Raw genomic sequence first — 51776 nt, 5'->3', positions numbered from 1 at the left:
CGCCGACCCACCCCGACCGACCACATCCTGCACTGGTCGACATGGCGCCGCAGACGACAACACCAAGCCCGCATCAGTCACTACAAACGACGCGGGCACAGCCCATGACAACTGCCCAGCAATCAGAACAAGCACCGTTGCAGTACTAGGGTGAGTTCGGCGGCGGGGTCAGCGGGTGCAGCGGGTTCAGCGGAAGGGGAAGACGCGGCGCGCCGTGGTGGGCGGCTTTCGGAGCGCGGCCCGGGCAGGTGTCCGGCGCATGCTCGTCGGCGATGGGCAAGACAGTAGGTACGCGGCGGGCGGCGGCGCAGGACGCGGGCCGCGACTTCGTCAACTGGCCCGGGGGCGGGCTGGGTTCGGAGCGAGTGCGCCCGGTTTCCTCCCGGGTTCGGCCCGGTGTCCCGCAGACCTGACAGAGCCTGCGGGGTCCGCTGTTCCGGCGGCGCGGCCCTCTCTAGGATCCGCCGCATGATGAGCCAACGGGCTGTCGGACTCGTGGAACAACTCGCCGCCGAAGGAGTCCAGTCCTGGCTGGCCGTGGAAGGCGCACCACACATCGCCGAACCGGACCAGCTCCCGCACGCCCTCCGGACCCCGGCCGGTGTGCTGCTCCCCGCTCACGTGCCGCCCGATCCGCAGGCGGTGCGGCGCCTGTGCGAGCGGGTGCGGGAGGCACCCGCGTCCGTACCCGGCGGCTCGTCGTCCGGGCTGGTGTCGGCCCCGGTCGATCCCGCGTACGCCGACGAGGCTCCGTGCCTCGTACGGGCCGCGCGGTCCCTCTGGGCACGTGTGGACCGGCCGAATCTGCTGGTCCAGATTCCGGCCACCGAGGCGGGCCTGGAGGCGATGAGCGAGTGTCTCGCCCTGGGCATCAACATCGACGCCACGCTGGTCTGCGCGGTCGAGCAGGCCGACCGGGTGTTCGACGCGCTGCTCCGAGGCATGGAGCGTGCCCTGGTCGCGGGCACCGCTCCGGTCGAGACCAGGACCTTCCTGACCTGTCCGGTCGGCCTCTTGGACGATGCCGGCGCACCGGCCGCCTCCGGCGTAGCGATGGCCCGGCTCCTGTACGCGCTCCGCGAACGACGCCTGCGGAACACCGGGTGGCGGGTGCTGCGGGCCGGCAGCGTCGCTCCCCCAACACTGCTGTGGGCGTCGCTTCGGACACACCACCTGCCCCGGCTGATCGGCTGGAACACCGGGGTCGCCCTCACCGCACCGGAGCTGGAAGCGGCGGCCTCCGGGGCGGAGTTGACGGGCGACGCCATGCCGGGCCTGCGGGAAGGAGAGGAGGAACTGCTGCTGTGCGGCGCGAGCGGCGCCGGCCCGGGGACCGCCTCGGAGCTGCTCGCGGCGGAGCTGACCCGGTGCAGGAACGCCTGGCACGCCACCGCCCACTGACCGCTGCCGAGCCGTGGGCAGGGGCGGGGGTGGGGGTGGGGGCGGGGGCGGGGGCGGAGCGCTCAGCCGTCCGCCCGGGGGTCGGGCCCGTGCACGGCAAGCCCCACACCCGTCAGGCTCCGCAGCGGCGCCGCCTTCACCATCGTCTCCTCGAACTCGTCGTCCGAGTCGGACAGCGTGACGATCGCGCCGCCGACGCCGTAGGTGACCCGGTCGCCGGTGACCACGGCGGTCCGGATGACGACACTCAGGTCAGCGGCTCCCGACAGGGAGAAGTAGCCCAGCGCGCCGGAGTAGACACCGCGCGCCCCGCCTTCGAGCCGGTCGAGCACGCGCATCGTGCGCACCTTCGGGGCGCCGGTCATGGATCCTGCGGGGAAGGCCGCCCGTACACAGTCCACGGCGGTGCGGCCGGGGGCGAGCCGCCCCCGCACGGTGCTCACCAGCTGGTGCGTGGTGGCGTACGTCTCCACCTCGAACAGTCCGGTGACCCGTACGCTGCCGGGTCGCGCACAGCGCCCTATGTCGTTGCGGACCAGGTCGACGATCATCAGGTTCTCGGCGCGGTCCTTCTCGCTGCCCAGCAGGTCGGCGACGTGTGCGGCGTCCTGCTCCGGGCTCTCGCCGCGTGGTCTCGTCCCCTTGATGGGCCTGGACTCGATCAGCCCGTCGGCGGAGACCGTCAGGAAGCGTTCGGGCGAGGTGCTCAGGACCGAGAACCCGTCGAACTGGAGCAGGGCCCCGAACGGCGCGGGGTGGTCGCGGCGCAGCATCCGGTACCCCTCCCACGGGTCGAACGTCCCGTCCACCCGTGCCTGGTTGGTGAGACAGACCTCGTACGTCTCGCCCGCGGCCAGTTCCTCCCGGCAGGTGTCGATCAGGTCCAGGTAGGCGGCGCGGTCGTGGCGGAGCCGGAGGTCGTGCGGGCCGGCGGGTGGCACGGGTGCGGCGGGCGGCGGGGCGGGCGCGCCGCGGAGCAGGGTTTCGGTGGCCGTCAGCCAGTCGGCGGCGGCATCCGTCCACTCGGCCCGGCCGTCATCGGCCGGTCCGTCATCGACCAGGGCAAGCAGATGAGTGAGGCCCGTCAGGTGGTCGAGGACCAGCGCACGGTCGGCGAAGACCATGACGGCGTCGGGCTGCGGGGAGCGGTGCGCCGCTTCGCCGCCGCACTGGGCCTTGAGTTCGTAGCCGAGGTACCCGACCCAGCCGAGGGCGAAGTCCGTCGGGAGCGACGGGAGTCGGACCTCCATGCCGCGCAGGTCCCGGTCGAGCCAGTCGAGGAAGGCGCCGCCGACCACCTCCGTTCCCGCGCGTGAGGCCACGGAGACCGTGCCGCTCGCGACGTCGGCGGTGGCCACGCGGGCCAGCGGCCCCGAGGCGTCGCCCATCACCGAGAACCTGCCGCGGTCCGGCTCAAAGCGGCTGCTGTCGAGCCAGTAGGCGTACGCGTGCGGACGGAACAGGCGGTCGTACGTCTCCTCCGCGCCCCAGCGGGTCGGCACCTGCCGGGTCAGCGCCCGCAGCCTGCGCGGGGCCGGTACATCCGGTGCCGTGGGCGGTAAACCGGCGGCCACGTGGCCGCCGCGCACGGCCACCCGACCGCCACGCACGGACGCGGGCCGCCGTCCCGGTCCGCGCCTGTGGGCCAACTCGGCGAAGTTGCGCATGAGTTGGAGACCGTGCTCCGTACTGATGGACTCCGGGTGGAACTGCGCGCCCCACATCGGCCGGATCCGGTGGCGCAGCCCCATCAGGACGCCGTCCGGTGTCCTCGCGGTGGCGGCCAGTGCGGCCGGCAGGTCGGTCACCGCCAAGGAGTGGTAGCGGACCGCATCGAACGGCGAGGGCAGTCCCCGGAACAGCTCCTGCCCGTCGTGCAGGACGGGGGAGAGCCGTCCGTGGCGCGGCTCCGGCGCCCGGCCGACGCGCGCGCCATGGGCAAGGCCGATGCCCTGGTGACCGAGGCAGATGCCGAGCAGCGGCAGGTCGGTCCGCTCGACGATCTCCCGGCAGATCCCGAAGTCGCCGGGGCGGCCGGGGGTTCCGGGGCCCGGCGAGATGATGACGCCGTCGAAGCCGGACAGCATGCCGGCGCGCCAGTGCGGGTCGTCGTTGCGGACCACGACGGGCTCGCTGCCGGTCGCCTCGGTGACGTGGTGGAAGAGGTTGTACGTGAAGGAGTCGTAGTTGTCGACGAGCAGAGTGCGCACGGGTGATCTGTTCCTGGAGTCAGCGGACGGCAGGGGTGACGGGGATGACGGAGGCCACGGGGGCCGCGGGGGCGTTGGGGGCCGTGGGGACGACTTCGAGGAGCAGGTGCTCGACCCGGTCGCTGCCGTACACGCCCTCGAGTACGTCGACGGTGGCCGCCGTGCGCAGTTCCCGGCCGCACTCGTCGGCGATCCGGCGCAGTGCGCCGAGGTCCCCGCGGGTGCTGAAGTGGAGCAGGGCCCTGCCGTGCGGCGTCAGGCGCTCGGGGGCCTCGGCCAGGAACCGGCAGTGGGCGCGGTAGCCGACGTCGACGTAGGCGCACTCGTGGATGGAGCGGTACTCGTAACCCTCGGGAGCCAGGACGTAGTTGGAGCTCCAGGAGACCGTGTCGAAGCGCTCGGTGCGCAACGCGGACCTCAACGCCCACCGTCACGGCGTGGCGGACCGCGTGCGGTCGGTGCACAGTGACATGTTCGACGGGCTGTCCCCGGTGACTCTGCGACAGAGGGTGAGCGCCGGGTGTGGGCATCACCCTGCCGCCCTGAAAGTGCCGCGGGAAGGTGCCTCCGCGACATGCCGAGCCGCCACCAGCGGCGACCTCGCCACCGAGCCCCGGCCCTGACCTGCGTTCTTCACTTCAACAATCTGTTGACCTCAAGTTGACCCTTCTTTATGGTTCTGCGGTTGTGGGCGAAGGCGCGGCACGGGCCGGGCCGGAAGGCCACAACGGGGGAGGAACCATGCACCAGGGCAGCGCAACCGATGAAATGGTGGAGATACTCGACCTGTTGGCCGCGGAAGCGCCGCCCGAGCGGCTGAAGCAGGTGGAGCGGGTCAGGGACCTCGCGCTGGGTGTGCGGGAGCTGATGTCCCGGCAGCACAGTCGGCAGACCGGACTCGCGGCGCTCATCGACACCGCCCGCGAGCTGACCCGCCCGTACGATCTGAGCAGCCTGCTCACCGTCATCGCGCGCCGGGCCCGCTTCCTGCTCGGCCTCGACATGGCCTGGCTGTCGATCCACTCCCCCGCGGGCGGTGAGTCGGTGGTGCACGCGGCCGACGGCCACGTCAGCATGGTGAGCGTGGGGATGCGGGTGCCCACCGCGGGCGGGCTCGGCAATCTGGTGACCGAGCGGGCTGCCCCCGTGTGGACCGCCGACTACCTCAGTGAGACGGAGATCCCGCGCACCGACACCACGCACGGCGCGGTGCGGGCGGAAGGGCTGCGGGCCGTGCTCGGGGTGCCGCTGCGCCGGGACGCCGCCATCCTGGGCGTGCTCTACGTCGGGCACCGGCAGGTGCGGGCGTTCACGGCGGACGAGATCACCCTCATGTCGTCGCTCGGCGACCTGGCGGCGGTCGCGATCGAGAAGGCGCAACGGCTGGGCCGGGCGCAGGACGAGGTGAGCGAGCTCCGGCTCGACGCTTCCCGCGCCGAGGACTCGTACGCCTCGGCGCAGCGGCTGAACCTCGTCTACGCCAGGCTCATCGACCTGGTGCTGAGCGGCGGCGATCTGCACACGCTGGTGGACGAGGCCGGTGAGCTGCTGGGGGGCACGTTCCTGGTCCGCGACCCCAGCGGCACCGATCTGACGGCCCCTCCGGTCCCCGGGCTCGACGAGGCGGAGCTCCGCAAGGTCGCCTTGGCAGCGCATCCCGGAGGGCAGCCGGTAATGACCCCCGGCGGCACCTGGGTGTGCCCGATCCTGGCGGGCGGGGAACCGCTCGGCACGCTGATCCTCGCCACGGAACGGCCGCTCGACGAGCAGCAGACGCACCTCATCTCCCTGACGGCACGGGTCGCCGCCGTCTCCCTGCTCCTTCAGCAGAGCACCAGCCTCGCCGAACTCCAGGTGCGCAGCGAGGTGTTCCAGGACCTGATCCACGGGGAGCAGTTGTCCGCACGGCAGTTGGCCGACCGCGCCCGCAGGCTCGCCGTCGACCTGAGCGTGCCGCATGTCCTGGTCGTGGCCCGTCCCGAGAACGACCCGCAGGGCAGGGGGGCCTTCTGGGCGTCCTCGTACGCGCATCAGCGCTCCGGCCTGAAGAGCGTGGAGCCGGACGGGATCGTGCTTCTGCTGCCGGGCGCCGACGCCGGGGCCACCGGCCAGGCCGTGGCGACGGAGTTCGCCGCGGCGCTCGGGCATCCGGTGACGGTGGGCAGCGCGGGGCCCGTCACGTCCGCGCAGGCGCTCTCGGAGGCCTTCCTTGAGGCGCAGCGCTGCCTGGACGCGCTGACCGCGCTCGGCTCGGCGGGCGGTGCCGCATCATCGCGCGAACTGGGCTTCTTGGGGCTGCTGTTGTCGGACGAGCCCAACGCGGGAGGGTTCATCACGGACGCCATAGGGCCGGTCCTGGAGTACGACGCCCAGCAGGGCACCGAGCTCACCCGGACCCTGGAGACCTACTTCTCCCTCGGCGGCAGCGCCACCCGCACCGCCGACGCCCTGCACGTCCACCCCAACACGGTGGCCCGCAGGCTGGAGCGGATCACCGAACTGCTCGGTGAACGCTGGCAGGACTCGACGCAGCGTCTCGAGGTGCAGATCGCGCTCCGGCTGAACCGGATCCGGCACACGGTACGCGCACGGGGCGGCGGCCTGACGGCGCGACGCTGACCCGTCGTCCCAGGACGACGGAGGCGCAGGTCCGGGCCCTGGAGGGGGCCTCGTCCGACAGTGCGGCGACGGCGTGCGCGACGGAGGCCAGCGTCATGTGGCGGTGCCAGCCCCCGAAGGACCGGCCCTCGAAGTCCCGCAGGCCGACCCGTGCGCCCAGGCCGTCCACGCCGTGCGCGGTCCAGCCGCTCAGTTTCGTCAGGCGCAGCAGTTCGGGGACCGGCGTCCGGGTCAGGTCGGTGAGCCAGATGCGGGTCGGCGGCAGCAGGGGGTCCTCCCACTCGCCGAGGAGGAGCAGGGAGGGCCGGCCTTCGAGTCCCGCGCGCCCCGCCCCTCGGTCGGGGCGGGGCAGGGCCACAGGGATCGCCATGGCCAGTGAGGTGTGCCGGCGCCCCGAGGCGTGGTCGACCCACTCCACCGCGCGCCGCAGGCCCTTGACCGACTCCAGGATGTGCCGGGCGGTGAGCGGGCCGGAGCCGAAGCCGGGCATCGCGGGCGCGGCCACTTCGCAGGCGGTCAGCGAGCCGACCCCGGCGATGAGCGGAACGGAGATCGCGTCGAACCCGGTGACCAGGCGGCGCACGTCGGCTCCCGGTACGTCGAAGACCACGGGCCGGGCCGGCAGCCGCCAGCTCCGCAGGGGCTCGATGGCGGTCGCGGTGGCGCACTCCTCGGGTGTCGCGCCGATGACTTCCGTGGGGATGCCCGCACGGCGTCTGCGGGTCTGGTCCCCGGTCCACCGGTCCGACAGGAAGAGGCGCCAGTTCACCGGGACGCTCAGCTCGTCCGACGCCGACCACAGGCCGTAGGCGCACTGGCCGCCGGAGGGCTCGCCCGCCCGTCTGTCGCCCCGGGGGTCGACGCCCACCGACCACTCCCCCACCTTGGGGATGACGTGCGGCCGCACCACCCAGGCGCTCGGCGGCGCGCTCCGCTGCAGGTAGCGGGCGAGTGCCTCCCTGGCGGGCCGCCAGTCCCAGGTCGAGGCGCTGATGAAGTGGTGCATGCTCTGCTCCGCGGCGCCGCCGCCGAGGAGGGCGGCGATGTTGCGCATGGACTTGCGTCCCTGTGCCGCGAGCAGCCCGCCCACGTACTGCTCGCCCTTGCTGAGCTGGTCCCTGCGGTGCAGGGAGTGCGGCAGCACGTACTCCGTCAGCTGCGAGGCCGAAGCCGGTCGCGCGGCCGAAACCGGTCGCGAGGCCGGGGAGGGCGCCCTTCCCTCCGGACCTTGCACCCTCCCCCCATGACCCCCATGACCTTCTGTCTGCCTCGTGAGTGCGGTGGAAACCACGAGATCCCCCTTATGGCTCGGTGTACGGCATCGGGCTGAGCACCACAGTGGCCGCTGGAGGAGGCGCGGACGATGTGGCACCGGCACCCCGTTGGGGCGGTGACCGGTGGCCGTCCCATCAGGGGGTCCGGCGTCAGGGGGCGAATCGGGTACCGTACGGGGATCGGGGTGTGGGCCACCCACCATGGCCGCCGGGCGGCGGCGTCAGACTAGCTCGGCGCGGACCTCCGGTTCCCCGAGCGTTCCGGCCGCCCGCAGTGCGGCGCGCCGCACCTTGCCCGACACCGTCATCGGCAGCCGTACGGCGATCTCGACGACTCTGACGGCCTGCTCCGGCGGCAGTTCGGTGGCCGCGAAGTCGAGCAGCGCCCCGGCCGCCCCGTCCCGGTCGAGCCAGTCGGGGGTGAGGACCACGAAGGCCTTCGGGACCCACAGGCCCACGGGATCCGGCACCGGGACCACGGCGGCCTGCGCCACCGCGGGGTGCCGCAGCAGCACGCGCTCCAGCTCCAGCGGGGAGATGCGGTGGTCGAACGACTTGAACATGTCGTCGTCCCGGCCCGCGTAGCGCAGCGCCCCGTCGACGCCCAGGGAGACCAGGTCCCCCGTGTGGTAGCGGCCGTCCGCGAACGCCCGCGCGGTCTTCTCCTCGTCGTCGAGGTATCCGGTCATCAGGCCCATGGGCCGGTTCGTCAGCTCCAGGCACAGCTCGCCGGTGGCGCCGGGCGCAGTGGGCAGGCCGGAGGCGGGGTCGACGACGACCACGTCGTAACCCGGCAGGACGCTGCCCATCGTGCCGGGCGTGGTGCGGGCACCGGATATGTGGCCGAGCTGCGCGGTGGTCTCGGTCTGGCCGTAGCCGTCCCGCACCGGGACGCCCCAGGCCCCCGCGACCCGGTCGACGAGGGACGCCTCCAGCGGCTCCCCGGCGCAGGTCGCCTCCCGCAGCACCGGCGGCACCGCGCCGAGACCTTCGGCGAGCAGGCCGCGCCAGACGGTGGGCGGGGCGCAGAAGCTGGTCACGGACCGGGTGCGCAGTGTGTCGAGGATGTCCACGGCGGCGGGCCGCGGATCGGTGAGCGCGACGACGGTGGCCTCCGCGTTCCACGGCACGAAGAAGGAGCTCCAGGCGTGCTTGGCCCAGCCCGGCGCGGAGATGTTCAGATGGGTGTCGCCGGGTCGCAGTCCGTTCCAGAACATGCCGGACAGATGGCCCACCGGATAGCTGCTGTGGGTGTGCGCCACCATCTTCGGCCGCGAGGTGGTGCCCGAGGTGAAGTAGAGGAACAGCGGATCACTGGCGCGGGTGAGGACGTCCGGCACGAACCGCTCGGTGGGCGCGGTCCACGAGTCGTCGTACGCCAGCCAGCCGGGGACCCGGGCGCCCGTGGCGATGCGGGTCCAGTCGCCCGGCACCGCGGCGAAGCGGCCGGTCAGCGAGGCGTCGGTGAGGACGTGCTGCACCTTGGCCCGCGACAGCCGGTCGGCGAGGTCGTCCAGTAGGGCGCTCATCGTGTTCCTTCTGGGGCGAGGTGGCGGGTGCCGGACACGCCGGCACAGGTGTCGATGAAGGTGTCGAGGTGGCGGAGGACCGTGCTGGTGTGCCCGGAGCCGAAGGTCTCGAAGTGGCCGCAGTCCAGCTCGGTGACGGTCAGCCGGGGTGCCCGCCGCCGCCAGTCGGCGATCTGCCGCGCACGCTCCGGGCCCGCACAGGACATGAGCAGCACGGCTCCGGGGTGACGGCTCGTCACGCGGTGGACGGAGCAGGCGTCGAGGGGGGGGCCTCGGCGGTGCGGCCCGCCGCCTCGGCGGCCGCGGGACCCATCGGGACCAGTCCCCCGCGTCGGATGTCCGCGAGGAGTCCCTCGCGCGGTTTCCCGTACGCGGACCAGGGTTCGGCGAAGCTGTCGATCATGACGACCGCGGGGGCGGGACCTTCGGCGGCGAGCCGGGTCCCGGCCTCCCAGGCGAGCAGCCCGCCGAGCGACCAGCCGACCAGCAGGTTCGGACGGTCCGGCAGGTCGCGGATGAGCCCGAGGTAGCGCTCGACCATGGCGTCGACCGTGCGGCCCGGCTCCTCACCCGGTACGAGTCCCATCGCACGCACCCCGTGGACGGGGCCGCGCCGCGCCAGCCGGGAGAGCAGCGTCACGTACTGGCCGAGGCCGCCGCCCGCGGGGTGGAACACCACGGTGTTCAGTGCTCCGGATTGCCGGCCGAACGGGGTGAGCACCGGTTGTGCCAGGGCGGTCATGCGGCGCTCACCTCCTCCGTGGCCGGAGCCTTCGCCGGCGGCGCGGGCACCGGGCGTGTCTTCAGGAAGACCTCCAGGGCGATCCCCGCGGCGACGGCGAGGGCCGCGTACAGCAGGCCGACGGTGGACAGCGCCAGGACGTCGAAGAGCGCTCCGGCGAGCAGGGTGCAGACGATCAGCAGGCCGGTGCCGAGGGCGTTGGTGAAGCTGGTCAGCGCCACCAGGTCGGCGGCCGGGCACTTCTGCACGACCTCTCCCTGCGCCGCCGTGAAGGCGAACTCGAAGAGGAAGAGGAAGCCGAAGTACGCGGCGTACAGGCTCCACGGCTGTGCGGTGAGACAGACCAGGAACATCACGGCGGCCGTCAGGGCGTTGAGCGCGAGCCCCTGGTACGTGCGGGCCGTCGTGCGGCGCAGCGCCACGGGGACGGTGACCGCGCCGAGGACGAGCGCGACACCCGCGACGATCTGCAGATTCATCACGCCGCTCTCGCCCTGCCCGAGCAGCCGTACCGGCACCACCGTGCGGGCCGCGCTGTGGAAGCCCTGGAACACCCCGACCGCGAGGACGAGATACACCACCGCGCGGACCAGGCCGCGCCGGCCGCTCAGAGTGGCCCGGACCTGGGCGGGCAGTCCGCGCCGTGCCGTGCCCTCGGCGCGGGGGACCGAGACGGCGGGCAGCCAGCGGTAGCAGCAGGCGGAGAGGGTGAAGGTGACCGCGTCGACGGCCCCGGCGGTGACGACCGACACCTCACCGACGAGCAGGCTGCCGAGGACACCGCCGGCCGCGCTCCCCAGGTAGTAGGAGTTGTTGAAGGTGTACGAGGCGAGCTTGAGGTCGGGACCGTCGAAGAGCTGACGTGCGTAGACCACGCGGGCCGTCTTGGTGATGCCTTCCAGGAGTCCGCGGACCAGGAAGCAGCCGAGCACCGCGACGATCAGGTCCGCGCCGAGGAAGACGCCGATGGCCAACGAGACCGCGGCGCCGCCCAGTTCGGCGTACACGACCGTGCGGCGCAGCCGCGGCCCCTCGCACACCTTCCTGACGACACCGACCAGCAGGACCGGCAGGATCCACTGGAAGCCGAAGACGGCCGCCGCGCCCAGGCCGGAGCCGCCCTCGGTGAGCAGCCAGGAGGAGGCGGTGAGCAGCAGGAAGAACGTACCGGCGGAGCTGACGAGCATGGCCGCCCAGAGCACCAGGAACCGGCGTGAGGTGAACAGCGCGCGCCGCGCGGCCGCGGTGTCCGGTGCCGTCCCCTCCGCCGCGCCCTCGGTGGACCGTGTGCTCATGAGCACGCCTCCAGCAGGCCGGGGGCCGGCGGCACCATCGGGAAGCCGAGGAGTTCGGCTATCTCCTCGCGCAGCTCCGCGCAGGCGGCCTCGGCGCGCGCGGCGTCCTCGGCGACCACCCGGATGACGCCGTACGTGGTGGTGTTGCCCTCCATGCCGAGCAGGCGGGAGCCGGGGCCGATGCTGGTGGACCCGGAGTGCAGCCGGGGCCGGAACGCCTCGAACCAGTCGGCGGGCAGGTCGTCGCGGACGACGCAGTCCTCCTGGGCCGCCAGGAAGGTGTGGCTCGCGGCGGTCTCGACCGGGAAGGGTTCGGGCGACAGCGGCTCGCCGGCGTACAGGTCGACGAGGACTTCGAAGAGGCCGCGGCCGGTCGCCGCCCGGATGACCTCGGGCACGGTGCCGCCCGCGATCCGCGGGTTGACCTCCACCAGGCGGGGGCCGTCCGCGGTGCCGATCACCTCGACGTGGAAGAGGCCCAGGTCCAGGCCGAGGGCCCGGCACACGTCGACCGCGTAGGCACCGAGTTCCCGTTCGGCGGCCGGGGACAGGCCACAGGGCACGGTGGAGCCGAGTTCGAGCACCGGGTTGCCGAGGCCCAGCTTGCGGCGCACGGTGACGAGTGGCGTGTAGGTGGTGCCGTCCGTGGCCACCTCGACCGAGTAGAGCGGTCCGACGGCGACCTCCTCGACGATGTAGCGGTCGTCGAGGTCCACGGCGAACCCCTGCTCCAGTGAATCGAGCCGGTCCCCTGCCTCCTGGAAGTGACGCTCGACGTCCTCGGGCGACCGGGCGAACGTGGTGACGTTCTTGCCCACCCCGCAGACCGGCTTCACGACCACCGGAAAGCCGATGTCCGCGGCGGCGGCGAGCGCCGCTGCGGCCTCGGTGACCTCGGCGTACCGCACGTTGGGCAGGCCGTGCTCGTCCAGGACGCGGCGGCAGGCCACCTTGTCCCGGGCGGCGGCCACACCGCGCAGCGACGGACCGCGGGCCCCGGTCAGCTCGGCCAGCCGTGCGGCAGGCTCGGCCAGCATGTGCAGGGTGGCGATCACCCCGTCGATCCGGCCCCCGTCGATCCGGCCCCCGTCGGTCCCGTCCCCCGCGATCCCGTCCGTGCGCACACCGGCGGCGCGCAGGGCCCGGAGCGCGGCCCGCGGGTCATGGAGCTCCGTGACCTCGACGGCTCGGTCGGCGAGGTCACGGGAGCGTGCACGGGTGGCGGGGGTGTGCATGAAGTCGTACCGCGACGACCACAGCAGGGTGACGCTGTCCCCTCTCTCCTTGGCGTACTCCATGGCCCGCAGGCCCAGGACGCTCGTATCGACAAAGACCAGATGCTGCACGGCTGCTGCCCTCACTGCTTCGTTGCTCGGCCGGGTGCCGAGGTGGCTGCCGCCAGCGCGGTCGCCAGGTCGGATGTGATGTCTTCGATGCCTTCGATGCCGGTCGAGAACCGGATGAGGCCGGGCGCGACGCCCGCCGCCCGCTGCTGTTCGGGCGTCAGCTGGTAGTGCGTCGTACTGGCCGGGTGGATGGCGAGACTGCGTACGTCGCCGATGTTGGCGAGGTGGCTGACGAGTTCGAGGCCGTCGATGAACCGCGCGCCCGCTTCCCGCCCCCCGGCCAGCTCGAAGGAGACGACTCCGCCCGCTTTCCGCGGCAGGTACTTCCCCGCAAGGCCGTGCCACGGGCTGGACGGCAGTCCCGGGTAGTGGACCGCCGAGACCTCGGGGCGGCCCTCCAGCCAGTGGGCGAGCTCGGACGCGTTGCTCACGTGCCGTTCCATGCGCAGCGAGAGTGTCTCCAGGCCCTGCAGCACCAGGAAGCTGGTGAACGGTGTGGTGGCGGGGCCGAGGTCGCGAAGGAGCCGCAGTCCGCCGCCTTCGCAAAGGCACCCGCATCCGGACCTCGGAACACGGCCGGCCGCATGCCCCCGGCCCGACGAAGCCCCAGGGCCAGAACGCTGTCTGTATCCATGCCGGAGAACCTAGAAGCGCACGTCCCCGCCCCGGCACGGCCGACCCACTACTTCGTCATCTCCTTGCCGGGTCGACGGTCTCGGGGGCCGCAGTAAGTCAGCTCGCACTGACGAAGACGAGGAGGGGCGCCGATCGGCGCCTCCAAACCCCGACAGTCGCGGTATAGCACTGGAAATGCCGTACTCGTGGCATGGCCGACGACGACACTGGCCTCTCTCCCGACGGCGGGCCCAGCAGCGGCGTCTCCGTCTCCCTCACCGCCGGCACTGTCCAGGCAATCCGCGAGCGGGTGGGCAAGCGCGGCGTGTCCGCGTACCTGGAGAGGGCCGCCCAACGCCAGATCGAGCGCGACAACCTGGACGAGCTGATCGCCGACTTCGACGACGTCAACGGCCCGGCCGAGCCGGCCGCCGTGGCCGCCAAGCGGGCCGAGCTCACCGGAACCACCCCCACTCCCGGAGCCGGGGCATCCGCGTGAGCGGCGCCCTCGTCCTCGACAGTGAGGGCTTGGGCAAGGCCGTCCAGCGGGACCGCGAGGTTCACGAGTGGCTCACCGCCGCCCGTGAAGCGGACCTCCCCGTCGTCACCTCCGCCGCCGTGCTCGTCGAGGTGATCCACCCGAAGGTCGATGACACGACCTTGAAGTGGACGCTGTCCCGGCTGCGAGTCGAACCCGTCACCCAAGCCCTCGCCCAGTCCGCTGCCGCCCCGCTGCGCGCGGCCGGGCTGCACGGTCACAAGTACGCCATCGACGCCATGCTCTGCGTCACCGTCCTCGCTCACCCGGCCACATCACGATCCTGACCTCGGATGTCGAGGACATCGCCGAGCTCACCGCCGACCACGCGCGGATCGCCCACGAGAAGGTCTAGCGCCGCCGGCGCAAGCGCAAGCGCTCCACACGCCACCAGCGCCGATCCGCCTGGTCGATGAGGTACTGGCGACCACGACCTCGTCGTCGGCGGTCAGTCCGAAGGAGACAACGAAGGCTCCGCGCCGCTCTACGGCAAGTCGGCCCCGCCTGGCTGTCAGCCGGGACACGCATGCCTACTCCTCACTCGTTCGAGTCTGGGTTCCCACAAGCCGCTTCACCTCCACGCCCGGCGGCGTAGCTTCAGGTGGTTGGCTCGGGCCCCGGTCCCTGGTGAGGGCTTTCTCAGCCCATCCATTCGTGCACCTCCCCCTGGATCGAGGGCGTCATGCCCAACCCTCCGCGCACATCACTGCTCGATACCCACAGGCATGGACACAGCGTTGTCGCCACACTGCACGGTGAGATCGACCTGCTGACGGCGCCGGCGCTCAGTGCCCTGTTGGCGCCACTGACCACGTGCGCGCGGCCGGATGTGCTGGTCGACCTGCGGCAGGTCGCCTTCATCGACGGAACGGGCCTCGCGGTCCTCGCGGTTGCCCGCGATGCCGCTTCCGCGCACGACGGGCGCCTTCGTTTGATCTGCACGCACCCCCTCACTCTGCGGATCCTGCACCACCCTGAGCTGGGATTCGACTTCGACGTCCTCGAGGGCCTTCCCGCGAGAGCCTGGTCAGGCAGACGGTGTTCGTGTGCGGACCGGCGGCCCGATGCAGCTGGATCCCGTGATGGGCGATGAGGATCCGGCGGGGCAAGGCGGGACCACGTGGCGGCGTTCACGGTCACATGGGCGTTCTGTGGCCAGCTGTGCGGCAGCATGCGGATCGTCGATGCCCGCGCCTCCAGCGGGAGTTGGCCCTGGTCGAGGTGCGGGCAGGGGCCGAGGGCGCGGGGTCAGACCTGCTGTGGGACCGGGCCGGGCTTGTGGTTCGGTCCGGGATCGTGACTCGACTCGGCGAGGGCGGCCGGGTCCGCAGGTGTGGGCGGAGCCGGTGTCGGCACCGCCGTGGCGGCTGCGGACTCCCTGCTGAGGAAGGCGCCCAGTTCGCCGATGGTGCTCATCAGCGGGGCGGGGAAGACGACGGTGGTGTTCTTGTCGACGCCGATCTCCACGAGGCTCTGCAGGTTGCGGAGCTGGAGGGCCAGGGGGTGCGCCATCATGGTGTCCGAGGCGTCTCCGAGTGCCGCGGCGGCGAGCGATTCGCCTTCCGCGTTGATGATCTTCGCCCTCTTCTCCCGCTCCGCCTCGGCCTGGCGGGCCATCGCGCGCTTCATGCCGTCGGGCAGCTGGATGTCCTTGAGTTCGACCAGGGTGACCTCCACACCCCACTCGACGGTGGCGACGTCGAGGATCGCGCGGATGTCGAGGTTGATGCGGTCGGTCTCCGACAGGGTCTCGTCCAGCGTGTGACGGCCGACGACCTTGCGCAGGGTGGTCTGGGCGATCTGGTTGGTCGCGGCGTGGACGTTCTCGATGGCGACGACCGACTTCACGGCGTCCACGACGCGGAAGTACGCGACGGCCGATACGTCGACACTGACGTTGTCGCGGGTGATGATGCCCTGCGACTGGATCGGCATCGTGACGACGCGCAGCGACACCCGGTGCAGGACGTCGACGAACGGAACGATGACGCGCAGTCCGGGAGTTCGCGTTCCGGCCAGGCGTCCGAGCCGGAAGAGGACCCCTTTCTCGTACTGCTTGACGATCTTGAGGGCCATCGCGAGCCCCAGCAGGGCGAGCAGACCGATGACGACGATGAGGATGATCAGGAGCTGCATGTGCGCCTCTATTCGGCGGGGGCCGTGCAATCGTGCGGTCGACCGCACGTCCCAGGAAGGAAGTGTGCGTCGGGTCAGCGCTGCCCGTGTGCCCGGTGGGTGCGGCGGCGTGGGCGCAGGCGCCCTCGGCCTCCGTCCCGGTGATCGCGGCGCTCGGGAGCGGAGGACGGCCGGGGCAGGCTCGGGAGCGGTCGGGCGGTGCTTACGCGAGCGCCTCGGCCGGTGGGCTGAGAGCGGCTGTAGTGGTGCAGTGCGATCCTGTCGGCGCGCTGGGCGTCGAGCCGCTGGATAACGTACGCCGCCCCCATGACCAGGATCAGCAGGGCCCCGACGGTCATAGACGTATCCATGGCGATCACGCCTCTGTTCCCGGACGGACGGCCAGGGTCATGGCGGCCGCGTGGGTCGAGGACGCGCCGCCCTCGTACTCCCACGTCTCTTCGGGGCTCTGCATCCGGCCGGCGGACGAGTCGCCGTGGCGGGCTTCCTCTGCGGCCAGCAGTGCGCTCGCCGTCAGGGCCGCCCCCGTGGGGGAGCTCGCGGCGGCCATCAGCCGGGCGGCGGCGGCAGGGCGGGTCTCAGGTGGGATCACCAGCAGGTCCCAGCGTCCGACACTGTAGGAGAGCAGCAGGACCTTGTGCGGGTCGAGCTCCGTGGTGAACCAGCCGACATTCACCACATGCCCGTGGACGGGCACCTTGCGCGGGATCACGGGCCAGTGGGTGGGATTGACGGCGATGCGGGTGATGCGCCCCCAGCGCGGGTCCAGCACGTCGGTCAGATCGGGCAGTTCACGCAGCAGATCGCGGGAGCGGGGCCACCACGCGCCGTCCAGCAGGCCGCAAGGGGCGCCCGGGGCTTTCAGCGAGAGGCGGACGGCCGTTACGGCGGGGTCCGCGGGCGGCGGTGGAAGAAGGCTGATGGTCGCGGACATGGCGCGAACCCGTCTCCAACCAGCTGCCCGAAAGCAGGTGGCCGGTGTATTTGCTCACCGAGAACGACTAGGGCGCGATGGCCGGTGTACGACATGCTCTCGGTGTCTCCAGCCTACTCCCCGGTCAGGGGCAACGGACCGTGCGAAGCAGCCGGGTTCGCACAGCACGGTCCGGCGGTCCGGCGGTCCGGCGGTCCGGCGGTCCGGCGGTCCGGCGGTCCGGCGGTCCGGCGGTCCGGCGGTCCGGCGGTCCGGCGGAAGGAGGACCACCGCGAGGGGCGTACAGGTACACGACGCAGGCCACGGCCGCCTGCCAGGTTGGAGCCAGGCAGCTGAGCACAATGCCTGCGATCAGCGCGGCGGGGACCATCCCGGCATGGAGCCAACCTCGCAGCTTCGGTTTGATCGGTTCGGCCAGGTCGGCCACCCGCTCCGCACCCTGCTGCTCATGTCGCACCAGGCGGAGCACATCGGCTGCTCATGACAACGATCTCCACGAAGCGCACAGACACCTCATAGTGCTGAGCCGTCGATGAGGTGATCAGCCGCGCGGAGCGACTGATCACCTCGGTGGAATTCCTCGACGCGCTCCCCATCCGGCTGTGGTGGGATTCAGGAGCGGGTGACCGGGCACAACGCGCAGGTTTCACGCCACCCGATGGGCTTCGGTTCAGGCGTTCGGTGACGTGCCGAGATCGACATCATTGAGCTCCGCTGCCGAGTTGACCTTCACCGAACTGGGCTTGCTGAGAGTTTTCCCGAAGCATACGGACCACGAGTTCGCCCCAACTCCCGATGAGGCGCACTCCCAGAGACCCAGGGGAGTGACAGGGGCGGCGGTATACAAGTCCACGATTGCTCGCGCACTGTAGAGACTGGAGCGGTTGTTGCGCACGATCACTGCCGCCCGGACGCTGCCCCCGCCTGACGACCTGATCGCACAGACCTGCGCGAGCACAGAGGCGGCGACCGTCTTGCTGCCGGCGCACTTCCACGTGTCGGGGCTGGAGGTGATCGGATTCGTGTTGCCGTAAGCACGCCAGGTGCCGACATCCGCAGCCGCGGCGGGGCCGAGGTCCCTAGCCGCGGCGGGGCCGAGGTCCCTAGCCGCGGCGGGGCCGAGCCCCGTAGCCGCGGCGGGGCCGACGGTTGCCAGACTCAGTCCGAGAACGGCAGTGACGGCGACTATCGAACCTGCGCCCGTTCGCTTAACTCGCATGCCGACCGTCCTCGTGCGGCTCTTCGCCTTCGAGGTGTCCTTCAGTCTCACCATGACAATCACTCCCAGGTTCTTCGGGTAACGGGTGCCCGACCACACGTGGTGCGGAGGCAACCGCCTCAGATCGGGCAGTGCATATTGCTGCCGTCGTTCGGCACCACGACTCAACCACGCGTGGACCTCGCGCCGGAAAGCATTCGAGCCAGTTCGAATCCAGCACACCGGGGTTGAAACTCGCTGCCGCGTCGGGACGGCACCCGGTGTTCGGAGATCCCGGACCACTCGCCCGCGCGTCACTTGCCCATCCGGACGTTGCCCTGCTCGCAGACCTGTTGCCGTACAACGGCGACACGTACACACCTGACCTGCTCACCCCTCAGCCAGGGGCGGACGCGCACCGTCGCGACCTGCTCGACGAGCAGATCGCGCAGATCGATTTCTGGCGGGACGCCCTTTCCGAGGGCTGGCCCGAATTGCGCGCGTTCATCGATCAGGACATCGCCCACCGCGCGACCGCCATCGCCACCCATGGCATCGGCCGGGCGCTCGGAGCACTTCACCCCGACATGGAGTGGGCAGGCGACGCGCTCACCCTCGCCAAGTCGTGGGACGGCGAAATGGATGCCGCCGGCCGGAACCTGGTCCTCGCCCCCGGCGTGCTCAACCGGCGGGCGACGTCATCGTCCAGGTCGACGCCCCCGGACAGTTCGTCCTCCAACTACCCCACCCGGCGGATCGGAGCCGGCAGGGGTCGCAGGTCCGGAAGGATCGCGCAAGTGGTCGGCAACGCCCGAGCGGCCTTGCCGGCAGACCTCGAAACCCCCCGGTCCACCACGGAACTCGCCACCCGGACCGGATACACCCTGGGCACCGTCTCCTACCACCTCAGCGCCCTGCATCGCGCACGCCTCGTCACCAAGGTCAGAGACGGGCGCCACGTGTTGTACCAGCGGACCGCACACGCGGCAGGCCTGCTGGAAGAAGCCCGCGGCTGACATGGTGCTGTCCGGCCGAGGGCAACGCCACTGCGCTTGAGGACTGATCCTGGGCGAACCGGCAAGTCAGCGGTCAGCGGCCCTTTCCGCAGGCTCCAAAATCGCCACGCACTCCACATGATGCGTCATCGAAAGATGTGAATCAAAAGCATGTGAAAGGAAACCGCAGGTCAGCGGCGCATCAAGAGCAAAACGGACCCGATGCCGATGTGCACTGTGTGCGCTATGGGCGCTACGTGCGGTCTCTTGACGCACGCTCCAATTTCCGAGGGTCGCCGTATGGCATTAGCAATGCCATACTCGCGTCATGGCTGACGACGACACCGACTTCCCCCCCGGCGACGGGCCCAGCAGCGGCATCTCCGTCTCCCTCACCGCCGGCACCCTCCAGGCGATCCGCGAGCGGGTGGGCAAGCGCGGCGTATCCGCGTACCTGGAGAAGGCCGCCCAACGCCAGATCGAGCGCGACAACCTGGACGAGCTGATCGCCGACTTCGATCAGGCCAACGGCCCCGCCGATCCGGAGGCCGTGGCCAGCAAGAGGGCGAAGCTCAACGGAAGTTCGCCCTCTTCTGACACCGGGGCTGCCGCGTGAGCGGCGCCCTCGTCCTGGATAGCGAGGGCTTGGCAAAGGCCGTTCAGCGCGATCGTGAGGTCCACGAGTGGCTCACCGCCGCCCGCGACGCGGACCTACCCGTCCTCACTTCCACCGCCGTGCTCGTCGAGGTGATCCACCCGAAGATCAACGACGCCGCGCTGAAGTGGACGCTGTCCAGGCTGCGGGTCGAGCCGGTCACCCAGGCCATCGCCCAGTCCGCCGCCACCCTGCTGCGCACGGCTGGCCTACACGGCCACAAGTACGCCATCGACGCCATGCTCTGCGCCACAGCCCTCGCCCAGCCCGGGCGCGTCACGATCCTGACCTCAGACGTCGAGGACATCGCCGCACTCACTGCCAACCACCCGCGGATCGCGACCGAGAAGGTCTAGCGCCGCCAGAGCAAGCATCAGTGCCGAACCTCGCTGACGGTGCCCGACGCCCGCACCACCAGCCCCACGGAATGAAGTTGGGCCAGGACCCCACAGCACACTCACCCTGGGAGGCGCCCTCGACGAGAAGTGATGCCGTGATTACCGTGAGTTGAAGAAGGCGTGGAGGTGTGCTGACCTCGGGGGGGCGGGATGCAGCGCAAGGAGCGGTTTCGGAGAATCGTCAGCGAATTCGGTGCGACGTGTAAGCAGGCGTTGCTGCACGGACAGAAGGAAGCCGCGATCCGCCGAGCAGTCGAAACCCTTCTCGTCGACGCAGCAGGGGTGTTGGGACTGCAAGCGGTCCTCCATGCCGAGGTGGCCGTCGCCGCGCACCGGATACGCCCTGACCTGGCGGTGCGGATTGGAAAGACACCGCGCAACATCGTCGGCTATGTCGAGCTGAAAAGCCCCGACAAGAGCACGATCCATCCCGGCGGCATGAACCAGCGTGATCGCCGTCAATGGGAAGGCATGGCGAAACTGCCCAACCTGATCTACACAAACGGCCAGACCTGGATCATGTACCGCTCGGGTCGGCAGTACGGCGACACCATCCACTTCGAGGGCGATCTGCACAGCGCTGGCTCCCGCCTACGGCTGCCGGTCGCCAGCGAGTCCGCCTTCGAGACGATGCTTTCCGAATTCTTCGGCTGGCAGCCCCACCCGCTGATGTCAATGCGGGAGGTGGTCTCCCGGGTCGCCCCACTGTGCGCACTTCTCCGTGATGCCGTTCACGATCGCCTCGATGCCGAAGCGGGCCTTCCACGCCACCAACGCCCGTTCACCGACCTGGCCTCCACACTCGAAGTTGATCTCTTCCCAACCACGGATGACCGGGACAAGCGCGCAACCTTTGCTGACCGCTACGCACAGTCCGTCACCTTTGCTCTCCTGCTTGCCGGCTCCGACACCACGGAAGGCAACGACACGGCGCTGGTTGGCGTGAGTTTGCACGAGATAGGCCGACGGCTCGGGGATGAGCACTCCGTCATGGGTCGTGCCTTGCAGATCCTCACCGACCAGGTCGAGGGGGAATTCCGCGACAGCCTGGACATGCTCGTCCGCGTCATTGACGCCATCGACTGGAGAAGTGCCCTCGCTGGCGAACCTGGCTTCCACATCCATCTCTACGAGCACTTCCTACAGGAGTACGACGCCGAGCTGCGCAAGGACTCCGGCACCTACTACACCCCGGCCCCACTGGTGACAGAGATGATCCGCCTGGTTGATGAGGTATTGGCGACCACTCTGGACTGTCCGGATGGCTTCGCCGACCCCGGTGTGTCCATCATCGACCCGTCGATGGGAACTGGCACCGGCATCATCGACCTCGTCGCCCGCAAACGGTCCGAAGGTGGCAACGAAGGCTTCCGCGCCGAATCCGTGCAAGAACTCGCAGGCCGACTGATCGGATTCGAAAAGCAGATGGGCGCCTTTGCCGTCGCTCAGATGCGTGTGGGGCAGATGCTCAGGCACCTCAATGCCCGAGTCCGGCTGCGTGACATGCGCCTGCATCTAGCCGACACCCTCGCCGATCCGTGGCGGCCCAGTGAACTCTTCGACCGCTACGGCGCCTTGTGGGGTCCTCTACGTGACGACGCCGAGGCAGCCAGCACCATCCAGCGCAACGAACGCATCACCGTCGTCATCGGCAACCCTCCCCACCGCGAACAGGCAGAGGGCCAGGGAGGATGGATAGAGAAGGGCTCGCTGGGCCGCGGCACCCCGCCCCTGGACGACTTCCGGCTGCGCGGTGCAGCTGGCGTATACGAGAACAAACTGAAGAGCCTGTGCACGTACTTCTGGCGCTGGGCCACCCACAAAGTCTTCGACCAGCACGGCGATCACCGCCACGGCGTGGTCTGTTTCGTCAGCACCGGCGGATTCATCCGCGGCGCCGGCTTCCAGGGCATGCGTTCCTACCTGCGGCGCACCTGCACCGAGGGCTGGGTCATCGACCTCACACCCGAAACCAAAAGGCCCCCGCTCAACAGCCGCTTCTTCCCTGGAGTCCAGCAAGAGTTGGCCATCGCCATCTTCGTCCGCCGACAAGGCGAGCGACAAGACGAACTGGCGCCTGTCCATTACATAGCCGTTCATGGCACCCGCCAGGGCAAAGAGGAGCAACTGCACAACCTGCATATCAACGGGCCTGGCTGGCGCACTTCTCGGCCTGTCGAGCCCGTCCCGTTCACACCTGCTTCCCGGAACGGCTGGGATACTTTCCCAGCCCTCACCGAGCTAATGCCCTGGTGCAAGCCTGGCATCAAGCCCAACCGGAACTGGGTCATCAGTCCGTCCCAAGCCGTCCTGCGCCGACGCTGGAACCGCCTCGTCCAAGAACGCGACCCCGCAACGAAACGAGAACTGTTCAAAGAGACCGGCGACCGCACTCTGGACAAGGAGGCCCTCCAGATCCCTGGACATCCCCACCCATCCATCCGCCTGCGCATCGAGCAAGGCCCTTGCCCCGCTCCGATACGCATTGCCCGCAGGGCCCTGGACCGCCAGTGGCTCATACCCGACGGCCGCGTCATCGACCGCTCGCGTCCCGAGCTGTGGCAGGCCGACATCGACCGCCAAATCTTCGTAGTCGAACAGCACACCCAGCGCCTACAGACCGGCCCGGCGCTGCTCTTCACCGCCCTCATCCCTGACATGCACTACTTCAATGGAAACGGTGGCCGCGTCCTGCCGCTCATGCACGCCGACCGCACCCCCAACATCACCCCAGGGCTGTTACCCCACCTCGCCAACTCTTACGGCCTCGAGCAAGTCCTCCCCGAGGACTTGCTCGCGTATCTCGCCGCTGTCACCGCCCATCCCACCTTCACCGAGCGCTATGCAGACGACCTCAACTCCCTCGGCGTACGCGTCCCCTTGACCTCCGATAGCGACCTCTGGCACGAGGCAATCAGCGTGGGACGCCACGTCTTATGGGCCTCAACATTCGGCGCACGCTGTATCAACCCCGACGACGGCCGCCCGGCAGGCACATCGAACTGGTGGCGGCGCCGGCACCCCGAGATCACGTACGCCCGCGGGGTCGTATCCGACACCCTCCCATCGGCCGTCAGCTACGACAGCGAACACCAGTACCTAGTCATCGAGGGCGGCATCTTCACCGGCGTCACCCCACGCATGCGCAACTACGCCACGGGCGGGCGCAACGTGCTCGACAGCTGGCTCGCCTACCGCAGTGACCGCACCGCCGGCAAAGTAACCAGTGAACTCGACCGTGAGCGCCCCGAGCGCTGGGAACCCGACTGGAGCCGGGAACTCGTTGAAGTCCTTGCCGTACTCAGGCACCTCACAGACCTAGAACCTCAGCAGGCAGAGATCCTCAACCGCATAGTCACCGCCCCCCTGATCGACGTCGCCGAACTCGCCCGACGCCACATTCTCCCGGTACCCGAGCGCGCACAGCACGCTCGTACCGGTCCGGACCATGCATTTCTTCCTGGCATGGACACAGTCGATGGCCAACCGCCAGGCCCTGTTGAGCCTCTATCCCTGCCGAACGACCCCGCAGACACCACGCCGCCCACAGCGCACTCATCTACACACCCCGTCCGGCGCGCTCGGCGGCGTCGCGGTCCAGCCTGACCGTTGGGGCCCAGCCGAGAAGGATGGCCTGTGGGAACGCTGGCTCACCTGGATGTTCGCCCCTGGCCGAGCCGTCCGGTGCTTCATCGACAAGCTGTAGACGAGCCGCCCAGTACACCTCATCCGAACGAAGGTCCCTGACGGCTGCCCCGAATGCCCTCGGAAGCGAAGGGCATTGTCTCCGGAGGGGGCAGCACACCCGGGAATCGCAGGAGGACCACATGCAACAGGCCCTCGACGAGCGGCAGCAGGCCGTGCTCGACTGGGTGGGCCAGGGATGTCCCGACAAAGTCTGGCCGGACAGCACGTACAAAGTCAGCGTGCAGGCCCTGCAAAACCGAGGTCTCGTCAAAATCACCAAACGCCGCGGGCATTGGTCCACCCACCTCGCCGCAAAAGGCCGGCAGCATCTCATCGAACGCGGCATCTGCCTCGCGGATCAGAATGCTGAACCACCTGAGCGAACCGGCCGAAAACCGGCACCGCCACGGCCCAAGAAAGTACCGAAGGCCCGTACGAACTACGCGGACCAGCTCCTCGAAGAACTGGTCGCGAACGATGGCTGCCTCATCAAGCGCATCGAATCCGGCCCACACGCCGTGAACTGGGCATCACGGGTCAGCGCCGCCCGCAAGTCCGGCGAGATCCCCCACACACAGGAGCTCTATGGATACCGCACCCACCGCGGCTACGAAATCAAGCTCGTCGACATCCCCGCCTGGCGCCTCGCCGAACTCACCCCGCTCCCCGTTCCGGCCAGACTCACCAAACCCCACTCCATCGTGGCCGCCCTTCAAAAGCTGCCGCAGCCCATGGGTCTGACCAAACCCATCCAAGACCGAGCCCTGAGCATCATCCAGGCCCTCATCACCGCCACCGAAGCACAAGGCTACAAGGCAGCACTCGGAACCACACAAGGCGCTCCCCCACCCCATCGGCGCCGAAAAGCACCACCGCACTTCACCGTCACCGCCCAAGGCGAAAGCGTCGGATTCCTCGTCCTCCAAGAACAGGACCGCAGCGAACATGTCCCCACCGACAAGGAACTCGCCGACGCCAAGAAGTACTCATGGAAGCGCATCGACCGCTACGACTACACCCCCTCCAATCGCCTGCACTTCATGCTCCGAGGCGGAAACTCGCACCGCGCCAGCGAATGGGCCGATCTCCCCGACCGGTCACTGGAAGACCAACTCGCCGAGATCGCGCAAGAAGTGGGCCTCCGTGGCGAAGCCGCGGAACGCAGACGCCGCGCGGATCAGCTACCCCGCGAGGCAGAGCAACGGCGCTGGGAAGCCGCCATGCAGGAAGCCCGCGCCGCGTACGCCCATAGCTATCGCGTCAAACACCTCGAAGAACAAGCAGACGCCTGGCACCAGACCAAGCGGCTGACCGAATACGTCACGGCCGTACGCGACCACGCCACATCACTGCCACCCGGGCAGGAAAAGACCGAGATCGAGGCGTGGCTCGCCTTCGCGAACGCCCGCCTCCAACACCTCACCGAGTCCGCCGCAGCGCCGAAGGTGCCCACCCCCACCGAAGCCCAGCGGCGACGACCTCAAGCCTTTCCTCAGCCACTGGAGCCCCTACGGGCCCCGCTCCTACTGAGCCGTGACGCTGTCCACGGCGAGCGGCATTTGAGCGTCAAGCCTTTCCTCACGAGCGTCATTTCAGCGTCAAGATATCGCCCGTAACGCCCACAACGCACATAATGCACACTGGACAAAGCGCAGGTCAGGAGCCCTTTGCCGCCGGTTCGAGGATCGCCACGCACTCCACATGATGCGTCATCGGAAACAGATCAAACGCCCGCAACGTCCGCACCCGGTACCCGCCCTCCCGGAAGTACGCCAGATCCCGCGCCAGCGCCGCCGGATCGCACGCCACATACGCGATCCGCCGCGCGCCCAGGCCTGCCAGGTGCTTCACCGTCTGCTTGCCTGCGCCCGCGCGCGGCGGGTCCAGGACGATCAGGTCGACCTCGGTGATGCCGGTGCGCGGGAGGACCGATTCGACCTTGCCCTGTTCGATGCGGACGCGGTCGAAGGACGCGAGGTTGTGGCGGGCGTCCTCCACCGCTCGCTTGGTGGACTCGATGCCGAGCACCGCGCCCTTCTCGCCGACGCGGTCGGCCAGCGCGCCGGCGAAGAGGCCGACGCCGCAGTAGAGGTCGAGGGCCGTGTCGCCCTTGCGCGGGGTCAGGCCCTGCATGACGGCGAGCATCAGCGTGTCGGCCGCCTTGGGGTGGACCTGCCAGAAGCCGCCGTTGCCGACGCGGTAGGTGCGGCCGTCGGCGCGTTCGCGGACGAAGGGGCGGCCGTGGACGCGGTGGATGCCGCCGTCCTGCTCGGCGACGCGGAGGACCGAGACCGGCTTGTTGAGTTCGACGATGGGGAGGCGGGCCCCGGGCTTGGGGGCCAGGACCACCTGGCGGTCCTGTGAGCCCGTCGCCGCGATCGCCTCGATCGACGCCATGCCGGACCAGTCGCGCTCCTCGATGCCGAGTTCGGAGACGCCCTCGGCGGCGATCATGCAGTGCTCGATCGGCTCGACCTCGTGCGAGCGGTGCCGGCGCAGGCCCGCGTTGCCGTCGGCGTCCACCGCGTACTGGACGCGGGTGCGCCAGGAGGGGACCTCGCCGGGCGGCAGCTTGTCGCCCTCCGCCGGCATGACCGTGCCGTCCCAGCCCGCTTCCTCGGGGGTGAGGCCGGCCAGGCGCTGGAGCTGTTCGGCGATGACCTCGCCCTTGAGGCGGCGCTGTGCGCCCGGCTTCGCGTGCTGCCAGTCGCAGCCGCCGCAGCGGCCGGGGCCCGCGTAGGGGCAGGGTGCCTCGACCCGGTCCTTGGAGGGGTCGAGGACCGTGACCGCGTCGGCCCGGAGGAAGCGTGCGCCCTCCTCGCCCTCGGTCACGCGTGCGACGACCTTCTCGCCGGGCAGCGCGTGCCGTACGAAGAGGACCTGGCCCTCGTCCGTACGGGCGATGCAGTGGCCGCCGTGTGCGACGGGGCCGATCTCGACCTCGTACTCCTGGCCGACCAGCGAGTTCCCCGCCTGCGGATTCTTCGGTTCTGCCTGCATGGCGGGGTGACTCCACAACGTAAAAGAGGAACGGCCGGACAACAGCCCACCAGTCTACGTGGGTGTCGTCCGGCCGCTTACCACAGAGCCGGGGCGGAGCCGCGTGGCGCTACGCCTTCCTGCTCGGCTCCTTCTTGTTCGGCTCCTTCTTGCCGTTCTGGTCCTTGGGGCGCTTCGCCCGCTCCACCGGGCCGCGCCGCACCGCGCCCGGCGCGTTCCACTCCGACCGCCTGCGGGCCCGCTTCTTCGCCGCCTCGGAGGAGTCCAGCTGGTACGGGACGGAGGTCACCATCACGCCAGGCGTGAAGAGGAGGCGGCCCTTGAGGCGCAGGGCGCTCTGGTTGTGGAGCAGGTGCTCGTACCAGTGGCCCACCACGTACTCGGGGATGATCACGCTGACCACGTCGCGCGGGCTCTCCCTGCGCAGGTTCTTGACGTACTCGATGATCGGGCGGGTGATCTCGCGGTACGGCGAGTCGAGGACCTTCAGGGGGACCGTGATGCCGCGGCGCTCCCACTCCTCCTTGAGGGCCTTGGTCTCCGCCGGGTCGACGTTGATGCTGAGCGCCTCCAGGTCGTGCGAGCGCATCAGCTTCGCGTACGAGAGGGCGCGCAGCGTCGGGCGGTGGATCTTGGAGACCAGGACGATCGAGTGGACGCGGGAGGGGCGCACGCTCTCCTCGCCCGGGGCGTCGGGGGCGGCGATCTCCTCGGCCACGCGGTCGTAGTGGCGGCGGATCGCCGTCATCGTCACGTAGAAGATGCACATGCCGAGCAGCGCGACCCAGGCACCGTGCGTGAACTTGGTGACGAGGACGACGACCAGCACGAGGCCCGTGAAGAAGGCGCCGAAGGTGTTGATCGCGCGGGAGCGGATCATGTGGCGGCGCTTGTTCTGGTCCTTCTCCTTGGCCAGGTGGCGGTTCCAGTGCCGGACCATGCCGATCTGGCTGAGCGTGAAGGAGACGAAGACGCCGACGATGTAGAGCTGGATGAGGCGGGTCGAGTCCGCGCCGTAGATGACGACGAGGAGCGCCGCCGCGCCGGCGAGCAGCACGATGCCGTTGGAGAACGCGAGGCGGTCGCCGCGGGTGTGCAGCTGGCGCGGCAGGTAGCGGTCCTGCGCGAGGATCGAGCCGAGCAGCGGGAAGCCGTTGTACGCGGTGTTGGCCGCGAGGAAGAGGACCAGCGCGGTGGCCGCGGCGAGGATCATGAAGGGGAAGCTGCCGTGGCCGAAGACCGCCTCGGCGACCTGCGAGATGACGGGGTTCTGGACGTAGTCCGAGCCGACCGGGACGCCGTTGTGGAGCAGGTCCTTCGTCGGCGCCTCCGACATCCGGACCTTGGTCACCATGGCGAGCGCGATGATGCCGCAGAACATGGTGACGGCGAGGCCGCCCATGAGCGCGAGCGTCGTCGCGGCGTTCTTGGACTTCGGCTTGCGGAAGGCCGGGACGCCGTTGCTGATCGCCTCGACGCCGGTGAGCGCCGCACAGCCCGAGGAGAAGGCCCTCAGGAGGAGGAACACGAGCGCGAAACCGGCGAGGCCCTGGTGCTCGGGCTTGATCTCGTAGTCGGCGGTGGGTGCCTTCATGGTGTCGTCGAGGACGATGCCGCGGAAGGCGCCCCACGCGATCATGATGAAGACGCCGGCCACGAAGACGTACGTCGGGATGGCGAAGAGCTTCCCGGACTCCTTCACGCCGCGCAGGTTCATCACCGTGAGGAGCACGATGACGACCACCGCGCACAGGACCTTGTGCTCGACCACGAAGGGGACCGCGGAGCCGAGGTTCTCGATGCCCGAGGTGATCGACACGGCGACGGTCAGGACGTAGTCGACGAGCAGGGCGCTGGCGACGGTGAGTCCGGCCTTGGGGCCGAGGTTGGTGGTGGCGACCTCGTAGTCGCCACCACCGCTCGGGTAGGCGTGCACGTTCTGTCTGTACGACGCGACGACGGTGAACATCAGCACCACGACCGCGACGGCGATCCACGGGCTGAAGTGGTACGCCGAGACACCCGCGATGGAGAGGACGAGAAGTACCTCGCCGGGCGCGTACGCCACGGAGGAGAGCGGGTCGGACGCGAAGACGGGGAGTGCGATGCGCTTCGGCAGGAGCGTTTCTCCGAGCCGGTCACTGCGCAGTGCGCGCCCGATGAGGATCCGTTTGGGCACGTCGGTCAGTTTGGACACGCAGAGGATCGTAAGCGTTCGAATGGGGGCGCGCCCACCCACCACCCCCAACTTCACCGGTTATCGGCCTTGTGCGATCCTGCGCTGCTCCTCTTGCCAGGCCGAATGCTCCGGAGAGGGGCCCGGAACGTGGGCCGAAGTGTGTCCCGAGGCGTGAGCCGGGGCATGGGCCGGGGCGTGGGCCGGAGCCTCGTACCGCTGCGCGAGCCGGGCCTCGGCGCGGCGGATCGCGCCGGAGGGCCACCAGGTGGCGCGTCCGAGGAGGAGCAGTGCCGCGGGCAGGATCATGACGCGGATCACGAAGGCGTCGAGCAGGACGGCGGCCGCGAGGACGAAGCCCATCTGCTTCATCTCCAGGATGTGCAGCATGACGAAGCTCGCGAAGACGCTGACCATGACGAGCGCGGCGCTGGTGACGACCTTGGCGGAGGACGCGATGCCGTCGAGGACCGCCTGCCGCGTGGGCACGCCGTTCAGGGCGGCCTCGCGGATCCGGCTGACCACGAAGACCTGGTAGTCCATCGAGAGCCCGAAGAGGATCACGAAGAGGAAGAGCGGGACGCGCGAGGAGATGCCGTCGAGCGAGTCGAAGGAGAGCAGCCCCTCCGCCCAGTCGCCCTGGAAGACGAGGACGAGCAGCCCGAGCGCGGAGCCCGCGGAGAGCAGGTTGAGGGCGGCGCCGAGCAGTCCGAGCACGACGGAGCGGAACGCGAACACCGTCATGACGAAGGTCATCAGGAGCAGGAAGCCGAGGACCAGCGGCAGCTTCTGGTTCTGGTGTGCCACGTAGTCCACGCCGCGCGGGACCTCACCGGTGACGGCCGTCTCGACGCCGGGCAGTTTGCCGACGGTCGCGGGGATGTAGTCGTCGCGGAGGTGCTCCAGCGAGTCTTCGGCGTTCTTCGAGTACGTGGGGTGCGGGGCGTTCAATTCGAGCACGGTGGTCCTCCGGTCCTCTGAGGAGCGGAGGAGCGGCGCACGGGAGGAGTTCGGCGCACCGGAGGAGTTCGGATGCGAGAGGTGCGAGAAGAGCGGGTCGGCCCCCGCGGCGCGGTCCAGCTCCGTCAGGGCCTCGCGCACCTCACCGGCCTGTGAGGCGTCGCCCCGCACCACGACGAGGTGCCGGACGCGCAGCTCCGGGAAGGCGTCGAGCAGCCGGTCGTACCCCTTCATGGCCGGGATCTCCCGCGAGAAGCTGTCCCGCGCCGGGTTCTTGAGGTTCATGTTCAGTGCGGGTAGCGCGAGGCCCAGCATGACGAGGACGGAGAGGCCCAGGGTGAGCGCGGGGTACTTGCGGGCCGGGGTGAGCAGGGCGGTCCAGACGCGGCCGGGGCCGCCCGACCCCTTCTCGCCGTACGTCCGGACGGGCTTGCCCTTGGCCAGGCGCCGGGCCGCGCGGCGCTCCGTGCGCCGGCCGAGCGTGACCAGCAGGGCGGGCAGCACGGTCACCGAGCTGATGACGGCGACGGCGACGACCAGGATGGTGCCGGTGGCCAGTGAGTCGAAGATGACGTCGCGGGCCAGGAAGAGCGCGGTGGTGGAGACGATCACGGCGATTCCGGAGACCACGATGGCGCGGCCCGCCGTCGCGGCGGCGGCCTCGACCAGGGCTTCGGAGGTGAGGCGGCCGCCCGCCCTGGCCCGCTCCTCGCGTTCGCGCTTGAGGTAGAAGAGCGTGTAGTCGACGCCGACGGCCATGCCGATGAGCAGGATCATGCTCATCCCGACGCCGGTGTCCGGCAACAGGTGCGAGGCCAGCATCGCCAGGCCCATCGTCGCCATGATCGAGGTGACGGCGAGCAGCACCGGCACGCCGGCCATGAGGACCGAGCCGAAGACCACGGCGAGCGTGATCAGCGTGATGGGCAGCGTGATCGCCTCGGAGAACTGCAGGTCCTCGTCGCGCTGGTCGTCGACGCCCTTGCTGACGGAGGCGTCGCCGGTCTCCTCGATGACCAGGCCCGGGTGGGCCTTCGCCGCCTTCTCGGTCTCGGCCTGGAGCGGCGGGACGTTCTTCTGGTCGTCCTGCTCGGAGCCGTTCAGCTCCACCTGGACCCGTAGGACGCGGCCGTCGGCGGAGCGCGCCGGGGGCGCCACCGCGGCGACCTCGGGCAGGGCCCTCATCCGGGCGGTGATGTCCTTGACGGCGGCGTCGGCCGCCGCCTTGTCGAGCCGGCCCGAGGCGGCCCGGATCAGTACGTGCTCCGTGGACCGCGGCGGGATGCCGCCCTCGGTCGCCAGGGCCTCGGCGCGGCCCGCCTCGCCGACCCGGAAGTCCTGCGAGGTCGCGCTGTTCATGCCTGCCGCTATTCCGCCCCCGAGGCAGAGCGCCACGAAGACCAGCCAGCCGATGATCGCCCGGCTCGGGTGCAGCGCGCTCCAACGGGCCACGCGCACCGTGACCGATCTTTTCCGCTTCCTCGTGTCCGTCATTTCGGTTCCCCCTGCTCCGACTTTCCCGGCTGTTGCCACGCCCGCTCCCCCGTCCGCCTCAGCACGTCTCGCGCTTCAGGCTCGCTCTTCGTGTTCGTGCTTCAGGTTCGTGCTTCATGTGTCAGCTGAGACTGACAGGTGAAGGATTGGGCCGTCAACTGTCATTCACGACTGCTTCGGCGCGCGTTGACAGCGGAACCCGTCATGCGTAAGCCTTGACTGACAGGTTTCGGGACCAGCACGAAGGCGGGCCATGGACAGCGAGGAGCTACTGGCCTTTCTCGCGGCGGTGGGCCACGCGCAGCGCCTGCGGATCATCGGCGAGCTCTCCGCGGGACAGCTGTACGTCAGCGAGCTGGCCCGGCGGCTCGGGGTCTCGCGCCCCCTGCTCTACATGCATCTCGAACGCATGGAGAAGGCCGGCCTCGTCGTCGGCCGCCTGGAGCTGTCCGACGACGGCAAGGCGCTCAAGTACTTCGAACTGGCCCCGTTCGACGTGCGGTTGAACGTCGATACGATCGTCGCCGCTCTCCGGCAGAATCCGCCGGACGAGGACGAGCAGCACTCACCAAGGGGGACGTCCTAGTGGAAGACGTGATCATTCCGGTCGCCTTTTTCCTGATACTCGCCGGCGCGGTCGTCGCGGTCGCGTACTTCCAGACGCAGCGCAACAAGGAGCGCGACCGTCAGTACGCCGAGGCCATGCAGGGCTACCGCGAGGCCGTGGAGCGCGCCAGGTCCGAGCAGGAGGCGACCCGCCTGCAGCTCGTCGAACTCGGCCACCGGCTGCAGAACGTCGAGGGTCTGCTCCGCAGCGTGGACTGACCGGCCCGCGTCAGCGTGGACTGACCGGCCCGCGTCGGCGTGGACCGACCGGCCCGCGCGGGCATCCCGCGCCGGGCCTCTCGCGTCCACGCGGGTGAGTGCGTGGACCCGGTTGCGGCTTAAGCTCGTCTCTTGGCAACGCCGCACGCTGTTGCCCCGTGGTTGCCAGCAGAGTGAGAGAGAAGAGTGAGCACGATGTTTTCGCAGGTCAGCGGGTTGACCAGGAGTGCGGGGTAAAGAACAGGTGCACATCGTCATCATGGGCTGCGGGAGAGTCGGGTCCGCTCTCGCGCAGAATCTCGAACAACAGGGGCACACGGTCGCCGTGGTCGACCAGGACCCGACCGCCTTCCGCCGCCTCGGCTCCGGTTTCGGCGGCCGCCGGGTGACCGGCGTCGGCTTCGACCAGGACACCCTGCGCGAGGCCGGCATCGAGGAGGCGGGCGCCTTCGCGGCCGTCTCAAGCGGCGACAACTCCAACATCATCGCCGCCCGCGTGGCCCGCGAGATGTTCGGCATCGAGAACGTCGCGGCCCGCATCTACGACCCGCGCCGCGCCGAGGTCTACCAGCGCCTGGGCATCCCGACGGTCGCCACGGTCCGCTGGACCGCCGACCAGATGCTGCGCCGGCTGCTCCCGTCCGGCGCCGAGCCGCTGTGGCGCGATCCCACCGGTGGCGTGCAGCTCGCCGAGGTGCACGCGTCCGCGGCCTGGATCGGACACAAGATCAGCCAGCTCCAGGAGGAGACCGGCGTGCGCGTGGCCTTCCTCACCCGGCTGGGCGAGGCGGTCCTGCCGACCTCGCAGACGGTTCTGCAGGAGGGCGATCTCGTGCACGTCATGATGCGCACCGACCAGGTCGACAAGGTCGAGGCGGCGTTCGCCGAAGGCCCCGAGGAGGGCGGTCACTGATGAGGGTCGCCATTGCCGGAGCCGGCGCGGTGGGCCGCTCCATCGCCGGTGAGCTCCTGGAGAACGGCCACGAGGTCCTTCTCATCGACAAGGCGCCGACCGCCATCTCGGTCGAGCGCGTCCCGCAGGCCGAGTGGCTGCTCGCCGACGCCTGCGAGATCACGTCCCTGGACGAGGCGGCGCTGCAGCGCTGCAACGTGGTCATCGCGGCCACCGGCGACGACAAGGTCAACCTCGTCGTCTCGCTGCTCGCGAAGACCGAGTACGGCGTGCCGCGCGTCGTCGCCCGCGTCAACAACCCCAAGAACGAGTGGCTCTTCAACGAGTCCTGGGGTGTCGACGTCGCGGTCTCCACGCCGCGCCTGATGTCCGCGCTCGTCGAGGAGGCGGTGAGCGTCGGCGATCTGGTGCGGCTGCTCCGCTTCAGCCACGGCGACGCGAACCTCGTCGAGCTGACGCTGCCGCCGGAGTCGGCCCTCGCGGGTACGCAGGTCGGCGACGTCCAGTGGCCCGAGGACACCTCGCTGGTCACGATCATCCGCGGTACGCGCGTTCTCGCGCCCACCGCGGACGACTCGCTCGAGGCGGGTGACGAGCTGCTCTTCGTGGCGGCGCAGGCTCGGGAGGAGCAGTTGGAGGATCTGCTTTCGGTGCGGCGTGAGGTGACGGGGGGCTGAGGCCGCCCCGGCCGGCTGTACGTCGATGGGGGCGCCCGGTGATTTCCGGGCGCCCCCATCGGCTTTGCGTGCGTTGCGTGCGTTGCGTGCTTGCTGCGGGTGCGTCGTGGCTGGTCGCGCAGTTCCCCGCGCCCCTGAAGGGCGCTCCGCGCCCCCGAAGGCCCGCCTCGCTCAGGCGTCCCGGCGTTCCCTGGTCCGCTCTGCCTCGCGCTGCTTCTCCGCCTCTTCCTGCGCTTCCATTTCGGCGAAGACGTCGATCGGGGGCGGGGCCTTCGCGAGGAAGACCCAGGTGAGGTAGACGGCGAGCAGGAAGGGGGGGATCTTGAGGGCCACCAGGACCCAGCCGAACTGCGTCGTGTCCGCCCACCAGTACAGCGGGAAGAGGATCGCGCACTTGGCGAGCAGGATCAGGCCCCAGGCCCAGCTGGCCTTCGCGTAGGCCTTCTTGCGGCCGGGGTTGCGGGTGCGCCAGGAGAGGTTCTCCTTGAAGACCGGGCCGAGGATGAGGCCGATCAGGGGCACGCCCGCGAGGGTCGTGATCATGTAGGCCAGGGCGAGGCCCAGGGTGTAGAGCATGCCCGGCAGGTAGAAGTCCTTGGCGTTGCCGGTCATCATCGCGAAGACCACACCGAAGACGACGCCGAAGACGCCGCTGAAGGCGTGCTTGACGGTGTCCTTCATGACCAGGCGGACCGCGACGAGCACCAGGGACACCGCGACGGCCGCGATGGCCGACATGTGCAGGTCCTTGTTGATCGTGAAGATGGTCACGAAGAGCAGGCCGGGTACGACCGTCTCCACCATGCCCCGCACGCCGCCGAAGGCTTCGAAGAGCGCTGCCTCGGTCACGGCCCTGGAATCGGCGTCCTGATCCGCGGTCCCTTGGTCCGTCGGCTTGTCGAGGGACGTCACCGGCTACTCCCGTCCGAGGGGTCTGAGTTCGTACTTGGGGTTGAAGAGCACCCGGCGGCCCCGGCTCTCCGAGATCCGGCCGGATGCGATCAGCCTGCGCCCCGGTTCGATTCCCACGATGGAGCGCCTGCCGAGCCACACCACGTCCAGCGCCGCCGAACCGTCGAACAGCTCGGCCTCCAGGGCGGGAACCCCGGCGCGCGGACGCAGGGTGACCGTGCGCAAGGTACCAGTAACGGTGACGATCTGGCGGTCGCGGCAGTCGCCGATGCGGACGCAGCCCGCTGTCTCGGCGTCCTCCCTCAGCTCCTCCGACTCCAGGTCCTCCTGCGAGGAGGAGAGCCGGTCGAGCATGCGCCGGAAGCGGCCCGCCGGCCTTTCGGAACCAGGAACAGCACTCATACAAGAAGCGTACCGGGGTACGCCGACACTGCGGAAAGCGGTGCGCTCATCTGTGCTTATGTCCGCTCAGTACCCGCTGTGACGCACCCTGAAGCAAGTAATCCGGTCACTTCTCGAACCGGTACCCCATGCCGGGTTCCGTGATGAAGTGCCGCGGGTGCGCGGGGTCCGTCTCCAGCTTGCGGCGCAGCTGCGCCATGTAGACGCGGAGGTAGTTCGTCTCCGTGCCGTACGAGGGCCCCCACACCTCCTGGAGCAGTTGCTTCTGGCTGACCAGCCGGCCGGTGTTGCGCACCAGGACCTCCAGGAGGTGCCACTCGGTCGGGGTGAGGCGGACGTCGCGGCCACCCCGGTTGACCTTCTTGGCGGCGAGGTCGACGGAGAAGTCCCCGGTGTCGACCAGCACGTCCCCCTCGCCGGGCCCGGTGGGCTCCGCCCTGCGGACGGCGGCGCGCAGCCGGGCGAGGAGCTCGTCCATGCCGAAGGGCTTGGTCACGTAGTCGTCGGCGCCCGCGTCCAGCGCCTCGACCTTCTCGTCCGAGCTGTGCCGGGCGGAGAGGACCAGGATCGGGACGCGCGTCCAGCCGCGCAGGCCCCTGATGACCTCCACACCGTCCATGTCGGGCAGACCGAGGTCGAGCACGATCACGTCGGGGTGGCGGGCGGCCGCCACCTGCAGCGCGGTCGCGCCGTCGGGGGCCGAGTCCACCTCGTACTTGCGCGCCTTCAGGTTGATCACGAGGGCGCGTACGATCTGCGGCTCGTCGTCGACCACGAGCACCCGGGTCATGCTTGCCTGCCTTTCTGGCTTCTGGTTCGCGGTCACGAGGTGACCTTGGCCGAGAGCTCGGAGCGGGTCTGCGGCCGTCCGGCCGCCGCCCGCAGGGTGAGGACCATGGTGAGGCCGCCGCCCGGGGTGTCCTCGGCGGCGAGGGTGCCGCCCATGGACTCGGCGAAGCCGCGGGCGACGGCGAGGCCGAGGCCCACCCCGGCACCGCGCGGAGCGTCACCGTAGCGCTGGAAGGGCGCGAAGATGCGGTCCTTGGCGCTGTCGGGGACGCCGGGGCCGCGGTCCACCACGCGGATCTCGACGCGCTCGCCGAGCGCACTGGCGGAGACCTTGACGGGCTCCCCGTCGGGCGCGTACTTCACGGCGTTCTCGACGACGTTGGCGACCGCGCGCTCCAGGAGGCCCTTGTCGACGGCGACCATCGGCAGCGTCTCGGGTATGTCAAGCTCCGCGCTGCCGTCGGGTACGCCGCCGAGCGCCATCGGGACGACCTCGTCGAGGTCGATCTCGCGGATCAGCGGGGTGACGGTGCCGGTCTGCAGCCGGGACATGTCGAGCAGGTTGCCGACCAGGTGCTCCAGCCGGTCGGCGCCGTCCTCGATGCCCTCCAGGAGTTCGGCCTCGTCCTCCTCGGACCACTCCACGTCGTCGGAGCGCAGCGAGGAGACGGCCGCCTTGATGCCCGCGAGCGGCGTGCGCAGGTCGTGGCTGACGGCGGCGAGCAGGGCGGTGCGGATGCGGTTGCCCTCGGCGAGGGTGCGGGCCCGGTCCGCCTCGGACTGCAGGCGCTGGCGGTCCAGGACGACGGCGGCCTGCGCGGCGAACGCGGCCAGTACGCGGCGGTCCGCGGCGGGCAGCACCCGGCCGGAGAGGGCGAGCGCCATGTGGTCGCCGACGGGCACGTCGACGTCGGCGTTCTCGGGGCGTTCCAGCGGGCGGCCGTCGCCCGCGCTGCCCGCGCAGGTCCAGGGTTCGGTGTCGCTCGCGCGCTCCAGGAGGGCCACGGACTCCATGGCGAAGGTCTCGCGCACCCGTTCGAGCAGGGCCTCCAGGCTGGTCTCGCCGCGCAGCACGCTGCCGGCGAGGAAGGAGAGTATCTCCGCCTCGGCCCGGAGCCTGGCCGCCTGCGCGGTGCGCCGGGCCGCGAGGTCGACGACGGAGGCCACCGACACCGCTACGCCCACGAACACGGCGATCGCGACGATGTTCTTGTTGTTGGAGACCGTCCACAGGTGCAGCGGCGGCGTGAAGTAGTAGTTGAGCAGCAGCGAGCCGACGGCCGCCGACGCGAGCGCCGGGAGGAGCCCGCCCACCAGCGCGGCGGCGATGGTGAGCGTCAGGAAGAGCAGCATGTCGTTGGCGAGACCGAGGTCGGTGTCGGCATGGGTGAGCAGCAGCGTCAGGAGCGCGGGCCCCGCGACGCCGACCAGCCAGCCCCAGATGACCCGGGAGCGGCCCAGGCGGGCCCCGCGCGCGACGGGCAGCCCGCGCCCCTTGGCGACCTCGCCGTGCGTGACGATGTGCACGTCCAGGTCGGGGCCCGAGTCGCGGGCGACGGTCGCGCCGACGCCGGGCCCGAAGACGTACTGCCAGGTCTTGCGGCGCGAGGAGCCGAGGACGATCTGGGTGGCGTTGACACCGCGCGCGAAGTCGAGGAGCGCGGCCGGTATGTCGTCGCCTATGACGTGGTGGAAAGTGCCGCCGAGATCCTCGACGAGGGTGCGCTGGACGGCGAGTTCCTTGGGGGACGCGCCGGTCAGACCGTCGCTGCGGGCGATGTAGACGGCGAGGATCTCGCTGCCGGAGCCCTTGGCTGCCATCCGGGAGGCGCGCCTGATCAGCGTGCGCCCCTCCGGGCCGCCGGTCAGTCCGACGACGATGCGCTCGCGGGCCTGCCAGGTGGAGCGGATGTTGTGCTCGCCCCGGTACTGCTGGAGGTATTCGTCGACGCGGTCGGCGACCCAGAGCAGCGCGAGCTCGCGCAGCGCCGTGAGGTTGCCGGGCCGGAAGTAGTTGGAGAGGGACGCGTCGATGCGGTCGGGCTGGTAGATGTTGCCGTGCGCCATGCGGCGGCGCAGCGCCTCGGGCGACATGTCGACCAGCTCGATCTGGTCGGCGCGGCGCACCACCTCGTCCGGCACGGTCTCGCGCTGGCGTACGCCGGTGATCGACTCGACGACGTCGCCCAAGGACTCCAGGTGCTGGATGTTCACGGTCGAGACGACGTCGATGCCGGCCGCGAGGAGTTCCTCGACGTCCTGCCAGCGCTTGGCGTTGCGCGAGCCGGGGACGTTGGTGTGGGCGAGCTCGTCGACCAGGGCGACGGCGGGGGCGCGCTCCAGGACCGCGTCGACGTCCATCTCGGTGAAGGCCGTGCCGCGGTACTCGAGCTCCTTGCGGGCGACCTCGGTGAGGCCGCGCAGCATCACCTCGGTGCGCGGCCTGCCGTGGTGCTCCACGAAGGCGACCACGCAGTCGGTGCCGCGCTCGGTGCGGCGGTGCGCCTCGGAGAGCATGGCGTACGTCTTGCCGACGCCCGGTGCCGCGCCGAGGTAGATCCGAAGCTTGCCGCGTGCCATGGCCCCATTGTCTTTCGGAAACTGCTGTGTACGCAGCGTCGACCTTACGGCCAACAATTCCGGCATTGCGGGCGAGGGGGTACGGCGGGGCGCTCCTTGACAGAACCCTGATGCGCGACTGCCCCACCCGTGGGCGGTCCGCGGGCGGTCTTCGGGCCGCTCGGATCAGTGTTCGACGATCTCGCCGTCGCGCAGTTCGAGGACCCGGTCGGCCAGGTCGAGCAGTGTCGCGTCGTGGGTGGCGACCAGGGCGGTGACGCCCTCGCTGCGGACGACCGCGCGCAGCAGCTCCATCACGGCGAGCCCGGTCTCCGCGTCGAGCTGCCCGGTGGGCTCGTCGGCGATCAGCAGGGCGGGCTTGTTGGCGAGGGCGCGGGCGATGGCCACGCGCTGCTGCTGGCCGCCGGAGAGCTCGCCGGGCCGCTGCCCCGCGTGGTCGGCGAGGCCCACGAGGGCGAGGAGGAGGGCGACGCGCTCCTCCCGCGCGCGGGGGTCGGTCCTCCGCAGCCGCAGGGGCACGCCGACGTTCTCGGCGGCGGTGAGGATGGGGATGAGGCCGAAGGACTGGAAGATGAAGCCGAGCCGGTCCCTGCGCAGCTCCAGCAGGCCGCTCTCGCCGAGCCCCGCGAGCTCGACCCCGTCGACGGCGATCTTCCCGTGGTCCGGAGAGTCGAGGCCGCCGACGAGGTTGAGCAGCGTCGTCTTGCCGGATCCGGAGCGGCCCTTCAGCGCGACGAGCTCGCCGCGCGGGACGGAGAAGGAGAAGCCGCGCAGGGCGTGCACGGCCGCGGCTCCGCTGCCGTACGTCCGGTGGAGGCCCTCGACGACGACCATGTCCCGCGCGCTCACTGTCACCGGTCGCTCCTTCGTACGCCCCTGGGTCCATCCGGCCACACCCCCACATGCCCCGGCTCCGCCGTGAGCCGCACCCGCCCCCGCAACCCGTACCGCTCGACGTACTCCCCCGGCACCTGCAACCGCCCCGCCCTGTCCAGAACCGTGAACTCCTCGCCTGCGCCGCCCCGTTCCCTGAGCGTCTCCGTCGACGTCCTGCCGTCACGGATGCGCACCGTGCGCCGGACCTGATCGGCGACCAAGGGGTCGTGGGTGACGACGAGGACGGTCGTGCCGAGCTCTTCGTTCGCGCGGCGCAGCGCCGCGAAGACATCCTCGCCACTGGCCGTGTCCAGCTCGCCGGTCGGCTCGTCGGCGAGCAGTACGCGCGGGGAGTTGGCGGTGGCGACCGCGACGGCCACCCGTTGCTGTTCGCCGCCGGAGAGCTCGGCGGGCCGCCGGTCGCGGCAGTGCGCGACGCCGAGCACGCCCAGCAGTCCGGCGGCCCTCTCCTGACGCGAACGGCGCGGCACGCGCGCGTACTTCATCGGCAGCGCCACGTTCTCCAGTGCGGTCAGGTAGGGCAGGAGATTGCGTCCGGTCTGCTGCCAGACGAAGCCGACGGTGTGCCTGCGGTAGCCGAGGCGTTCGCGGCGCCCCATGGCGAGCAGGTCGTGGCCCGCGACCTTCGCGCGGCCTGCGGTGGGCAGGTCGAGCCCGGAGAGGATCGACAGGAGCGTGGACTTGCCGGACCCCGATGCGCCGACCAGGGCCACGCACTCGCCGGCCGCGACGACCAGGTCGAGGCCCTGGAGCGCCTGCACCTCGACCTCCTCGGTGCGGTAGACCCGGACGAGGTTGTCGCAGACGACGAGGCCCTCGTCGGCCGCGGGACGCCCCGCGGCGCGGGCCCGCGCCTCCAGTGCGGCCAGCTCGGTCATCGCTCCCGCCCGTTCAGTCATCGGATCTCCCGAGTCGCAGGACGGCGCCGAGCCCCCGGCGCCGGCCGAGCCAGGTCTCCACGCCCACCGCCGTGGCGACCAGGACACAGAGTCCCGCGCCCAGCGCCGCCGTGAACAGCACGTCGACATGCCGGTCGGGCGCGGCGGGCCCGCCGGTGAACTCCCGCAGGTCAAGGGCGGGACCGAGCAGCCAGGGCAGGGTCAGGCCGAGCGTGACGCCGCCTGCGACGGCCGCGAGCACCAGGGGCAGGAGTTGCAGCAGTTGCAGCGCGGAGGCGGCGCGACCGCCGAGACCCAGGGTGCGCAGGAAGGCGGTCGTGCGCCCGCGCGCGGGCGCGGACAGGAGCAGGTCGAGGACGAGGGCAAGGAGCGCGAGGAGCACGGCGAGTGCGGTGCAGGCGGTGTGCGCCACGGTCACGGCGGCGACGAGCCGGTCGTCGTCGGCCGCCGCCTGCTCCTCGGCGCTGATGCGGAGCTCCCCGCCGGTCGTCCCGGGGGCGGCACGCGGTACGAGGGCACGCAGCGCCTCGGCGTCCACCCGCTCCCCGTACAGCAGGAGCGCGGACTCCTCGAACTCGGCGGCGGTGAAGGCGCGCAGGTCGCGGTTGTCGGTGAGGAGCAGGTGCTGCCGGGTTCCGGTCAGACCGCGCACGGGCCCGAGCGCGGCATCGCGCCGCACCTCCTCGGGCAGCGTGCCGACGATCCGCAGCCGCGTCTCCTTGCCGTGCCGGGTGAAGGTGAGCAGGTCCCCGGCGTGCCCCTCGGAGGCCAGCACCCGGATCTCCCGGCCGTCCCCGCTCGTCGTGAGGCCCGCATCGGCCAGGACGCGCGCGGCGGCCGAACCGTCCACCGCCGCCCGCAGCGTGGCGCCGTCCACCCCGACCAGGCTGGAGCTCCCGTACCGCCCCCCGTCCCTGCCGCTCACCGGGTCGACCCGCAGCTGCCGTACCGCCACCGCTTCCCGTACGCCACGCGCGCGTGCCAGGCGTGCCGCCATGCCGGGGTCGCGTCCGGCGTCCAGGAAGGAGGCGTCGGCGCCCACCTGCCAGGCCGCCGCGGCGCGCCGCCCGTCCGCCAGCGTCCCCGAGATGAGCCCTCCGAAGACGGCGCCGGCGAGCGTCACCACGAGGACGAGCAACGCGAGGCCGCGCGCGGGAGCCTCCTTGGCGGCCCGGGACAGCGCGACGAGCGCCACGGCGCCGCGCCCCCGGGCCGACCACCGCGCCACCACGCGCAGCGGCCGGGGATAGCACCGCACCAGCACGGCGACCGTCGCGAGTCCAAGGAGCACCGGCACCGCGGCGAGCAGCGGATCCGGCCCCGCCGCCCCTCGCGTGCCCCGCGCCCGCAGCGCCAGGACGCCGCCCGCGGCGAGCAGCAGCACCAGCGCCTCGGCCACCTGCCGACGCCCCGCGCCCCGCGGCTCCCGGTGGCCCAGCACGGCCCGGTCCCGCACCGCGGCCCAGGTGAGGAGCGGCAGCGGCAGCCAGCAGAGCAGGGCCACGGCCAGCCCTTGCCCGTACGCGGGTGAGCTCCCCGGCACCGCCGACGCCACCGCGCCGCCGAGACAACAACCGAGCACCGCGGCGGGCGCGTTCTCCGCCGCGCGCCCGAGTGCGAGCCCGGTGGCGGAGGCTCCGCGCGCCCTCAGCAGCCGGTCCGCGGCGAGCCGTCGGCGCACCACAAGGAGCGACGTCGCGACGACGGCGGCGAGCCCCACGCCGAGCAGCGTGGCCGGCGCGAACGACATCACGACGCGCGCCTGTCGCCACTGGCGCCCGAACTCCTCGAAGGTGTCGCTCAGTTCGGTGTCGGTCTCCAGTTCGCTCGCGGGGTGGGTACCGAGGACGCACCACTTGCCTCCGTACGTCGGGGTGTCGCAGAAGGCGTTCTTCGCGGCGGGTGGGTAACGGGCCATGAGCCGCCGGAACGCGCGCTCCCCCCGCTCCCCCACGAACCGCTCGGCGGCCGACTCCCCAAGACCAAGCCGCATGTTCCACTCGACGGTGAGTTCGGCGTCCGACTGGGTCTGCAGGATCTCGGCGCCGCGGGGGGCGACCAGCGCGCCGACGGCCGTTGCCGCGCCGGTCCGGCCGGGCAACGGCCGCACGAGGAGGGGCTGTTCGACCCATAGCCGCTCGCCCCCCGCGGTCCGGAAGACCCCGACGACCACCCCGACCGCGTCGGCGTTCTCCATGGCGCCACCGCGCAGCGCGATACGCCGGCCGACACCGAGCCCGAGCGTGTCGCGCGTCCGTGCGGAGACGGCGATCTCCACGCTCTCGCCGCGCGCGCGGGGTGGGCGGCCTGCGAGGTAGGCGCTGGGGGGCGGGGCGTCGGAGGCGTAGGTGAGGGAGAGGGACAGGGGGATGGGGTTCGCCCCACCAGCCGCCGCGTCCCCGCCCACCGTGGGCAGGCGGATACGCGTCGAGTCGTGTACGAGGTTCCCGCGGAGCGCGGCCGGGGCCGCGTTCTCGATGGCCGTCGCGTAGCGCGCGAGGTCCGCGCCGAGATCACTTCTCTCGCCGGGGCGCGGCTGCTCCGGGTCGATCCGGGCGCTGTGCACCACACCGGGCGCCGTCCGCTGCACCTGATCGAACCGCGCCGCCAGCGCGCCCCCGCCCAGCCGTTCGAGGAGGCCGGGAGCCGCACCGGCGGCGCCGACCAGGACGGCGACGAGCAGCCCGAGCCCGATCGTCAGGGGCGCACGCCGCCACCATCCGCGCTTCACGGCAGCCCCCTCACACGTCATCCCCCGCCCGCAGCACCCGCGCCGGATCGACCCGCCCCAGGAGCCGCGCCGCCACCGTCACCACCCCGCAGATCACCGCGGTGGCCGCCCCGGCCGTCACCCCCACCCGCACCCACGGCACCGCCGCCACCAGCCCCGGGAAGACCGGCTTCCCGACCGCGTCGACCGTCACCACCGGGATGATCAGCTCGGCGAGGGCCGCCCCCAGTACCGTGCCGAGCAGCGCCGCCACCCCGGCGAGCGCCAGCTGCTCCGTCCACAGGTACGCCGCCAGTTGCCCGCGCCGCATCCCGAGCGCCCGCAGCAGTCCGAACTCCCGCTCCCTCGCCCGTGCGGAGAGGGCCGTGTGCAGGGCGAACGCGATGACGGCGAAGGCGGGCGCGAGCACCAGACAGAGCACGAGGGCCCCACGCGCCCCGCGCCGCAGCGGATCGTCGGCCAATTCCTCCCGCACCGACGGGACGTCCACCGCGTGTCCGAGCCGCGGATCGGCGCGCACCGCCGCCACGGCCGCCGACGCGTCCGCCCCGCGGACCCCCACCCACCACGCGCTCTCCGCCTGGGGCAACGCCCCGCTCAGGACCCACTGGGCGGCCATCGCACGGGCGTCGGCGAGCAGCCGGGGCCGGTCGCGCGGCAGCCCGGGCAGCGCCGCGATCCGCCCGACGATCTCGACCCGCGCGCTCCCGCCTCCCCCACGCCGCACCCTCACCGTGTCCCCGACCCGCACCGCCCCGGAGTCGAGGAGCGCGTCGTCGGCGAGGGCGGGTGCGGCGGGGCGGCCCGTGGCGCGGTCCGTGCCGAGCCGTACGTTCCACGTGGGGTACCGCAACCGGCTGTCGGGCCCCCGCAGCACCGCGTCGATGAGCTTTCCGGCGGCGGGCCGGTCGGCGCACAGGACGGGCCCGGGTGCCTCCCCGGAAGGCGGGCGCCTCCCGTCGCGCCCCCGCTCCCGCGCCGCCCCCGGGCAGCCCGCCGCATGCCGGTCGGGCGGATCAGCCCGCAGATCACGCCACCGCGCGTGCCCCGCGAGCCCCGGCACCTGATCGATGGTCAGGCGGTAGGTGCGGCGCACCCGTTCCCCGGTCATGCTCAGGTCGATCTGCAGGATGCGTACGCCCTCGCCGCGCGCCGGCACCTTCAGCGGCACGCTCCGGGCGCCGCCCTCCTCGATCACCACGGAACTCGCATGGCTCAGCCCGTCGCCGTCCTCGAAGAAGACGGTGAGCCGGACGGGCACGACGGTCCCGCCCCCGTCGGCCGACAACCGCGCCCGCAGCGGCAGTTCCGTCGCCGGTCCCCGGCCGTCATCCCGCCCGGCCCCCGGCGCGGCCCCCCGCAGCGGAAGCCCGTGCTCGGGCACCCTCTCCCCCAGTGGCGCCACGAGGTCCCGCAGGGGCCGCTCCGCGAGGTCCCCGCGCAGCGAGGGCACCGGGCCCCGCACGGTGTCGACCGCGGTCACGGCCACCGCGTCCTGACCGGCGTACCCCTCCGAGGTGATCACGGGCGTGACGGGCCCGGCGCCCGGCAACGCCCCGTAGACGGCGCGCCGTTCACCGGGAGGCACCCCCTCGCCCGGTTCGATGCGCAGGTCGGCGCCGACCTGGAACGCGGCCTGGTCCCGGTCGCCGCGGTCCAGGACGGCCAGTGCCGTGCTGCTGAAAGCGGCGACGGCGAGCGCGAGGGTCACCACCAGGGCCGGTCCGGCGTGCCGGGCCGCGCGCCGGCCGAGCTGCCAGCCGCCGAGCGGCAGGACGAGCCCGCGTGCGCGCCGCGCGAGCGGGTCGACGACGCGGGCGAGCAGCGGCAGGAACCGCAGGACGAGCAGCGCGGCGGCCACGGTCATCGCGACGGGCGCGAGCACGAGAACCGGGTCCAGGCCGCTGTCGCCGGTCACCGGCGAGCGGTACTGCCGCAGTTGCAGCCAGCCGAGCACGGCGACCGCGGCGAGCGCCAGGTCCGCCCCGATCCGCTGGACCCCGGCGAACCGCGCGCCCCGCAGCCGCAGCCGGGCCACCGCCCGCCGGTCCCGTACGACCCGCACGGTCGGCACGAGTACCGCGAGGCCGTGCACGACGAGGGCGGCCAGGGCGGCCGCCCACCCCACGCCGGTCACCACCGACGCGGGCACCTCGCCCCCGATGAGCCCGGCTCCTTCGAGTACGTGGAGCAGGGGTCCCGCGAGGAAGGGCGCGGCGAGCCCCGCGGGCACGGCGACGCAGGCCCATTGCCCGGCCGTGGACAGGGCGATCCGCCGGGTGCCCGCGCCGCGCGCGGCCAGTAACGCCAGCTCGGGGCGGCGGTGTTCGGCGAGTTGCCGCGCGGTGAGCACGAGGGCGGCAACGGCGAGCGCGGCGAGGAGGGTCGCGGGGACGTAGAGCCCGGCGCGGGCGACGGCGATCGGGGTGGTGAGCCGGTCGAGTGCCCGGCGCAGCCCGCCCGACAAGGTCAACTCCCCGGCGCCACCGCGGTTTGCGCCCCGCCCGTCCGCCTCACTTCGCTCCCCCGGCCTGCCCTGCTCCCCGCGCAGCACCGACCGCGACGCATCGCTGCCCGCGAATCTCCTGGTCCGTTCCCGCAGCGCCCCGATGTCACCCAGCCGCGGGCCGCCCGTCTGCGGCACCCCGAGCCACAGCGCGGTGGCGTCCGCGGTCAGTGGCTCGCTGCGGGCGAAGGCGGCGCGAGGTATGACGGCGATCGAGTCGGGCGTCCCGAACGTACTGCTCAGCGAGGCCCACACCGCGGGCGCGCGCTTCCCGGCGGCGTACACCCCGACGATCCGCAGCGTCACCGGGCGTTCGTCCGCGCCCCGAACGGTGATCTCGTCGCCGGTCCGCACGGCGAGCTCGGCGGCGGCCGGCTCGGTCAGCGCGGCCTCGGCCGGTGCCGCCGCGCCCGGCCCCCCGTCGGCTCGCGGCCACCGCCCGGCCACCAGCCGGGCGTGCCGCGTGGCGCCCTCCAGGGCGACGACGGAGACGGTGGCGTCCTCGCGCGGGTGGCCCGCGGCCTCGGTGACGGCGAGTTCGTCGTTGCGGGCCGCGGGAGCGCGCAGCGCGGCCCAGGTGCGGTGGGGGACGCCACCGTACGTACGGTCGAGTGCGGCTCGTACGTCCCGGTCCAACTCCCGTGCGCCGTCGGGCCTGTGGGGTCCCGCGACCTCGACGACGGCGTCGCGGTCGGCGGCGAGCCGCCGCTGGATGCCGCCCTCGACGGCCTTCTCGGACAGTCCCGCAAGGGCCGCGAGCACGGTGGCGGCGAGCAGCACGGCGAGCCCGGCCGCTCCCAGCACGAGCCCGTGGTGCAGGCTCCCCCGCACCGCCGCGGGCAACCGTCGTCCCCTCACCGCACCGGTCTCCCCCCGAGTGACCGGCACAGTATGGGCGGACGCGAAAGCGGCCCGCAATGGATCCGGACGAACCGGAACCACCACGGGCCACAAGGCCGGTCGGGGGCCGCGGGGCGAACCCCGAGTGAAGTGCCGGCGGCTAGCGCACCTCGGTGATCTCGGGGCCGCGCTGGAGCTGCCCCATGCCGCCCGAGAAGCGCGAGCCCTCCTGCTGCTCCTGCTGGACGTTCTCCGCGACCATCTGGGCGTCGTCCGGCAGCTTCAGGACGATCGGGTCGCGCGGCGCCATCGGGCCCTCGCCGCGCACGACGACCGTGTCCCGGAAGATCTGCTCGAGGAGACCTGCGGCCTGCGGCTGCACGGCGCCCTGCCCGGAGATCACTCCGCGCAGGAACCAGCGCGGCCCGTCGACGCCGACGAAGCGCACGACCTGCACCCCGCCCGTGCCGTCCGGCAGCTGCACCGGCACCTGGGCGCGCAGCTCCCAGCCGAGGGGGCCCTCGACCTCGTCGATGACACCGCCCTGCTGGGTGATGCCCGAGGCGATCTCCTCGCGGACCTCGCCCCAGATGCCCTCCTTCTTGGGGGCGGCGAAGCCCTGCAGCTGGATGGCGCTGTCCTGGAGCACGACGGTGGCCGCGACGATCGCGTCGCCCGCGACCTCCACCCGCAGCTCCATGCCCTCGACGCCGGGCACGAAGAGCCCGCCGAGGTCCACGCGGCCCTCACCCGGCTCACGGACCTCGGAGAGGTCCCAGGGGCCGTCGGGACGGGGCTCGGGCTCGAGCCTCACGCGCGAGCGCGCGGCGCCGGCGCCAGCGGAGTCGGCGGACTCGTCGCTGTTCATACCGTCGACGACCTGCTCGTCCGCGCCCGCCGCGTCCTCGGCGGCACTGTCCTTCTTGCGACGTCCGAACACGTCACTGTCCTTCCCGGTCGGATACGACCGATGCGTATCGATTCCCACCCGTTTGTTCGCCCGGGCTCACGCCCGGACCGACGCCCACGGCGGCATGGCCGCCGGTGGACCCGAAGCCCCCCTCGGCCCGCGCCGATGCGGGAAGTTCCGCCACCTCCTGGAAGCGAACCTTCTCGACCTGCTGGACGACCAGTTGGGCAATCCGGTCGAAGCGCTCGAACCGCACGGAGTCGCGCGGATCGAGATTCACCACGATCACCTTGATCTCCCCACGGTACCCGGCATCCACCGTCCCCGGAGCATTCACCAGAGCGACACCGCAGCGGGCGGCGAGCCCCGAACGGGGGTGCACGAAGGCCGCGTACCCCTCGGGAAGCGCGATCGACACCCCGGTCGGCAGAACCGCCCGCTCGCCGGGCGCGAGTTCGCGGGCCTCCGTCGTCCGCAGATCGGCGCCGGCGTCGCCGGGCTGCGCGTACGCGGGCAGCGGTACGTCGGGGTCTACGCGCCTGATCAGTACGTTCAGCTCACTGGGGGACGTCACGGGTTCACCTCGAAAGCGCGGGCACGCCGCACCTGGTCCGGGTTGTTCATGGCCGCCTGGATCTCCTCCGGGCGGCCGTTGTCGATGAAGTGGTCGACCTTCACCTCGATGAAGAGGGCGTCGGCACGCACGGCCACCGGCCCCTCGGGGCCGCCGATCCGCCCGGTGGCGGTCGAGTAGATCTTCCGTCCCGCGACGGCGGTGACCTCGGCCTCCAGGAACAGCACGGTGCCCAGCGGCACGGGCCGCACGAAGTCCGTCTCAAGACGGCCGGTCACGGCGATCACGCGCAGCAGCCAGTTCAGCGAGCCCAGCGTCTCGTCGAGCGCGGTGGCGAGGACGCCGCCGTGGGCGAGGCCCGGGGCGCCCTGGTGCGCCTCGCGCACGGTGAACTCGGCGGTGATGGCCACGCCCTCGCCGGCCCGCGCCGCGAGGTGCAGTCCGTGCGCCTGTCCCTCGCCACAGCCGAAACAGTGCTCGTAGTGGGCGCCGATGAGCTCGCCGGGGGCGGGCGCGTCGGGGTGGCGGACGGGCGCTATCGCGTCGGCCGGGGGCGTCAGAGCTGCAGATGTACCACTCACAGGCGCAGACCTTACCTCCGCGTCAGCGCGGCGACCGCACCGTGCCAAGCTTGGTTCCATGCAGCCTTATGAAGAACGCCTGACCGCGCCCCGTTCGTGGTGGTTCGCCTCGGTCCTGGTGGGTGTGGCGATGGCCCTGATCATGCTGCCGTTCGGCACGCTGCCGCTCCTCGGCGGCCTGGTCGGCGGCACGGCTGTGGCGGCGGTCGTCACCAGCGCGTACGGCGCCGTGCGGATCCGGGTGGTGGCGGGCTCACTGGTCGCGGGCGAGGCGAAGATCCCGGTGTCCGCCCTCGGCGACGCGGAGATCCTGACCGGCGAGGAGACCCGCGCCTGGCGCACCTACAAGGCCGACCCGCGCGCCTACATGCTGCTGCGCGCCTACATCCCCACGGCCCTGCGCGTGAACATCACGGACCCCGACGACCCCACCCCGTACGTGTACGTCTCGACGAGGCACCCGGAGGAACTGGCGGCGGCGCTGGACGCGGTACGCCAGAGCGACCGGTAACCCGGCAAGGGGGTTGTAAGGGGTGCGGGGAACTCCGCAAGCGGTGCGGGGAACTCCGCAAGGGTCGCGGGGAACTGCGCGACCGGCCAGAGGCGGCCCGCGGACAGAATCGGACTCGGCCGCGGCGGCACGCCGGCCGGGCTCAGGACCCCAGCTCCCGGGGGCCTTCCCCCATCCGCAGAGGATCGCCCGGCTTCTCCAACGGCGGCAGCTCCGCCAGCGCGTCCCACGGCACCTGCGCCTTGCGCAGATCCTGCCGGATCCGTCCGGCCAGCTTCTTGGTGTCCCGGCGGTTCATGACCGCCCCGACCGCCGCGCCCACCATGAACGGCATGAGGTTCGGCAGGTTCCGGACCATCCGCTTCATGATCTGCTGGCGCAGCTCCCGCTTCATCTGGCCGCCCAGCGCGGTGTTGAAGGTCGCCGGCTTGGCGACGTCGATTCCGCGCTCCTCGGACCAGGAGTTCAGATAGGCCAGGCTGCGCTGCTTGAGGTTGCCCTCGGGCCGTCGGCCGTAGACCTCGTGCAGTTCGGCGATCAGCTTCAGCTCTATGGCGGCGACGCCGGTGATCTCCGCCGCGAGTTCGGCGGGCATCGCGGGCGGCACCGGCAGCATCGCGGCGGCCCCCACCCCCGCGCCCACGGTGGACGTGGCGTTGGCGGCGCCCGCGACGAGTTTGTCGGCGAGCTCTTCGGGGCCGAGGCCCGGGAACTGCTTGCGGAGGGTCGCGAGATCGCGGACCGGGATCCGCGGGGCGTTCTCGATCAGCCGGTCGGCGAGATGTCCGATACCGGCCCTGGCGCCGCGCCCGCCCTTGCGCACGCCTTCCTTCACGACGCCCGTGACGGCGGCAACGCGGCTGCCCCTGGACCCGGCCTCAGCGGCCTTGTGAGTGGTCCCTGGCGCCTTGCCGGCCGCCGCCTCCTCCAGCGCCGCCCCATGGGCGGTCGCCGGTTCGAGCGAGGCTGCTCCAGGATCGGAAGAGCCTCGCCCGTCATCACGCACACCGGCGTCCGGGACGCCGGTCTGGTCCGCTCCGCGCTTGCGGAAGCGGCGCTTCCAGGACGGGGTCGAGCCAGTCACGGCCGACCCCGCCTCAGTCGCAGTCGCGGCAGATCGGCTGGCCGTTCTTCTCGCGGGCCAGCTGACTGCGGTGGTGCACCAGGAAGCAGCTCATGCAGGTGAACTCGTCCTGCTGCTTCGGGAGCACGCGGACGGCGAGCTCCTCGTTGGAAAGGTCGGCGCCGGGCAGCTCAAGGCCCTCGGCGGCCTCGAACTCGTCGACGTCGACCGCTGAGGTCGACTTGTCGTTCCGCCGTGCCTTGAGTTCCTCGATGCTGTCCTCGTTGACGTCATCGTCGGTCTTACGTGGGGTGTCGTAGTCCGTTGCCATGTCGCTCTCCCCCTCTGGGTGTCTGCGGTGTCTCAAGCGCTCGTAACGCGTGAGAGGCCGGACTTGTGCCCGACCTGAAGCGGAGATTTTGCCTCACATCAAGGTCTGTTACTCAATCGACACCCAACCGCACCCCTCAAGGGGTGATCGGTTTGGATGGCGATCGGGACCGTACACGGTCCGAATTTCGCACTTCACAGGCGCCACCCCGTGTACTTCCCGTGATCAAGACCCCCGAAAACCCGGATTTTCCCGGCTTTCCGACGACTTTCACGATCACGGAGAGTAGATGACCGGCTATGTGCCGCTGTGATCGATCACACACGGAATTTCCCGGAAGAGGTCCTGAAAATTCCGCGTAAAGCGAACATCGTGGCGTGTCGGCGGCAGCATCTCAGAGAGGAAGGGTGACTCGCATCATGAGCCCACCCCCCTCGCGCGGCTCGGCGATGATACGGCCCCCGTGGGCCCGCGCCACCGACCGGGCGATCGACAGGCCGAGTCCGACCCCCTTGTCGCTGCCCGTCCGCTCGGTCCGCAGCCGCCGGAACGGCTCGAAGAGGTTGTCGATCTCGTACGCGGGCACCACCGGGCCCGTGTTCGACACCACCAGGACCGCCTGGCCGTGCTGTGCCTCCGTGGTGACCTCGACCCAGCCCTGGTCCGCGACGTTGTACCTGACGGCGTTCTGGACGAGGTTCAGGGCGATGCGCTCCAGGAGGACGCCGTTGCCCTGTACGACGGCCACACCGCGCTCACCGCGTATCTCCACGCCCTTGGCCTCGGCCTCGGTCCGCACCTGGTCGACGGCCCGGTCGGCGACCTCGGCGAGGTCGACCGGTTTGCGCTCCACGATCTGGTTGTCGCTGCGGGCGAGCAGCAGCAGGCCCTCCACGAGCTGCTCGCTGCGCTCGTTGGTGGCGAGCAGCGTCTTGCCCAGCTGATGGAGCTCGGGCGGCGCTCCGGGGTCGGAGAGGTGCACCTCCAGGAGCGTGCGGTTGATCGCCAGGGGCGTGCGCAGCTCGTGCGAGGCGTTGCCGACGAACCGCTGCTGGGCGGTGAAGGCCCGCTCCAGGCGGTCCAGCATCTCGTCGAAGGTGTCCGAAAGCTCCTTCAACTCGTCGTCGGGACCGTCCAGTTCGATGCGCCGGGACAGGTCCGTACCGGCCACCCTGCGGGCGGTGCGCGTGATGCGGCCGAGCGGCGAGAGCACCCGGCCCGCCATCGCGTACCCGAAGGCGAAGGCGATCACGGCGAGGCCGAGGAGCGCCAGCAGCGAGCGGCTGAGGAGATTGTCGAGGGCGTGCTGACGCACCTGGTTGACGCATTCGTTGAGCGCGGCGTTGAGCTGCGTCTCGGTGGTGTGCTCGGGCAGGCCCTGGAAGCTGGCGCAGGTCCCGCTGCTCACCCTGCTGTTGCCCGTCACCCTGAACGGCAGCTCGCTGCCGACGTTCAGTGCCTGCGCGGCGAGCAGGTAGATGATCGAGAGCAGCAGGATGCCCGCGATCAGGAACATGCCGCCGTAGAGCAGCGTGAGGCGTATACGGATCGTGGGGCGCAGCCACGGGAAGACCGGTTCGACCTTCCGCGGGTCCCACGTGGGCTTCGGAGGCGCGGCTGGTGGCGCCGGGCT

Annotated in this window: 42 protein-coding genes and 3 pseudogenes (1 of these 45 cut by a window edge); 15 read left to right on the top strand and 30 right to left on the bottom strand. The window is 71.2% G+C overall.

The window, feature by feature from the left end; translation table 11 throughout:
* The first annotated feature begins 468 nt into the window (after nucleotides 1-468).
* Nucleotides 469-1401: a transaldolase family protein gene (locus tag ACFVYR_RS20125; protein WP_384260016.1), complete on the top strand. Its 933-nt coding sequence runs from the start codon at nucleotides 469-471 to the stop codon at nucleotides 1399-1401.
* A 62-nt stretch (nucleotides 1402-1463) separates the two neighbouring features.
* On the opposite strand, the gene pabB is transcribed toward ACFVYR_RS20125, so the two are convergent.
* The gene (gene pabB / locus ACFVYR_RS20120) at nucleotides 1464-3611 is read right to left on the bottom strand and encodes an aminodeoxychorismate synthase component I (protein WP_384260019.1); all 2148 of its coding nucleotides are present in this window, start codon (nucleotides 3609-3611) and stop codon (nucleotides 1464-1466) included.
* Between the two features lie 19 nt (nucleotides 3612-3630).
* Nucleotides 3631-4020 (bottom strand): hypothetical protein, encoded by a 390-nt coding sequence (locus tag ACFVYR_RS20115; RefSeq protein ID WP_384260022.1) that lies wholly within the window; start codon nucleotides 4018-4020, stop codon nucleotides 3631-3633.
* 332 nt (nucleotides 4021-4352) lie between these two features.
* Here ACFVYR_RS20115 and ACFVYR_RS20110 point away from each other — a divergent pair, with 332 nt between their 5' ends.
* The gene (locus ACFVYR_RS20110; protein ID WP_384260024.1) at nucleotides 4353-6230 is read left to right on the top strand and encodes a helix-turn-helix domain-containing protein; all 1878 of its coding nucleotides are present in this window, start codon (nucleotides 4353-4355) and stop codon (nucleotides 6228-6230) included.
* Nucleotides 6231-6750: 520 nt separating this feature from the next.
* Here ACFVYR_RS20110 and ACFVYR_RS20105 read toward each other — a convergent pair.
* From ACFVYR_RS20105 to ACFVYR_RS20075, 7 genes and pseudogenes are all read right to left on the bottom strand, one after another.
* A pseudogene (locus ACFVYR_RS20105) lies at nucleotides 6751-7707 on the bottom strand (transposase); the annotation flags it as partial.
* 18 nt (nucleotides 7708-7725) lie between these two features.
* Complete coding sequence (locus tag ACFVYR_RS20100) at nucleotides 7726-9033, bottom strand: AMP-binding protein (RefSeq protein WP_384260027.1); 1308 nt, start codon at nucleotides 9031-9033, stop codon at nucleotides 7726-7728.
* Nucleotides 9030-9272 (bottom strand): hypothetical protein, encoded by a 243-nt coding sequence (locus ACFVYR_RS20095; protein WP_384260030.1) that lies wholly within the window; start codon nucleotides 9270-9272, stop codon nucleotides 9030-9032. The genes ACFVYR_RS20100 and ACFVYR_RS20095 overlap by 4 nt, the downstream gene beginning before the upstream one ends.
* The gene (locus ACFVYR_RS20090; protein WP_384260032.1) at nucleotides 9269-9775 is read right to left on the bottom strand and encodes an alpha/beta fold hydrolase; all 507 of its coding nucleotides are present in this window, start codon (nucleotides 9773-9775) and stop codon (nucleotides 9269-9271) included. Before ACFVYR_RS20090 ends, ACFVYR_RS20095 begins: the two co-directional genes overlap by 4 nt.
* Nucleotides 9772-11070: an MFS transporter gene (locus ACFVYR_RS20085; RefSeq protein ID WP_384260035.1), complete on the bottom strand. Its 1299-nt coding sequence runs from the start codon at nucleotides 11068-11070 to the stop codon at nucleotides 9772-9774. Before ACFVYR_RS20085 ends, ACFVYR_RS20090 begins: the two co-directional genes overlap by 4 nt.
* Nucleotides 11067-12431 carry an acetyl-CoA carboxylase biotin carboxylase subunit family protein gene (locus ACFVYR_RS20080; protein ID WP_384260037.1) on the bottom strand — a complete coding sequence of 455 codons (1365 nt, stop codon included), beginning with the start codon at nucleotides 12429-12431 and terminating at the stop codon, nucleotides 11067-11069. Before ACFVYR_RS20080 ends, ACFVYR_RS20085 begins: the two co-directional genes overlap by 4 nt.
* A complete protein-coding gene (locus ACFVYR_RS20075) occupies nucleotides 12428-12946 on the bottom strand; it encodes a PLP-dependent transferase (RefSeq protein WP_384260131.1) in 519 nt (172 codons plus the stop codon). Before ACFVYR_RS20075 ends, ACFVYR_RS20080 begins: the two co-directional genes overlap by 4 nt.
* A 296-nt stretch (nucleotides 12947-13242) precedes the next feature.
* On the opposite strand from ACFVYR_RS20075, the gene ACFVYR_RS20070 reads away from it, so the two are divergent.
* The 3 genes and pseudogenes from ACFVYR_RS20070 to ACFVYR_RS20060 all read left to right on the top strand — a co-directional run bounded on the left by ACFVYR_RS20070 (nucleotide 13243) and on the right by ACFVYR_RS20060 (nucleotide 14662).
* Nucleotides 13243-13530: a hypothetical protein gene (locus ACFVYR_RS20070; protein ID WP_384260039.1), complete on the top strand. Its 288-nt coding sequence runs from the start codon at nucleotides 13243-13245 to the stop codon at nucleotides 13528-13530.
* Nucleotides 13527-13924, top strand: a pseudogene (locus ACFVYR_RS20065) (DNA-binding protein). Before ACFVYR_RS20070 ends, ACFVYR_RS20065 begins: the two are co-directional and overlap by 4 nt.
* A 327-nt stretch (nucleotides 13925-14251) precedes the next feature.
* Entirely contained in the window at nucleotides 14252-14662 is a 411-nt protein-coding gene (locus tag ACFVYR_RS20060) for an STAS domain-containing protein (protein ID WP_384260041.1), read from the top strand.
* Nucleotides 14663-14817: 155 nt separating this feature from the next.
* On the opposite strand, the gene ACFVYR_RS20055 is transcribed toward ACFVYR_RS20060, so the two are convergent.
* The 4 genes and pseudogenes from ACFVYR_RS20055 to ACFVYR_RS20040 all read right to left on the bottom strand — a co-directional run bounded on the left by ACFVYR_RS20055 (nucleotide 14818) and on the right by ACFVYR_RS20040 (nucleotide 17912).
* A complete protein-coding gene (locus ACFVYR_RS20055; protein WP_384260044.1) occupies nucleotides 14818-15705 on the bottom strand; it encodes a slipin family protein in 888 nt (295 codons plus the stop codon).
* A 355-nt stretch (nucleotides 15706-16060) separates the two neighbouring features.
* On the bottom strand, nucleotides 16061-16639 hold the full coding sequence (locus ACFVYR_RS20050) for a DUF5994 family protein (RefSeq protein ID WP_384260046.1): 579 nt from the start codon (nucleotides 16637-16639) through the stop codon (nucleotides 16061-16063).
* Between the two features lie 286 nt (nucleotides 16640-16925).
* Nucleotides 16926-17066 (bottom strand): annotated as a pseudogene (locus tag ACFVYR_RS20045) (hemolysin III family protein); the annotation flags it as partial.
* Nucleotides 17067-17309: 243 nt separating this feature from the next.
* Nucleotides 17310-17912, bottom strand: a complete 603-nt coding sequence (locus ACFVYR_RS20040) for a hypothetical protein (RefSeq protein ID WP_384260049.1) — start codon at nucleotides 17910-17912, stop codon at nucleotides 17310-17312.
* 77 nt (nucleotides 17913-17989) lie between these two features.
* Between ACFVYR_RS20040 and ACFVYR_RS20035 the strand changes: the two genes are divergently transcribed.
* The 5 genes from ACFVYR_RS20035 (at nucleotide 17990) to ACFVYR_RS20015 (ending at nucleotide 25188) form a co-directional block, all read left to right on the top strand.
* The gene (locus tag ACFVYR_RS20035) at nucleotides 17990-18853 is read left to right on the top strand and encodes a winged helix-turn-helix domain-containing protein (protein ID WP_384260051.1); all 864 of its coding nucleotides are present in this window, start codon (nucleotides 17990-17992) and stop codon (nucleotides 18851-18853) included.
* A gap of 307 nt (nucleotides 18854-19160) precedes the next feature.
* Nucleotides 19161-19448, top strand: coding sequence for a hypothetical protein (locus ACFVYR_RS20030; RefSeq protein WP_384260053.1), 288 nt, complete (start codon nucleotides 19161-19163; stop codon nucleotides 19446-19448).
* A complete protein-coding gene (locus ACFVYR_RS20025; RefSeq protein WP_384260056.1) occupies nucleotides 19445-19843 on the top strand; it encodes a type II toxin-antitoxin system VapC family toxin in 399 nt (132 codons plus the stop codon). The genes ACFVYR_RS20030 and ACFVYR_RS20025 overlap by 4 nt, the downstream gene beginning before the upstream one ends.
* A 192-nt stretch (nucleotides 19844-20035) precedes the next feature.
* Entirely contained in the window at nucleotides 20036-23491 is a 3456-nt protein-coding gene (locus ACFVYR_RS20020; protein ID WP_384260057.1) for a type ISP restriction/modification enzyme, read from the top strand.
* 221 nt (nucleotides 23492-23712) lie between these two features.
* Complete coding sequence (locus tag ACFVYR_RS20015) at nucleotides 23713-25188, top strand: hypothetical protein (RefSeq protein ID WP_384260059.1); 1476 nt, start codon at nucleotides 23713-23715, stop codon at nucleotides 25186-25188.
* A gap of 40 nt (nucleotides 25189-25228) precedes the next feature.
* Here the strand turns inward: ACFVYR_RS20015 and ACFVYR_RS20010 are convergent, their stop codons facing one another.
* The 3 genes from ACFVYR_RS20010 to ACFVYR_RS20000 all read right to left on the bottom strand — a co-directional run bounded on the left by ACFVYR_RS20010 (nucleotide 25229) and on the right by ACFVYR_RS20000 (nucleotide 31202).
* The gene (locus ACFVYR_RS20010; RefSeq protein ID WP_384260062.1) at nucleotides 25229-26572 is read right to left on the bottom strand and encodes a class I SAM-dependent RNA methyltransferase; all 1344 of its coding nucleotides are present in this window, start codon (nucleotides 26570-26572) and stop codon (nucleotides 25229-25231) included.
* A gap of 109 nt (nucleotides 26573-26681) precedes the next feature.
* Entirely contained in the window at nucleotides 26682-28769 is a 2088-nt protein-coding gene (locus tag ACFVYR_RS20005) for an APC family permease (RefSeq protein ID WP_384260064.1), read from the bottom strand.
* Nucleotides 28770-28829: 60 nt separating this feature from the next.
* Nucleotides 28830-31202: an MMPL family transporter gene (locus ACFVYR_RS20000; RefSeq protein ID WP_384260066.1), complete on the bottom strand. Its 2373-nt coding sequence runs from the start codon at nucleotides 31200-31202 to the stop codon at nucleotides 28830-28832.
* A gap of 253 nt (nucleotides 31203-31455) precedes the next feature.
* On the opposite strand from ACFVYR_RS20000, the gene ACFVYR_RS19995 reads away from it, so the two are divergent.
* The 4 genes from ACFVYR_RS19995 to ACFVYR_RS19980 all read left to right on the top strand — a co-directional run bounded on the left by ACFVYR_RS19995 (nucleotide 31456) and on the right by ACFVYR_RS19980 (nucleotide 33617).
* On the top strand, nucleotides 31456-31788 hold the full coding sequence (locus tag ACFVYR_RS19995) for an ArsR/SmtB family transcription factor (RefSeq protein WP_384260069.1): 333 nt from the start codon (nucleotides 31456-31458) through the stop codon (nucleotides 31786-31788).
* Complete coding sequence (locus ACFVYR_RS19990; protein WP_384260071.1) at nucleotides 31788-32027, top strand: hypothetical protein; 240 nt, start codon at nucleotides 31788-31790, stop codon at nucleotides 32025-32027. The genes ACFVYR_RS19995 and ACFVYR_RS19990 overlap by 1 nt, the downstream gene beginning before the upstream one ends.
* 244 nt (nucleotides 32028-32271) lie before the next feature.
* Nucleotides 32272-32940: a TrkA family potassium uptake protein gene (locus ACFVYR_RS19985; protein WP_356249822.1), complete on the top strand. Its 669-nt coding sequence runs from the start codon at nucleotides 32272-32274 to the stop codon at nucleotides 32938-32940.
* Nucleotides 32940-33617, top strand: a complete 678-nt coding sequence (locus ACFVYR_RS19980) for a potassium channel family protein (protein ID WP_384260073.1) — start codon at nucleotides 32940-32942, stop codon at nucleotides 33615-33617. The genes ACFVYR_RS19985 and ACFVYR_RS19980 overlap by 1 nt, the downstream gene beginning before the upstream one ends.
* 171 nt (nucleotides 33618-33788) lie before the next feature.
* On the opposite strand, the gene ACFVYR_RS19975 is transcribed toward ACFVYR_RS19980, so the two are convergent.
* From ACFVYR_RS19975 to ACFVYR_RS19925, 11 genes are all read right to left on the bottom strand, one after another.
* Nucleotides 33789-34529: a DUF3159 domain-containing protein gene (locus tag ACFVYR_RS19975; protein WP_384260076.1), complete on the bottom strand. Its 741-nt coding sequence runs from the start codon at nucleotides 34527-34529 to the stop codon at nucleotides 33789-33791.
* Nucleotides 34530-34532: 3 nt separating this feature from the next.
* Complete coding sequence (locus ACFVYR_RS19970) at nucleotides 34533-34931, bottom strand: OB-fold nucleic acid binding domain-containing protein (protein WP_384260078.1); 399 nt, start codon at nucleotides 34929-34931, stop codon at nucleotides 34533-34535.
* Between the two features lie 106 nt (nucleotides 34932-35037).
* Complete coding sequence (locus ACFVYR_RS19965) at nucleotides 35038-35721, bottom strand: response regulator (protein WP_384260081.1); 684 nt, start codon at nucleotides 35719-35721, stop codon at nucleotides 35038-35040.
* A 32-nt stretch (nucleotides 35722-35753) separates the two neighbouring features.
* The gene (locus ACFVYR_RS19960) at nucleotides 35754-38300 is read right to left on the bottom strand and encodes an ATP-binding protein (RefSeq protein ID WP_384260083.1); all 2547 of its coding nucleotides are present in this window, start codon (nucleotides 38298-38300) and stop codon (nucleotides 35754-35756) included.
* Nucleotides 38301-38465: 165 nt separating this feature from the next.
* Nucleotides 38466-39134 carry an ABC transporter ATP-binding protein gene (locus ACFVYR_RS19955; protein ID WP_384260133.1) on the bottom strand — a complete coding sequence of 223 codons (669 nt, stop codon included), beginning with the start codon at nucleotides 39132-39134 and terminating at the stop codon, nucleotides 38466-38468.
* A 17-nt stretch (nucleotides 39135-39151) separates the two neighbouring features.
* A complete protein-coding gene (locus tag ACFVYR_RS19950) occupies nucleotides 39152-40096 on the bottom strand; it encodes an ABC transporter ATP-binding protein (protein WP_384260085.1) in 945 nt (314 codons plus the stop codon).
* Entirely contained in the window at nucleotides 40089-42827 is a 2739-nt protein-coding gene (locus ACFVYR_RS19945; RefSeq protein WP_384260087.1) for a hypothetical protein, read from the bottom strand. Before ACFVYR_RS19945 ends, ACFVYR_RS19950 begins: the two co-directional genes overlap by 8 nt.
* 10 nt (nucleotides 42828-42837) lie before the next feature.
* Nucleotides 42838-46191: an FtsX-like permease family protein gene (locus tag ACFVYR_RS19940; protein WP_384260090.1), complete on the bottom strand. Its 3354-nt coding sequence runs from the start codon at nucleotides 46189-46191 to the stop codon at nucleotides 42838-42840.
* A gap of 142 nt (nucleotides 46192-46333) precedes the next feature.
* On the bottom strand, nucleotides 46334-47113 hold the full coding sequence (locus ACFVYR_RS19935) for a DUF3710 domain-containing protein (protein WP_384260092.1): 780 nt from the start codon (nucleotides 47111-47113) through the stop codon (nucleotides 46334-46336).
* A 1-nt stretch (nucleotide 47114) separates the two neighbouring features.
* Entirely contained in the window at nucleotides 47115-47657 is a 543-nt protein-coding gene (gene dut / locus ACFVYR_RS19930; protein WP_384260094.1) for a dUTP diphosphatase, read from the bottom strand.
* Nucleotides 47654-48238 carry a PaaI family thioesterase gene (locus ACFVYR_RS19925; protein WP_384260097.1) on the bottom strand — a complete coding sequence of 195 codons (585 nt, stop codon included), beginning with the start codon at nucleotides 48236-48238 and terminating at the stop codon, nucleotides 47654-47656. The genes dut and ACFVYR_RS19925 overlap by 4 nt, the downstream gene beginning before the upstream one ends.
* A 58-nt stretch (nucleotides 48239-48296) precedes the next feature.
* Between ACFVYR_RS19925 and ACFVYR_RS19920 the strand changes: the two genes are divergently transcribed.
* Nucleotides 48297-48749, top strand: a complete 453-nt coding sequence (locus tag ACFVYR_RS19920) for a DUF3093 domain-containing protein (protein WP_384260099.1) — start codon at nucleotides 48297-48299, stop codon at nucleotides 48747-48749.
* Nucleotides 48750-48891: 142 nt separating this feature from the next.
* Here ACFVYR_RS19920 and ACFVYR_RS19915 read toward each other — a convergent pair whose 3' ends face one another.
* The 3 genes from ACFVYR_RS19915 to ACFVYR_RS19905 all read right to left on the bottom strand — a co-directional run.
* Nucleotides 48892-49833, bottom strand: a complete 942-nt coding sequence (locus ACFVYR_RS19915; RefSeq protein WP_384260101.1) for a hypothetical protein — start codon at nucleotides 49831-49833, stop codon at nucleotides 48892-48894.
* 13 nt (nucleotides 49834-49846) lie between these two features.
* Nucleotides 49847-50143, bottom strand: coding sequence for a DUF4193 domain-containing protein (locus tag ACFVYR_RS19910; RefSeq protein WP_055544889.1), 297 nt, complete (start codon nucleotides 50141-50143; stop codon nucleotides 49847-49849).
* A gap of 394 nt (nucleotides 50144-50537) precedes the next feature.
* On the bottom strand, nucleotides 50538-51776 hold the 3' portion of the coding sequence (locus ACFVYR_RS19905) for a sensor histidine kinase (protein ID WP_384260104.1). It continues 9 nt past the right edge of the window; only the last 1239 of its 1248 coding nucleotides appear in the window; its start codon lies beyond the right edge, outside the window; it ends in the stop codon at nucleotides 50538-50540.

Origin of the sequence: Streptomyces sp. NPDC058284 (assembly GCF_042881135.1) — a bacterium.
Lineage (GTDB): Bacteria > Actinomycetota > Actinomycetes > Streptomycetales > Streptomycetaceae > Streptomyces.
This window is presented reverse-complemented; position numbering and strand designations above follow the sequence as displayed.

What these genes read in the sequence shown, in the direction of transcription:
- ACFVYR_RS20125 (WP_384260016.1), top strand. Translation starts at nt 469, where the DNA reads ATGATGAGCCAACGGGCTGTCGGACTCGTGGAACAACTCGCCGCCGAA.
- ACFVYR_RS20110 (WP_384260024.1), top strand. Translation starts at nt 4,353, where the DNA reads ATGCACCAGGGCAGCGCAACCGATGAAATGGTGGAGATACTCGACCTG.
- ACFVYR_RS20100 (WP_384260027.1), bottom strand. Translation starts at nt 9,033, where the DNA reads ATGAGCGCCCTACTGGACGACCTCGCCGACCGGCTGTCGCGGGCCAAG.
- ACFVYR_RS20090 (WP_384260032.1), bottom strand. Translation starts at nt 9,775, where the DNA reads ATGACCGCCCTGGCACAACCGGTGCTCACCCCGTTCGGCCGGCAATCC.
- ACFVYR_RS20085 (WP_384260035.1), bottom strand. Translation starts at nt 11,070, where the DNA reads ATGAGCACACGGTCCACCGAGGGCGCGGCGGAGGGGACGGCACCGGAC.
- ACFVYR_RS20070 (WP_384260039.1), top strand. Translation starts at nt 13,243, where the DNA reads ATGGCCGACGACGACACTGGCCTCTCTCCCGACGGCGGGCCCAGCAGC.
- ACFVYR_RS20060 (WP_384260041.1), top strand. Translation starts at nt 14,252, where the DNA reads ATGCCCAACCCTCCGCGCACATCACTGCTCGATACCCACAGGCATGGA.
- ACFVYR_RS20055 (WP_384260044.1), bottom strand. Translation starts at nt 15,705, where the DNA reads ATGCAGCTCCTGATCATCCTCATCGTCGTCATCGGTCTGCTCGCCCTG.
- ACFVYR_RS20050 (WP_384260046.1), bottom strand. Translation starts at nt 16,639, where the DNA reads ATGTCCGCGACCATCAGCCTTCTTCCACCGCCGCCCGCGGACCCCGCC.
- ACFVYR_RS20040 (WP_384260049.1), bottom strand. Translation starts at nt 17,912, where the DNA reads ATGGTGAGACTGAAGGACACCTCGAAGGCGAAGAGCCGCACGAGGACG.
- ACFVYR_RS20030 (WP_384260053.1), top strand. Translation starts at nt 19,161, where the DNA reads ATGGCTGACGACGACACCGACTTCCCCCCCGGCGACGGGCCCAGCAGC.
- ACFVYR_RS20020 (WP_384260057.1), top strand. Translation starts at nt 20,036, where the DNA reads ATGCAGCGCAAGGAGCGGTTTCGGAGAATCGTCAGCGAATTCGGTGCG.
- ACFVYR_RS20015 (WP_384260059.1), top strand. Translation starts at nt 23,713, where the DNA reads ATGCAACAGGCCCTCGACGAGCGGCAGCAGGCCGTGCTCGACTGGGTG.
- ACFVYR_RS20010 (WP_384260062.1), bottom strand. Translation starts at nt 26,572, where the DNA reads ATGCAGGCAGAACCGAAGAATCCGCAGGCGGGGAACTCGCTGGTCGGC.
- ACFVYR_RS20000 (WP_384260066.1), bottom strand. Translation starts at nt 31,202, where the DNA reads ATGACGGACACGAGGAAGCGGAAAAGATCGGTCACGGTGCGCGTGGCC.
- ACFVYR_RS19995 (WP_384260069.1), top strand. Translation starts at nt 31,456, where the DNA reads ATGGACAGCGAGGAGCTACTGGCCTTTCTCGCGGCGGTGGGCCACGCG.
- ACFVYR_RS19980 (WP_384260073.1), top strand. Translation starts at nt 32,940, where the DNA reads ATGAGGGTCGCCATTGCCGGAGCCGGCGCGGTGGGCCGCTCCATCGCC.
- ACFVYR_RS19970 (WP_384260078.1), bottom strand. Translation starts at nt 34,931, where the DNA reads ATGAGTGCTGTTCCTGGTTCCGAAAGGCCGGCGGGCCGCTTCCGGCGC.
- ACFVYR_RS19965 (WP_384260081.1), bottom strand. Translation starts at nt 35,721, where the DNA reads ATGACCCGGGTGCTCGTGGTCGACGACGAGCCGCAGATCGTACGCGCC.
- ACFVYR_RS19960 (WP_384260083.1), bottom strand. Translation starts at nt 38,300, where the DNA reads ATGGCACGCGGCAAGCTTCGGATCTACCTCGGCGCGGCACCGGGCGTC.
- ACFVYR_RS19955 (WP_384260133.1), bottom strand. Translation starts at nt 39,134, where the DNA reads ATGGTCGTCGTCGAGGGCCTCCACCGGACGTACGGCAGCGGAGCCGCG.
- ACFVYR_RS19950 (WP_384260085.1), bottom strand. Translation starts at nt 40,096, where the DNA reads ATGACTGAACGGGCGGGAGCGATGACCGAGCTGGCCGCACTGGAGGCG.
- ACFVYR_RS19920 (WP_384260099.1), top strand. Translation starts at nt 48,297, where the DNA reads ATGCAGCCTTATGAAGAACGCCTGACCGCGCCCCGTTCGTGGTGGTTC.
- ACFVYR_RS19910 (WP_055544889.1), bottom strand. Translation starts at nt 50,143, where the DNA reads ATGGCAACGGACTACGACACCCCACGTAAGACCGACGATGACGTCAAC.